The sequence below is a fragment of the Sphingomonas sp. IC-11 genome, assembly GCF_021043365.1.
Lineage (GTDB): Bacteria > Pseudomonadota > Alphaproteobacteria > Sphingomonadales > Sphingomonadaceae > Sphingomonas.
In genome coordinates this window covers 453,171-509,732 of sequence record NZ_JAJNDU010000001.1, presented here as the reverse complement: position 1 = coordinate 509,732, position 56,562 = coordinate 453,171, and the positions used below count along the sequence as shown (strand labels likewise).

At 65.8% G+C, this 56,562-nt stretch carries 54 protein-coding genes and 1 tRNA gene (2 of these 55 running past the window's edge); 19 read left to right on the top strand and 36 right to left on the bottom strand.

Annotated features, from left to right (window positions below; genetic code table 11):
- The 6 genes from LQ954_RS02380 to LQ954_RS02355 all read right to left on the bottom strand — a co-directional run.
- On the bottom strand, positions 1-1,326 hold the 5' portion of the coding sequence (locus LQ954_RS02380) for a peptidoglycan D,D-transpeptidase FtsI family protein (protein ID WP_231021774.1). Its footprint begins 399 nt before the window's first position; 1,326 of the gene's 1,725 nt are visible here — the first part of the coding sequence; it begins with the start codon at positions 1,324-1,326; its stop codon lies off the left edge, out of view.
- On the bottom strand, positions 1,323-1,982 hold the full coding sequence (locus LQ954_RS02375; protein ID WP_231021773.1) for a hypothetical protein: 660 nt from the start codon (positions 1,980-1,982) through the stop codon (positions 1,323-1,325). Before LQ954_RS02375 ends, LQ954_RS02380 begins: the two co-directional genes overlap by 4 nt.
- Positions 1,983-2,957, bottom strand: coding sequence for a 16S rRNA (cytosine(1402)-N(4))-methyltransferase RsmH (gene rsmH, locus LQ954_RS02370; protein ID WP_231021771.1), 975 nt, complete (start codon positions 2,955-2,957; stop codon positions 1,983-1,985).
- Positions 2,954-3,496 carry a division/cell wall cluster transcriptional repressor MraZ gene (locus LQ954_RS02365; RefSeq protein ID WP_227771534.1) on the bottom strand — a complete coding sequence of 181 codons (543 nt, stop codon included), beginning with the start codon at positions 3,494-3,496 and terminating at the stop codon, positions 2,954-2,956. The genes rsmH and LQ954_RS02365 overlap by 4 nt, the downstream gene beginning before the upstream one ends.
- A gap of 271 nt (positions 3,497-3,767) precedes the next feature.
- Entirely contained in the window at positions 3,768-4,019 is a 252-nt protein-coding gene (locus tag LQ954_RS02360) for a hypothetical protein (protein WP_231021769.1), read from the bottom strand.
- 80 nt (positions 4,020-4,099) lie between these two features.
- Complete coding sequence (locus LQ954_RS02355; RefSeq protein ID WP_227771532.1) at positions 4,100-5,080, bottom strand: cysteine synthase A; 981 nt, start codon at positions 5,078-5,080, stop codon at positions 4,100-4,102.
- A gap of 152 nt (positions 5,081-5,232) precedes the next feature.
- Between LQ954_RS02355 and LQ954_RS02350 the strand changes: the two genes are divergently transcribed.
- A complete protein-coding gene (locus LQ954_RS02350; RefSeq protein WP_330999928.1) occupies positions 5,233-5,721 on the top strand; it encodes a DNA-deoxyinosine glycosylase in 489 nt (162 codons plus the stop codon).
- On the opposite strand, the gene LQ954_RS02345 is transcribed toward LQ954_RS02350, so the two are convergent.
- Positions 5,718-6,422: a glutathione S-transferase family protein gene (locus LQ954_RS02345; RefSeq protein WP_231021766.1), complete on the bottom strand. Its 705-nt coding sequence runs from the start codon at positions 6,420-6,422 to the stop codon at positions 5,718-5,720. The two genes, LQ954_RS02350 and LQ954_RS02345, sit on opposite strands and share 4 nt — an antisense overlap.
- Positions 6,423-6,583: 161 nt before the next feature.
- On the opposite strand from LQ954_RS02345, the gene LQ954_RS02340 reads away from it, so the two are divergent.
- Positions 6,584-7,132, top strand: coding sequence for a hypothetical protein (locus LQ954_RS02340; protein ID WP_231021765.1), 549 nt, complete (start codon positions 6,584-6,586; stop codon positions 7,130-7,132).
- 361 nt (positions 7,133-7,493) lie between these two features.
- Here the strand turns inward: LQ954_RS02340 and alaS are convergent, their stop codons facing one another.
- Positions 7,494-10,157, bottom strand: coding sequence for an alanine--tRNA ligase (gene alaS / locus LQ954_RS02335; protein ID WP_231021764.1), 2,664 nt, complete (start codon positions 10,155-10,157; stop codon positions 7,494-7,496).
- Between the two features lie 96 nt (positions 10,158-10,253).
- Positions 10,254-10,628: a DUF4440 domain-containing protein gene (locus tag LQ954_RS02330; protein ID WP_227771527.1), complete on the bottom strand. Its 375-nt coding sequence runs from the start codon at positions 10,626-10,628 to the stop codon at positions 10,254-10,256.
- Positions 10,629-10,739: 111 nt separating this feature from the next.
- Here LQ954_RS02330 and LQ954_RS02325 point away from each other — a divergent pair, with 111 nt between their 5' ends.
- Positions 10,740-11,060, top strand: coding sequence for a YnfA family protein (locus LQ954_RS02325; protein WP_231021763.1), 321 nt, complete (start codon positions 10,740-10,742; stop codon positions 11,058-11,060).
- A 267-nt stretch (positions 11,061-11,327) separates the two neighbouring features.
- Positions 11,328-12,680, top strand: coding sequence for a dicarboxylate/amino acid:cation symporter (locus tag LQ954_RS02320; protein ID WP_231021762.1), 1,353 nt, complete (start codon positions 11,328-11,330; stop codon positions 12,678-12,680).
- Between the two features lie 68 nt (positions 12,681-12,748).
- Here LQ954_RS02320 and LQ954_RS02315 read toward each other — a convergent pair whose 3' ends face one another.
- The 5 genes from LQ954_RS02315 to LQ954_RS02295 form a co-directional block, all read right to left on the bottom strand.
- A complete protein-coding gene (locus LQ954_RS02315; RefSeq protein ID WP_231021761.1) occupies positions 12,749-13,381 on the bottom strand; it encodes a glutathione S-transferase family protein in 633 nt (210 codons plus the stop codon).
- Positions 13,378-14,223 carry a class I SAM-dependent methyltransferase gene (locus LQ954_RS02310; RefSeq protein ID WP_231021759.1) on the bottom strand — a complete coding sequence of 282 codons (846 nt, stop codon included), beginning with the start codon at positions 14,221-14,223 and terminating at the stop codon, positions 13,378-13,380. The genes LQ954_RS02315 and LQ954_RS02310 overlap by 4 nt, the downstream gene beginning before the upstream one ends.
- A gap of 794 nt (positions 14,224-15,017) precedes the next feature.
- Positions 15,018-16,091: a recombinase RecA gene (recA, locus tag LQ954_RS02305; protein ID WP_321576548.1), complete on the bottom strand. Its 1,074-nt coding sequence runs from the start codon at positions 16,089-16,091 to the stop codon at positions 15,018-15,020.
- A 249-nt stretch (positions 16,092-16,340) separates the two neighbouring features.
- A complete protein-coding gene (locus LQ954_RS02300; protein ID WP_231022699.1) occupies positions 16,341-18,110 on the bottom strand; it encodes a lytic transglycosylase domain-containing protein in 1,770 nt (589 codons plus the stop codon).
- 35 nt (positions 18,111-18,145) lie between these two features.
- Positions 18,146-18,817 (bottom strand): uracil-DNA glycosylase, encoded by a 672-nt coding sequence (locus LQ954_RS02295; RefSeq protein WP_330999927.1) that lies wholly within the window; start codon positions 18,815-18,817, stop codon positions 18,146-18,148.
- Positions 18,818-19,020: 203 nt separating this feature from the next.
- Here LQ954_RS02295 and LQ954_RS02290 point away from each other — a divergent pair, with 203 nt between their 5' ends.
- The 5 genes from LQ954_RS02290 to moaB are packed head-to-tail and all read left to right on the top strand — an operon-like array spanning position 19,021 to position 24,378.
- Positions 19,021-20,679, top strand: coding sequence for an electron transfer flavoprotein-ubiquinone oxidoreductase (locus LQ954_RS02290; RefSeq protein WP_231021755.1), 1,659 nt, complete (start codon positions 19,021-19,023; stop codon positions 20,677-20,679).
- 4 nt (positions 20,680-20,683) lie between these two features.
- A complete protein-coding gene (locus LQ954_RS02285; RefSeq protein WP_231021754.1) occupies positions 20,684-22,264 on the top strand; it encodes a tetratricopeptide repeat protein in 1,581 nt (526 codons plus the stop codon).
- Complete coding sequence (locus LQ954_RS02280) at positions 22,261-23,124, top strand: 4-(cytidine 5'-diphospho)-2-C-methyl-D-erythritol kinase (protein ID WP_227771519.1); 864 nt, start codon at positions 22,261-22,263, stop codon at positions 23,122-23,124. The genes LQ954_RS02285 and LQ954_RS02280 overlap by 4 nt, the downstream gene beginning before the upstream one ends.
- On the top strand, positions 23,121-23,819 hold the full coding sequence (locus LQ954_RS02275) for an enoyl-CoA hydratase/isomerase family protein (protein WP_231021752.1): 699 nt from the start codon (positions 23,121-23,123) through the stop codon (positions 23,817-23,819). Before LQ954_RS02280 ends, LQ954_RS02275 begins: the two co-directional genes overlap by 4 nt.
- 31 nt (positions 23,820-23,850) lie before the next feature.
- On the top strand, positions 23,851-24,378 hold the full coding sequence (gene moaB, locus LQ954_RS02270; RefSeq protein ID WP_231021750.1) for a molybdenum cofactor biosynthesis protein B: 528 nt from the start codon (positions 23,851-23,853) through the stop codon (positions 24,376-24,378).
- Positions 24,379-24,491: 113 nt separating this feature from the next.
- On the opposite strand, the gene LQ954_RS02265 is transcribed toward moaB, so the two are convergent.
- Positions 24,492-24,568: transfer RNA gene (locus LQ954_RS02265), tRNA-Pro, on the bottom strand.
- Between the two features lie 49 nt (positions 24,569-24,617).
- Positions 24,618-24,923, bottom strand: coding sequence for a putative quinol monooxygenase (locus tag LQ954_RS02260; RefSeq protein WP_227771516.1), 306 nt, complete (start codon positions 24,921-24,923; stop codon positions 24,618-24,620).
- A 155-nt stretch (positions 24,924-25,078) separates the two neighbouring features.
- On the opposite strand from LQ954_RS02260, the gene yajC reads away from it, so the two are divergent.
- From yajC to LQ954_RS02240, 4 genes are all read left to right on the top strand, one after another.
- Positions 25,079-25,417 (top strand): preprotein translocase subunit YajC, encoded by a 339-nt coding sequence (gene yajC, locus LQ954_RS02255; protein ID WP_227771515.1) that lies wholly within the window; start codon positions 25,079-25,081, stop codon positions 25,415-25,417.
- A 16-nt stretch (positions 25,418-25,433) separates the two neighbouring features.
- Entirely contained in the window at positions 25,434-27,035 is a 1,602-nt protein-coding gene (gene secD, locus LQ954_RS02250) for a protein translocase subunit SecD (protein ID WP_227771514.1), read from the top strand.
- Between the two features lie 124 nt (positions 27,036-27,159).
- Positions 27,160-28,131, top strand: a complete 972-nt coding sequence (gene secF / locus LQ954_RS02245; RefSeq protein WP_227771513.1) for a protein translocase subunit SecF — start codon at positions 27,160-27,162, stop codon at positions 28,129-28,131.
- A gap of 7 nt (positions 28,132-28,138) precedes the next feature.
- Positions 28,139-28,513: an Mth938-like domain-containing protein gene (locus LQ954_RS02240; RefSeq protein WP_321576546.1), complete on the top strand. Its 375-nt coding sequence runs from the start codon at positions 28,139-28,141 to the stop codon at positions 28,511-28,513.
- Between the two features lie 347 nt (positions 28,514-28,860).
- Here the strand turns inward: LQ954_RS02240 and LQ954_RS02235 are convergent, their stop codons facing one another.
- The 10 genes from LQ954_RS02235 to LQ954_RS02190 all read right to left on the bottom strand — a co-directional run bounded on the left by LQ954_RS02235 (position 28,861) and on the right by LQ954_RS02190 (position 37,863).
- Positions 28,861-30,168, bottom strand: coding sequence for a sugar MFS transporter (locus LQ954_RS02235; RefSeq protein WP_227771511.1), 1,308 nt, complete (start codon positions 30,166-30,168; stop codon positions 28,861-28,863).
- A 61-nt stretch (positions 30,169-30,229) separates the two neighbouring features.
- A complete protein-coding gene (locus LQ954_RS02230; RefSeq protein WP_231021748.1) occupies positions 30,230-30,892 on the bottom strand; it encodes a TIGR02117 family protein in 663 nt (220 codons plus the stop codon).
- A gap of 269 nt (positions 30,893-31,161) precedes the next feature.
- Positions 31,162-31,809, bottom strand: coding sequence for a F0F1 ATP synthase subunit B family protein (locus LQ954_RS02225; protein WP_231021746.1), 648 nt, complete (start codon positions 31,807-31,809; stop codon positions 31,162-31,164).
- Positions 31,802-32,296, bottom strand: a complete 495-nt coding sequence (locus LQ954_RS02220; RefSeq protein ID WP_227771508.1) for a F0F1 ATP synthase subunit B family protein — start codon at positions 32,294-32,296, stop codon at positions 31,802-31,804. Before LQ954_RS02220 ends, LQ954_RS02225 begins: the two co-directional genes overlap by 8 nt.
- Positions 32,297-32,401: 105 nt before the next feature.
- Positions 32,402-32,629: a F0F1 ATP synthase subunit C gene (locus LQ954_RS02215; RefSeq protein ID WP_046409264.1), complete on the bottom strand. Its 228-nt coding sequence runs from the start codon at positions 32,627-32,629 to the stop codon at positions 32,402-32,404.
- A gap of 50 nt (positions 32,630-32,679) precedes the next feature.
- Entirely contained in the window at positions 32,680-33,468 is a 789-nt protein-coding gene (locus LQ954_RS02210; protein WP_231021745.1) for a F0F1 ATP synthase subunit A, read from the bottom strand.
- 30 nt (positions 33,469-33,498) lie between these two features.
- Complete coding sequence (locus LQ954_RS02205; protein WP_227771506.1) at positions 33,499-33,816, bottom strand: AtpZ/AtpI family protein; 318 nt, start codon at positions 33,814-33,816, stop codon at positions 33,499-33,501.
- Positions 33,817-34,133: 317 nt separating this feature from the next.
- Positions 34,134-34,517: a YdbL family protein gene (locus LQ954_RS02200; protein ID WP_415837113.1), complete on the bottom strand. Its 384-nt coding sequence runs from the start codon at positions 34,515-34,517 to the stop codon at positions 34,134-34,136.
- On the bottom strand, positions 34,517-34,693 hold the full coding sequence (locus tag LQ954_RS02195; RefSeq protein ID WP_443026610.1) for a YnbE family lipoprotein: 177 nt from the start codon (positions 34,691-34,693) through the stop codon (positions 34,517-34,519). The genes LQ954_RS02200 and LQ954_RS02195 overlap by 1 nt, the downstream gene beginning before the upstream one ends.
- A gap of 41 nt (positions 34,694-34,734) precedes the next feature.
- The gene (locus LQ954_RS02190; RefSeq protein WP_231021741.1) at positions 34,735-37,863 is read right to left on the bottom strand and encodes an intermembrane phospholipid transport protein YdbH family protein; all 3,129 of its coding nucleotides are present in this window, start codon (positions 37,861-37,863) and stop codon (positions 34,735-34,737) included.
- Between the two features lie 153 nt (positions 37,864-38,016).
- On the opposite strand from LQ954_RS02190, the gene radC reads away from it, so the two are divergent.
- Positions 38,017-38,709 (top strand): RadC family protein, encoded by a 693-nt coding sequence (gene radC, locus LQ954_RS02185; protein WP_227771503.1) that lies wholly within the window; start codon positions 38,017-38,019, stop codon positions 38,707-38,709.
- Between the two features lie 18 nt (positions 38,710-38,727).
- On the opposite strand, the gene LQ954_RS02180 is transcribed toward radC, so the two are convergent.
- Together LQ954_RS02180 and uvrC are read right to left on the bottom strand one after the other, a co-directional pair.
- Positions 38,728-38,919, bottom strand: coding sequence for a hypothetical protein (locus LQ954_RS02180; RefSeq protein WP_231021739.1), 192 nt, complete (start codon positions 38,917-38,919; stop codon positions 38,728-38,730).
- Positions 38,920-38,973: 54 nt separating this feature from the next.
- Entirely contained in the window at positions 38,974-40,893 is a 1,920-nt protein-coding gene (gene uvrC / locus LQ954_RS02175; RefSeq protein WP_231021737.1) for an excinuclease ABC subunit UvrC, read from the bottom strand.
- Between the two features lie 170 nt (positions 40,894-41,063).
- Between uvrC and LQ954_RS02170 the strand changes: the two genes are divergently transcribed.
- Positions 41,064-41,411 (top strand): hypothetical protein, encoded by a 348-nt coding sequence (locus LQ954_RS02170; RefSeq protein ID WP_227771500.1) that lies wholly within the window; start codon positions 41,064-41,066, stop codon positions 41,409-41,411.
- Positions 41,412-41,463: 52 nt separating this feature from the next.
- Here the strand turns inward: LQ954_RS02170 and LQ954_RS02165 are convergent, their stop codons facing one another.
- Both LQ954_RS02165 and LQ954_RS02160 read right to left on the bottom strand, forming a co-directional pair.
- Positions 41,464-43,167 (bottom strand): amidohydrolase, encoded by a 1,704-nt coding sequence (locus tag LQ954_RS02165; RefSeq protein WP_231021735.1) that lies wholly within the window; start codon positions 43,165-43,167, stop codon positions 41,464-41,466.
- The gene (locus tag LQ954_RS02160) at positions 43,164-44,003 is read right to left on the bottom strand and encodes an NAD(P)-dependent oxidoreductase (RefSeq protein ID WP_231021733.1); all 840 of its coding nucleotides are present in this window, start codon (positions 44,001-44,003) and stop codon (positions 43,164-43,166) included. Before LQ954_RS02160 ends, LQ954_RS02165 begins: the two co-directional genes overlap by 4 nt.
- A gap of 173 nt (positions 44,004-44,176) precedes the next feature.
- On the opposite strand from LQ954_RS02160, the gene LQ954_RS02155 reads away from it, so the two are divergent.
- The gene (locus LQ954_RS02155; RefSeq protein ID WP_231021731.1) at positions 44,177-45,421 is read left to right on the top strand and encodes a threonine ammonia-lyase; all 1,245 of its coding nucleotides are present in this window, start codon (positions 44,177-44,179) and stop codon (positions 45,419-45,421) included.
- 180 nt (positions 45,422-45,601) lie between these two features.
- Positions 45,602-46,375 (top strand): arginyltransferase, encoded by a 774-nt coding sequence (locus LQ954_RS02150; protein WP_231021728.1) that lies wholly within the window; start codon positions 45,602-45,604, stop codon positions 46,373-46,375.
- A gap of 4 nt (positions 46,376-46,379) precedes the next feature.
- Here LQ954_RS02150 and LQ954_RS02145 read toward each other — a convergent pair whose 3' ends face one another.
- The 5 genes from LQ954_RS02145 to LQ954_RS02125 form a co-directional block, all read right to left on the bottom strand.
- Positions 46,380-47,177: a transglutaminase family protein gene (locus tag LQ954_RS02145; protein ID WP_231021727.1), complete on the bottom strand. Its 798-nt coding sequence runs from the start codon at positions 47,175-47,177 to the stop codon at positions 46,380-46,382.
- The gene (locus tag LQ954_RS02140) at positions 47,177-48,112 is read right to left on the bottom strand and encodes an alpha-E domain-containing protein (RefSeq protein ID WP_231021725.1); all 936 of its coding nucleotides are present in this window, start codon (positions 48,110-48,112) and stop codon (positions 47,177-47,179) included. The genes LQ954_RS02145 and LQ954_RS02140 overlap by 1 nt, the downstream gene beginning before the upstream one ends.
- Before the next feature lie 82 nt (positions 48,113-48,194).
- Entirely contained in the window at positions 48,195-49,676 is a 1,482-nt protein-coding gene (locus LQ954_RS02135; RefSeq protein ID WP_231021723.1) for a circularly permuted type 2 ATP-grasp protein, read from the bottom strand.
- Positions 49,677-49,839: 163 nt separating this feature from the next.
- Complete coding sequence (locus LQ954_RS02130) at positions 49,840-50,442, bottom strand: redoxin domain-containing protein (RefSeq protein ID WP_231021721.1); 603 nt, start codon at positions 50,440-50,442, stop codon at positions 49,840-49,842.
- Between the two features lie 19 nt (positions 50,443-50,461).
- Entirely contained in the window at positions 50,462-52,492 is a 2,031-nt protein-coding gene (locus LQ954_RS02125; RefSeq protein ID WP_415837116.1) for a protein-disulfide reductase DsbD family protein, read from the bottom strand.
- A gap of 46 nt (positions 52,493-52,538) precedes the next feature.
- Here LQ954_RS02125 and LQ954_RS02120 point away from each other — a divergent pair, with 46 nt between their 5' ends.
- Entirely contained in the window at positions 52,539-54,206 is a 1,668-nt protein-coding gene (locus tag LQ954_RS02120) for an alkaline phosphatase family protein (protein ID WP_231021719.1), read from the top strand.
- Between the two features lie 100 nt (positions 54,207-54,306).
- Here the strand turns inward: LQ954_RS02120 and LQ954_RS02115 are convergent, their stop codons facing one another.
- Positions 54,307-55,245, bottom strand: coding sequence for a right-handed parallel beta-helix repeat-containing protein (locus LQ954_RS02115; protein ID WP_231021717.1), 939 nt, complete (start codon positions 55,243-55,245; stop codon positions 54,307-54,309).
- Between the two features lie 213 nt (positions 55,246-55,458).
- On the opposite strand from LQ954_RS02115, the gene LQ954_RS02110 reads away from it, so the two are divergent.
- Positions 55,459-56,562, top strand: the 5' portion of a protein-coding gene (locus LQ954_RS02110; RefSeq protein ID WP_231021714.1) for an aldehyde dehydrogenase family protein. 324 nt of this gene lie beyond the right edge of the window; the window shows 1,104 of its 1,428 coding nt (coding positions 1-1,104); the start codon lies at positions 55,459-55,461; its stop codon lies beyond the right edge, outside the window.

The window sequence follows — 56,562 nt, the reverse complement described above, 5'->3', positions numbered from 1 at the left end:
GCTGGTTGCCTCGCTGATCACGCGCCGGCCCTTGGGCGCGGCGCCCGGCTGCACTTTCAACAGCGTGGTCGGCCGCCAGACGCCGCCGTTCACCAGCGTCGCATAAGCATTGGCGAGGTGAAGCGGAGTGACCGCGATACCATGGCCGTAGGCGGTAGTCATGACGGTGGTGCGCGCCCAATAGTGCGGCCAGAGCGGACGGCCCTTTTCCACCAGTTCGATGTCCGGCTTGGTGTCAAAACCCAGCTTGCGGAACATGGTCTGCATACGCTGCGCACCAATCTCGTCCGCAATTCGCGCGGTGGCGATATTCGACGAGTGGATCAGGGTTTCCGGGATGTTGAGCCACCGGTTCTGCGCGTGATCGTCCTTGATGCGGAATCGGCCCACCTGCAATGGCGCGGTCGCATCGAAGCGGCGCGACATGTCGGTGACGACGCCCGTGTCGATCGCCGTCGCCATCGCGATCGGCTTGAACGCTGATCCAAGCTCATACACGCTCTGGGTCACGGTGTTACGCAGCTGTTCGATGCCAGCCATGCCGACCCGGTTCGGGTTGAACAACGGCAGGGACACCATCGCGATGACCTCACCGGTATCGACATCGAGCACCACACCCGCAGCCGCGCGCGCCTGCATGCTCGCCATCGACTGACCGAGTTCGCTCTCCATCGCAGCCTGAACGCGGCTGTCGATCGACAGCACGACCGGCGTTCCGGACATGGCGGGGTTCAGCAACCGTTCGTCGAGGGCCCGCTCCATGCCAAGTCGGCCGTGAACGGTCGGATCCTTCTGCGTGGTTCCGATGTAGCCGAGAACGTGCGCCGCCAGCGTCGACTGGGGATACAGGCGCTGGGTTTCGCGATCAAAGACGATTCCCGGCTCACCAATGGCATTCACAGCCTGAACGAGCGCCGGAGATGCACGCCGGTTCAGATACGTGAAGTTCACGTCCCGGGTGATCAGGCGATAAAAGTGGTGCTGGTCGCCGACGTCCGGCATCAGATCGGCCAGCTTCTTTGCGATGTCGCTGCGGTCGCCAAGTAAGCGCCGAGGGTGGACGCCGATTGTCCATGCATCGATTGTCCGGGCTAGCTGCTGCCCATTGCGATCCACGATGTCGCCGCGCGGCGCGGTGCTGATGGCAGCCACTCGTTCCGGCCCGCCGTCGAAAGCCAGCATCGCCAGGCGCACGATCACGAGCAGAATTGCCGCTGCGAACAGCAGCAGCAGCACCATCAGGCGCATGTGCTGCGTCGCAAGCAGCGCCTGCCGCTGTTCGCTGACGCGCGCTGGGCGCGTCGCCCGGGCGACCATTGTCGTCAACGCAAGCGGCCTCGCTCGCTGCGAGCGCCGCTCATCAGGTCACCCAGGGTGGCATCGCTCAACAGCGACTTGTCCAGCATCGCAACGGCGTGCGCCTTGCGGATGGAAGCGGTAGGCGCGCCGGTGGTGGTCACCGCAGCCTTGATCACTGCCGGGCGGGCAGGCTCCGTCACCGCAGCTGCCACTTTGACCGAGGCGGAACGTGGTGCGGCAGGCTTGGCCGCCACCTGAACCAGAGTCGCTGGCGGCGCGGCGGGTACGTCCTCCATTACCGCGGGGGCGATTTCGGACGGGCGGGCGGGAACGATCAACTGGGCGGTCTGAACGTCACCCTGAGCGGCTCCGGGAAGTTGCGAGCCCGGACGGAAGCTGATGGCAGCAAGCTGCGCCTCGTCACGCACGAACTGCGAAGCGGTAGGCGCGACAAGGGCAAGGGTGTCGCCGTTCCAGCGCTCCAGCTGCGCGAGGTTCGACCGAACATCAAACTCGGTCTCCAGAGCGCGAATGTCGCGCTCCGCCGAACTGATCTTTGCATCGATCTGCGCCAGACGCTTGCGCTCGGCCGCCACTTGCAGGCTGACAAGATAGAAGCTCAGCGAGACGATCACCACGCCGCCGAACCACCCAAGTCCCTTTAGTCGATACGCCGCCGTCATTTACTCGTCTCCACTCGCAACCCGCCCCGCCACATCTGTTTTGAGCTCGCCCCATGCTGGCGCCGCAGTCCGCCGCGCCATCCGCAAGGTGGCGGATCGGGCGCGCGGGTTGCGCGCTACCTCCGCCGCAGTCGGGCGTACGGCACGCCCAACGATCTCGAATGTCGATTCCCGCGTATCGACCGCAGCCGGCCGATGCCGAGACCCTGCCGGCGTTCCGCCGCTACGCTCGCGAAGAAAGCGCTTGATCATGCGATCTTCCAGCGAGTGGAAGCTGACAACGGCCAGCCGCCCGCCCGGCGCGAGCACCCGCTCCGCCGCGGCCAGTCCCTCAGCCAGCTCGTCAAGCTCACGATTCACATGGATGCGAACGGCCTGAAAAGCGCGAGTCGCCGGATCCTTCTTGTCGTGCGGCCGATGCCCCAGTGCCTTGCGAACCACGCGCGCCAGATCGCCGGTGGTCTGCAGCGGCCGCGCGGCGACAATGGCGCGAGCCACCCGGCGCGACTTGGGCTCTTCGCCATATCGCCACAGCACGTCGGCGATCTCCGCCTCGTCCGCATTGTTCAGGAAGTCGGCGGCGCTCTCCCCCTCCTGGCTCATGCGCATGTCGAGCGGGCCGTCCTGCTGGAAGGAGAAGCCACGCGCCGCCTGATCGAGGTGCATGGACGAAACGCCAATATCCATCGTCACGCCATCGACCGCCACGACGCCGCGAGCAGCAAGCTCCCTGTCCAGCCGTGAAAATTCGGCTGCGATGAGGGTGAGACCGGACTCCGCCGCCGCCAGCTGTTGCCCGGCGGCGATCGCATCAGGATCACGATCAAAGGCGAAGACGCGCGCGCCGGTGGCCAGCAGGGCCCGCGTATAGCCGCCGGCCCCGAAGGTCGCGTCAACGATGGTCTCACCCGGCGCAGGAGAAAGCGCGGCAAGCACTTCATCAAGCAGGACGGGAATGTGCGGACCACCCGTCACAGCGTGATACCCTTGTCGCGACACATGATCGTTGCGTGGCGCTTCACCATCTCGTCCACGCCGTCATGCGCCACGAGCGCACGCGGATCCCAGATCATGAAGCTTTCATAGTCGCCAAGGAAGAAGGCGATGTCAGCGATTCCAGCAAGTTCGCGCTCGGCCGCGGGCAGGATGAAGCGGCCACTTCCGTCGAACGGCACGGGCTCGACCGAGGCACCGCGCATGCGCGGCGCATAATAAGCAGCGGAGCCGGTGTGCGTCCCGGCTTCGTTCTGGCGCTGGATCAGCTGATTCTTCGCAAACTCGATGTAGCCGCGATCATGAGCGATAAGGCAGGGAAAATCGGGATGAACACCCACCAGCACGGTCCCCCCGTCCTTGCCGTCCGGCCGGGGAGCATTCTGGGCAAGGGCGGCGCGAAGGGTGCTGGGAATGGCAACCCGGCCCTTGTCATCGACAAGGCCGACCCCCTTCCCAAGATAATCCACCCGTTCCGACACGCCCACCTCGCACAAGGCGCGCAAGAGACCCTGTTCCAAAAGTCGGCCCTCGCCGCCCTTTGGTTGTCGCTACCCGCAAACAACAGTGGTCCTGCCCCTCTGTCGCTAAACAATTATCAGCGACGGTCGGGGATGGGAAGGGAAAATCGGGGAGGATCGGGGAAACCGGCTCAACTGGACGGGAAACGGCCGCTCCTGAGCAAGGTGGCGCACGTGTGTTCGTGCTTGGTTCTTGGCGCAACGCTGACGAAAGTAGTGGTTCGGGCGCGCAACAGCGCCCGTTCCCCTGCTTTCCCCATTTTATCCAGAATCATTTGGGGGCGTTTTCCGGAGCCGGGCTCGCTTCGGCAGTGCTCGGCGCGACTCCGAGCTGGGCCAGCGGCTCATTGTCCGCCTCCGCCGGGGAGGCAGTGTTGGCTGAGGTCATGTTCGCCACCTCCGCCGCGCTAGTCGCGGCAGTGACTGGCTGCTGGCGGTTCGCCGCGCTGAACAGAGCGCTGACAAGGCCGATCAGAAGGATCACAGCGGCCAGACCGACCATGCCGACCCGAACACGCTGCATCGCCTGGCTAGAGGATGCGCCTTGCTTCATCTTGTCGTGCGACTCTAACGCCGTGTCGCGCGCTTGTCGAATTCCGATGGTCAAGGCCGCGCCAGCGACAGCCCCTTCGATTCGCGCCAGGCAGGATTGTGAAGGGTCGACAGGTAGCGGAAGCCAGTGTCGCAAAGGATTGTTGCAATCCTTTTGCCCGGTCCAAGCGCCCTGGCCAGGCGCACCGCACCGGCAACATTGATGCCCGACGAAAGACCGAGACAAAGCCCCTCCTCCGCCAGCAGCCGATCCACCCACTCCAGCCCTTCGGCATCCGAGATGCGGAACTGCGTATCGATCGGCGCACCCTCTAAGTTGGCGGTGATCCGCCCCTGGCCAATGCCTTCGGCGACCGACGATCCCTCGCTCTTCAACTCGCCGTGAGCGTAGAATTCGTACAGGGCGGCGCCGTGCGGATCGCTGAGCGCAATGGTAATCCGCTCGTCCTTTTCCTTCAGTCCTAGGCCGACGCCTGCGATGGTTCCGCCTGTGCCGGCTGCGCACGTGAAGCCGTCGATGCGACCGTCCATCTGAGCCCAGAGCTCCTCGGCAGTGCCGACGATGTGAGCCCGGCGATTAGCGATATTGTCGAACTGGTTTGCCCAGACCGCCCCTGGCGTTTCCTCCGCGATGCGGCGGGACTGATGCACGAAATGGCACGGGCTGGAGTAAGGCGCCGCGGGCACGGTCACCAGCTCGGCACCGAGCGCGCGCAACGTGTCCATCTTCTCCTTGGATTGCGTGTCCGGCATCACGATGATGGTGCGATACCCCTTGGCGTTGGCGACCAGCGCCAGACCAATGCCGGTGTTGCCGGCCGTGCCTTCCACGATCGTGCCGCCGGGCTGGAGCGCGCCACGCGCCTCCGCATCCTCCACGATGAACAATGCCGCGCGATCCTTCACGCTGGCGCCGGGGTTGGCGAATTCGCATTTGCCGAAGATGTCGCAACCGGTTGCTTCGCTGGGCCCCTTGAGACGAACAAGCGGGGTATGGCCGATAAGCGAAAGCGTGTCTGAAGCAGTGTGCATGATCGCCTAGATGGCGCGGCGGGCGCGACCCGGCAACCGCGGCTTAGTCTTTGGCCAGCGATAGCCCTGCTACTGGCGCGGCCAACCGAAGTTAATCAAGGACTTGAGCTCAGATCGGTGCTTTGCAAGTAGGCGTTAGAAGGCAGACGGATGTGACGGTAAAATCATCATTTCCACCCGTAGTGGCGCCGGATGCGCGCGTCCTTGTTCTCGGCAGCCTGCCCGGCGAGCGAAGCCTGGCGGAGCGCCGCTACTACGCGCATCCGCAGAACCAATTCTGGGAGTTGATGACGCCGATCGTCGGGCAGGACCTGCGCTCGCTCGGGTATCAGGAGCGGCTTGAGGCGTTGAAGGCGGCTCGGATCGCCCTGTGGGATGTCGTGGCGACCGCGCGGCGCGTCGGCAGCACGGACGCGACCATCCGTGACGCAGCAGCGAACGATTTGCCCACCTTGCTGGATCGACTGCCAGCGCTGCGGGCCGTCGCGTTCAACGGGGGCAAGGCGCTGTCGCTTGGCCGAACGCTGGTGGAGGGACGGAACCTTGCCGTTCTCGCCTTACCCTCCTCCAGCCCGCTTCACACCGTCGGGCGCACTGCCAAGCAGCCGGCGTGGGACGCCATTACTGCCTATCTGCGTTAACCTCGCGCCGGTATCGTCAGCCCCCGCTGAACCGCAGGGCGCTCCAGCGCCCGCCCCAGCCACTTGGCGACATGCTGGAATCCATCAAAGCCAGTAATTTCACGCGCTTCGTAAAAGGTGATGAGGTTTCGTACCCAGCCGATCATGGAAATGTCGGCGATCGTATATTCGTCCCCAAGGAACCAGCGCCTGCCCTCGAGCGCGGCGTCCATCACGCCCAGCAGCCGTTTGGATTCGTCGACGTAGCGCTGGAGCGGGCGCTTATCCTCCCATTCGCGACCAGCGAACTTATTGAAGAAACCAAGTTGCCCAAACATCGGCCCGAGGCCGCCCATCTGAAACATCAGCCATTGAACACTGTGCCAGCGATCACCGGCGGAAGTCGGGAGAAACTTTCCCGACTTCTCGGCCAAATACAGAAGGATCGCTCCGCTTTCGAATAAGCCGAGCGGGCTGCCATCGGGCCCGTGCGGATCGAGAATGGCGGGGATCTTTCCGTTTGGATTTAGCGACAGAAACTCTGGTGATTTTTGGTCATTGGTCGCGAAGTCGACCAGATGCACCTCATAGGGCAGGCCCGTCTCCTCAAGCATGATCGAGACCTTGACGCCATTTGGTGTGGGCAAGCCATAATATTGCAGAACATCGGGCCGCCGCGGTGGCCAACGCCGGGTGATCGGGAAGTCGGAGAGATCGGTCATGATGGCGCGCTCCTCTGGCAGGTAAGCGCTTCAGCTATAGCGTGAGTCTCGGGCGATTGCTCTGTTCATCCTTTGAACGGCTCGATCCGCCGAGAGTGGCTTGCACGGAACCGGTGTGCGGCGGCCTCGTTGCACTGTCGAACCAATAAAGAGGAGTAACCATGTACCGTTACGCACTCCTGCTGCTTGCCACCGCAACGCCGCTCGCCGCCAATGCGCAAGGCACCCAGGCTCCCGCTCCCGCCGCACCAGCAAGCCCGGCTGTGGCCCCGGCCGGTGCAGGTCCGGCGGTCGGCGGCACCGTTTATGATGCCCAGGGTGGCACGGTGGGCACGATCGCATCGACCGACGGCACCAATGCCGTGATCGACACTGGCACGGTCAAGGCATCGATCCCGCTCACCTCGCTCGGCACCGGCCCGAAGGGGCCAGTGCTCGGCATGACCAAGGCAGAGCTTGAGACGGCGGCCGGACAGGGCGCGGCGCAGGCCGCGCAGAATTTCCAGTCGCAGTTGACCGCTGGCGCCACAGTTTACGGTGCCGGCGGAAACTCGCTCGGCACGATCAAGGCCGTGGAGGGCCAGTTCGTCACGTTGACCACCGCCAAGGGCGATGCGCGGCTGCCGATCGGGTCGTTCGGGCCTGGTCCGAAGGGTGTGACGATCGGGATGACCGCGGAGCAGCTTGACGCGGCGATGGCCGGCAAGTGAGTGACTGGCCGCGGGGCTGGACCAGCGCCGCGGCCAAATACCCGGCCTCTCGCCGGGGGCGTGCGGGCCGGAAGCGGAGAAGATCGGCCTAGATGCTGGCCCGCGCGGCCTGTTCCCGGCCGCGGTCCGCAGATCGCCGGCCAGCAACATTGCTGCAGTGATTCGGGACGCCTTCGACCTGTCGGGCGGAGCAAAGCCGCGCGGCGATCCCAAGTCGGCTCGAGTTGCCCCGCCGCTTCCTGGCTCCGCCGCGACCCAGACGCGCGTACCTGAACCGACCAGCCGGATGAGAAGTCCCAACGGCTGAACCGGATCCAGCAGTGCGGCAACCGTCCGGGTCAGGCCCGAACGGTGCCGAGCCTCAGGCGACCACCTTCGCTTCTTCGAGTGCAGCGCGCACGGCAGCGAGCGCGTCGTCGGCCTTGTCGCCGTCCGGGCCGCCGCCCTGCGCCATGTCGGGCCGGCCACCGCCGCCTTGCCCGCCGACCGCGGCCACCGCGCGCTTCACCAGATCGACGGCATTGTAGGTTGCGACCAGATCGTCGGTGACACCGACCGCGACCGTCGCGCGGCCATCGTTGACCGCGACCAGCGCAGCCACGCCCGAGCCGATGCGCTTCTTGGCATCGTCCACCGCGCCGCGCAGACCCTTGGCCTCAAAGCCGTTCAGCACCTGGCCGACAAAGGCAACCCCGCCGACGGCTTCCGGCCCCGCGGGCGCCGCGCCGCTGCCGCCGCCCATTGCCAGCGCCTTCTTCGCCTCGGCCAGCTCACGCTCCAGCCGGCGCTTTTCCTCGAGCAGCGAGGCGACGCGGCCGGGGACTTCGTCGGGGGTGGTGCGCAGCGCGGAGGCTGCCTCGCGCAGCTTCTCGTCGCGCGAGGAGAGATAGGCGCGCGCGGCTTCGCCGGTCAGCGCCTCGACGCGGCGAACGCCCGAGGACACGGCGCCCTCGCCGATCACCTTGAACAGGCCGATGTCGCCGAGCGCACTGACATGGGTGCCACCGCACAGCTCGACCGAATAGGTCTTGCCGCCGTCATCGCTGCCCATCGAGACGACGCGGACCTCGTCGCCGTACTTTTCGCCGAATAGCGCCATCGCGCCCATCGCGATGGCATCGTCGGGCGTCATCAGCCGGGTGGTGACGGGCGTGTTCTGACGGATCTTGGCGTTCACCGCGGCCTCCGCATCGGCCAGTTCCTCGGCGGTCATAGCGCTGGAATGGCTGACGTCGAAGCGCAGCCGATCGGGCGCCACCAGCGAGCCCTTCTGCGCGACATGCGTGCCGAGCCGCTGGCGCAGCGCCTCATGCAGCAAGTGCGTGGCGGAGTGGTTGGCGCGGATCGCGGCGCGGCGGGCGACGTCGATCGCGAGCCTGACCGTATCGCCGACCTTGATCTCGCCGGTGCCGAGCGTCGCGTGATGGACCCACAGCTTGCCGAGCTGCTTCGAGGTATCGGTGACCTCGGCAGCAAGACCGCCCTCGTTGCTGATCGTGCCGGCGTCGCCGACTTGACCGCCGCTTTCGGCGTAGAAGGGGGTCTGGTTGACGATCACGTCGACCTGATCGCCGGCCGCAGCCTTTTCCACCCGCCCGCCGTCCTTGACCAGCGCGAGGACGATGCCCTCACCCACATCGCTGGAATAGCCGGTGAATTCGGTCGCGCCGACTTCCTCGGCGAGGTCGAACCACAATTCGTCGGAGGCCTTCGCGCCCGAGCCCTTCCAGGCGGCGCGGGCGGCGCGCTTCTGCTCCGCCATCGCAGCGTCGAAGCCGGCACGGTCGACGCCGAACGACTGGGTGCGCAGCGCGTCCTCGGTCAGATCATAGGGGAAGCCGAAGGTGTCATAGAGCTTGAACGCGGTTTCGCCCGGCAGCACGTCGCCCGGCTTCATCCCCGCGGTCGCCTCGTCGAGGAGCTTCAGCCCCTTGTCGAGCGTCTGGCGGAAACGGGTTTCCTCCTGGGAGAGCGTCGCCTCGATCAGCGGCTGGGCACGGACGAGTTCAGGATAAGCCGCGCCCATTTCGGCGACCAGCGCCGGCACCAGGCGGTGCATCAACGGCTCCTTCGCGCCGAGCAGATGCGCGTGACGCATCGCGCGACGCATGATGCGGCGCAGGACATAGCCGCGGCCTTCGTTGGACGGCAGCACGCCGTCGGCGACGAGGAAGCCGGCGCAGCGCAGGTGATCGGCGATAACGCGGTGGCTGGCCTGATTGGCGCCGGTCGTCGCAGTGTGGGTCAGCGCGCCCGAGGCGGCGATCAGCGCCTTGAACGTGTCCGTATCATAATTGTCGTGCACGCCCTGCATGACCGCGGCGATGCGTTCCAGCCCCATGCCGGTGTCGATCGACGGGCGCGGCAGATCGCCGATGATCGTGTCGGCTTCCTGCACGAACTGCATGAAGACGAGGTTCCACACCTCGACGAAGCGATCGCCATCCTCGTCCGGCGAGCCGGGAGGGCCACCGGGGATATGATCACCGTGATCGTAGAAGATCTCGCTGCACGGACCGCACGGACCATCCGAACCCATCGCCCAGAAATTGTCCTTGGTCGGAATGCGGATGATGCGGTGGTCGGGGAGGCCGGCGATCTTCTTCCACAGATCGAACGCCTGATCGTCGGTGTGATAGACGGTCGCGGTCAGCTTGTCGGCGGGAAGGCCCCATTCCTTGGTCAGCAGGGTCCAGGCGTGGGTGATCGCCTGTTCCTTGAAATAATCGCCGAACGAGAAATTGCCGAGCATCTCGAAGAAGGTGTGATGCCGCGCGGTATAGCCGACATTGTCGAGATCATTGTGCTTGCCCCCGGCGCGCACGCACTTCTGCGATGAAGTAGCGGTGGAGTACGGCCGGGTTTCCAGGCCGGTGAACACGTTCTTGAACGGCACCATGCCCGCGTTGACGAACATCAGCGTCGGATCGTTCTGCGGCACCAGCGGCGCGGAGGGCACGACGCTGTGCCCGGCCGAGCCGAAGTAGTCGAGGAAGCTGCGGCGGATGTCGTTCGTCGAGGTCATGGTGCGCGACTTAATAAAGGACGCGCCCCATGACTAGCGGATTGCGTTACCGTATCTTCCCGTTTCCGCCGTTTTGGCGGGGCGCACGGACGCTCTTCAGCCCTGCGTCGCGCCGCCGGCAATCGGGGGCAATGTCTGCTGGTGCTGCACGACCCGCCAGACCTCATGATCCAGTCGTCGCATGGTGGTGGTGCAATAAGCGACATAATCATCGCCGCCCTCACGTCGCGCGGCTGCCTTGTACGCGATGGTGATCAGCCCTTCCTGCGGGCGCATGACCTGCTGCTCGCTGAATTCCACGTCGGACCAGCGCGGCGTGTTGGCCACGGCTTCGATCGCCGCTTGGGCCTTGTACACGAAGGGCTGCGCCGGCAGCACCATGACGCATTCGTCGTCGACCAGTTCACGATACACTTCGGCACCGCCGGTCCACAGGCTCTTCTCGAAGCTCCAGATGCGTGCGTCTTCCATGGCGCTTGTTCTCCTCGTGTCCCAAGAGCGCAGCGCAAAGTGATCGTTCCCTGCCGCATGGTGGGCGGAGGCACTGGCCGAGGGCGCTGGCTTGCGGCAGAAACCGGCATCATGAGCGCATTCGCCTTCATCGGCGCGGCCGTGGCGGAAATCGCCGGCTGCTTCAGTTTCTGGGCATGGCTGAGGCTGGATCGATCGGCATGGTGGATCGTGCCGGGGATCGGCTCGCTTTGCCTCTTCGCCTACCTGCTGACGCTGGTGGATGCCGATCACGCCGGGCGAGCCTATGCCGCTTATGGGGGAATCTATATCGCTACGGCATTGCTTTGGCTGTGGCTGGCCGAGGGCACACGGCCCGATCGATGGGATCTGGCGGGTGCCGGAATGTGCCTGATCGGGGCAGCGATGATCCTTTTGGGGCCGCGCCCCTGACGAAAACGGCGGCTTTTCCGCCCTGATCCCGCCTGGTCGGCACTGCGCCGGGTAAGTCGATCGCCGCCGGGGCGAAGCAGGCCGCGCGCGGCCCCGCACTCGCGCGATGTGACGCGTGGGCTTGACCTAGCCCCGGCAATCCCCTTCACGGTGCAAAACGACCGTCGTTGTCCGCCGCATGCCTGCCGATGAGCCGCTTCCTTCACGAAAGGGGGGCCGACAGGGTGATTTCGAGGGACGCTGCGGTTCCACGATGACGGAGCATACATGGCCAAGCGGCTGACCTTGTATATCATGATCGGCCTGGCAGCGGGCATTGTTCTGGGCCTGTCGCTGAACGCACTGATTGACGACGGCTCCCCTGCCGCCGCCGCCCAGTTGAAGGACATCGCCGGGTATTTCTCGATCGTCACTGCCGTATTCCTGCGGCTGATCAAGATGATCATCGCCCCGCTGGTGTTCGCAACCCTGGTGGCCGGCATTGCCCATATGGGCGACACCGCAGCGCTCGGCCGTATCGGCATCCGCTCGGTCGGCTGGTTCCTCTGCGCCAGCCTGGTGAGCCTCACGCTCGGGCTGATCCTCGTCAACCTGTTCCAGCCGGGCGTCGGGCTCAACTTCCCCCTGCCGCCGGTGAACGAGGCGAGCGGCGTGGAAAAGGCCGCCTTCAACCTCAAAGATTTCATCACCCACGTCTTCCCCGCCTCCGGGATCGAGGCGATGGCGAAGAACGAAATCCTGCAGATCGTGATCTTCTCGATCTTCATCGGCGTCGCTATCACCGCCGTGGGCGAAAAGGCGGCGCCGCTGGTGCGGGGCATCGAAGCACTCGTGCAGGTGATGCTGACCGTCACTAATTACGTGATGCGCTTTGCGCCCGTGGCGGTGTTCGCCGCCGTCACCGGGACGCTGGCGGAACGCGGCCCGTCGATCATCGGCAACCTCGCCTATTTCATGGGCACCTTCTATCTTGGCATGATCCTGCTGTGGCTGCTGCTGATCGGGGTCTGCTACCTGATCGTCGGTCGCCGCACGACGCTGCTCGTGCGCTATGTGCGCGAGCCGCTGCTGCTCGCCTTTTCCACCGCCTCGTCCGAAGCGGCCTATCCGCGCACGTTGGAAGCGCTGGACAAGTTCGGCGTTCCGCCGCGCATTGCCAGCTTCGTGCTGCCGCTGGGCTACAGCTTCAACCTCGACGGCTCGATGATCTACATGACCTTTGCGACGATCTTCATCGCGCAGGCTTATGGCATCGATCTGACGCTGGGGCAGGAAATCACCATGCTGCTGGTGCTGATGATCACCAGCAAGGGCATCGCGGGCGTGCCGCGCGCCAGCCTGGTGGTGATCGCGGCGACGCTTGGCTTCTTCGACATTCCGGAGGCCGGCCTGCTGCTGATCCTCGGCATCGACCATTTCCTCGACATGGGTCGGTCCGCGACCAACGTGGTCGGCAACGCGGTGGCGAGTGCGGTGATCGCCAAGTGGGAAGGCAAGCTCGACCCGCTGGAGCCGGACGCGATCGACGGGCCGGCCGCGCCGAGCGGCCATGGCCCGGCGCATGCCACCGACAGTTTCCACGATACGCCATCGCTGGGCAGCGCCGACCGGCACGCCTGAGTTAGGGCAATCACCGCCGGAGCCGCGCGATCGTGGCTCCGGCGGAGAGCGGCTAAGGCGCTCGTCCGTCAGGCATAATCATAGGGTCCGCCCGCGCGCAGTGCCGCCTGATAGGCGGGCCGGGCATGGACCTTTTCCAACCAGGCGATGGTGGCGGGGCGTGCCGCATCAAGCCCCCCACGGCTGCGCGCCGCTTCCAGCGGGAAGCTCATCATCACATCCGCCGCCGTGAGCGAATCCCCCGCAAACCACGGGTGGGCGGCGAGGTGCGATTCCACAAAATCGAGGTGAGTTTCGATCCATGGCCGGATCCGCTTCTGCGCTGCCTTGCCGAACAAGGGCACGCGGCTGAGCACCAGGGTGACGAGCAGCGGCGGCATCAGCGAGCCCTCGGCGTAATGCAGCCAATAGCGGTAATCGAGCGCCGCCGCCCGGTTCGCCGGCGGGCCTAGCCGGCCATCCGCCTTGTCCACCAGATATTCGACGATGGCGCCCGTTTCGGCGACCACCCGCCCGCCATCGTCCGTATCCTCGATCACCGGCGATTTGCCGAGCGGGTGGATGCGGCGCAGCTCCGGCGGGGCGAGCATCGTCTTGCGATCCCGTTCATAGCGGCGCACCTCATAGGGGAGCCGCAGTTCCTCCAGCATCCACAGCACACGCTGCGATCGCGAATTTTCGAGATGGTGGACGATGATCATTGGCCCCTCCCCTGTGCACGTGCCGTGACGATCCAGGCTGCGGCGGGGAATTCGAGCACATCTCCCGCCACCTGCTCGGCGAGCACAACGCGCAACCGCTCCAGCAGTGCCGGGCGGTCCGCTTCGGACGCTTCGGCGATCGCGCGCGATACCGGTCCGATGCGGCGGAAGAAGTCGGCAGCGTCCGCGGCGGGATCCGTGCCCTCGCCGGCGCGATACGGATAGTCGGCAGGCGTGACGGAGATGTCGGCGAAGCCTGCGTCGCTCAGCAGCTGGTGCACCATTTCCCGATCGGCAAAGGCGAACGGGCCAGGCGCGTAGCCGGCCGGCGCATCCAGCCGCCCGCCGAGTGCGGCGATCGTGCGCGACGCCCAAGGGTTTTCCGCGCCGCTACGGAAGCAGGAGAAAACCAGCGGGGCGCCGGGACGAAGCGCAGCGGCAATGCCGCGAAACGCAGCAACCGGATCGTCGAAGAACATCACGCCGTGGCGCGAGACGGCCAGATCGAAGGGCGCATGCGGCGCGAGCACCTGCGGCACCATGCCGGTGACGAAGCGGAGATTGTCGAGCCCATGCTGCGCGGCACGCTCCTGCGCGACGGCGACGAGGGCGGCGGAAAGGTCGACGCCCATGATCTCCAGTCGAGGCCGGGCCGCGGCAAGTGCAAGGCTGGTCACTCCGGCGCCGCAGCCAAGATCGGCGGCACGACCCGCGTCAGGCGCCACGGCGAGGATGGCGGCATCGAGAAGCTGCGACAGCGCGGCGAAGCTGCGATCGGTGCGGCGCCATTCGGCGGCCCAGACGTCGCCGACACGGGTCTGCCATTCAGGAGCGGCGGTCATGGGCATAGTCCTTCATTATTGTGACAGCCGGTGTGAGGCCTGCGCCCGCAAAGGGAAAGGGCAACGGCCATGACGCGAATGTCACGATCGATGAGCATGGTGGGGATGGCTGGGCTCGGATGAGGCGGGACCGGGTGCTGGACCCTTCGAGCCGGCGCCGATAGGCTGCGCACTTTGCGCCCGGGCGCTCGCGCGGGGAGAAGTGGATAGCCGTCGCAAAAGCGCCATGGCGCGACTGGAACGTTTGGCTCGCCATCCGTCTGGCGCGGGAGCGTGAGAGAACGCACCCCGTCTGGCAGCGCGGGGGCTTGGCTGCTTCACCGCAGCCTGATCGAGCTGGGTCGGGCTGCGAGGCAAGTATTGTTGTGTGGCGCTGATTTGCCACGGACGACCCGGGGAGCTGATCGAGGCGGCTGGTTGAAGGCGCGTTGGTGAAATGGTCGTCAGCGACGCGGTGGGCCGGTCGGAAACGGCAGCACTCGCAAGCATAACAAGATCAACGGGCGTAGGATGGAGCTGCCGCGCTGCCGGACGTGGCGCTGGCCTGCTGGTGCTCCGCCAAGCGCGACCGCCTCGTGCGAAGCTTACCAGCGCGCGCTCTCTTGCTTTCGAAAGGACGTCAGTCAGGCCTTAGACGAGCCGCACTTGGCGCTGCTCCCCGCTCTCGCCGTCGAGGCTAGGCTCGGCCCAGGTAGGCGGCCTCGGCTCAGCGAAGTTCGACCCTAGACCGAAACGACAAAGGGCCGGCAACCCTGAGGTGGCCAGCCCTGCGTTGCATTGTTGTACCCGATGGATCAGATATCGTCTTCTTCGGACGGCCCGGCCATCAGTTCCTCGCCCAGGCCTTCCTGGCGCATGCGGATCGAACGCTCCAGACGCTGAGCGACCTCGGGGTTCTCGCGCAGGTAATTCTTCGCGTTCTCACGGCCCTGCCCGATGCGGATCGAGTCATAGCTGAACCAAGAGCCCGACTTTTCCACCAGGCCAGCCTTCACGCCGAGATCGATGACTTCGCCCAGCTTGGAGATGCCCTCGCCGAACATGATGTCGAACTCGACCTGCTTGAAGGGCGGTGCGACCTTGTTCTTCACCACCTTTACGCGGGTCTGGTTGCCAGTCGCTTCCTCACGATCCTTGACCGAGCCGATCCGGCGCACGTCGAGGCGTACAGACGCGTAGAACTTCAGCGCGTTGCCGCCAGTCGTGGTTTCGGGCGAACCATACATCACGCCGATCTTCATGCGGATCTGGTTGATGAAGATGACGAGACAGCGCGAGCGGCTGATCGTGCCGGTCAGCTTGCGCAGCGCCTGGCTCATCAGTCGAGCCTGAAGACCGACGTGGCTGTCGCCCATCTCGCCCTCGATTTCAGCGCGCGGCACCAGGGCAGCGACCGAGTCGACAACGAGAACGTCGATGGCATTGGAGCGCACCAGCGTATCGACGATCTCCAGCGCCTGCTCGCCCGTATCCGGCTGCGAGACGATCAGTTCATCGATGTCGACGCCCAGCTTCTTGGCGTAGCTGGGATCAAGCGCGTGTTCCGCGTCAACGAACGCCGCCAGACCGCCGGACTTTTGCGCCTCGGCAATGGCGTGCAGCGCGAGCGTGGTCTTACCCGACGATTCCGGGCCAAAGATCTCGACAATACGGCCGCGCGGCAGACCACCGACGCCGAGTGCGATGTCCAGCCCGAGGCTGCCGGTCGACACCACCTCGACCTTCATCGCCTCCTTCTGGCCGAGCTTCATTGCAGAGCCCTTGCCGAACGCGCGGTCAATTTGCGCGAGGGCGGCGTCGAGCGCCTTCTGACGATCCGAGTTCGCGCTTGCCATGTTGTTGGGGATCACCTTGAGATTGGCGGCCATTGATAAGCCCTTTCGCTAGAGCAAGCGCGCGAACCGTTCAACGCGTGAACGGCATGTATTGCGTTTGTTCCGTTGGAACAAGTAGCGAACGCTGGATTTTTACGTCCAAGCTCAGCAAAGGCACCGCCTACCCCGGCGTCGCGAGTGCGCTCGAAATGGTCGGCGCGCGTCAACCTGGCAGGGGCAAGGAGCAATCGGGCGCCGCCGGCGAGCGGCGCTTGCTCAACCCTGGCTGCCCTCGCGGTCGCTTTATTGAGCGCTCGCGACCGTGGTGGTGGAGGCCGGCGACACAACAGCGTTTGCGGCGACGGTGTTGGCCGACGGACGGTTCGCAATGCGAATGGCAGGCTCACCCTTCATACCAGGAAAGCGCGGCCACATGCCCTGCGCGAGCGCTGCGCGGCTGACCGATTCCTTGCGGCCGGTCTGCCCCTCGTACATCCAGTAATTCCGCAGCACGGTGACGACATAGCCGCGCGTTTCCCAATAAGGGATGCTCTCGATGTAGAGCAGCGGATCGCCATTGTCGCGAACCAGCGCGTTCCACTCGCCAACCGGCTTGGGCCCCGCATTGTAGGCGGCGATCACCTTAGGCAGCAGACCCTGGGTCAGGCCCATGTCGCGCAGTTTCTCAAGATGCCGCTGGCCGATATCGATGTTGGTCGAAGGACGGGTCAGTGCCGACTTATCGACAGAAATCCCCCGCTCGCGCATGTAATCGGTGGCAGCCGCGGGCATGATCTGCATGAGGCCATAGGCGCCGGCGGGCGACACGACCTTGTTGCGGAAACCCGATTCCTGAAGCGTGTGGGCGTAGACAAGCGCCTTGTCGATCCGCCAGCCGGTGTCGGGCGTCCAGTTCGGAGTGGGGTAACGCGTCTCCGCGGTGGCGACGAAACCCTGCGGACAATTATGCGCGAGCCAGACGACGCTGGCCGGCAGGTTCATCTGCTCCGTCACCCGCATCAGGCTAGCAAATTCGCTGGACGGACCGATCTTTGCCTGCTGCCGGATCACCTGATCCGCAGCATCGGTTTCCCCGATCTCTACCAGAGCGGCGGCCACGCGCACGTTCGGGCGCCGTTCCAGGCTGGCCCAGTCACCCGTTACCTTCTGCGGCTTGAGCACCGCAGTCTGCATCCCGAGCGCCTGGCGGGCCAGTTGGCCGTAGAAGGTCTCCCCATATTGCGCAGCGTTCTTGAGCCGGGCCTCAATACGATCAGGGCGACCGCAGGTCATGTCGGCACGGCTTGCCCAATACAGGCCAGCGGCACGCATGTCGGTATCACCAGCACGCGCAGAAACGGATTGGAAGCCTTCACCCGCCGCCGCGCAATCATTCTGACGCCAGGCGGCGAGTGCCGAGGTCCAGCGGGCGTGGGTAGCCCAGTCGCCCTGCCCCTGCGCCGCCTTGTCGCCCATGCGCCGCGCGTCGCCGTCCAGCCCCTGAAGGAAGTAGATCCACGCCACCCGCGACTGCCATTCGGTGGTCGCCTCAGGAGTAAGCCCGCTGGTCGAGTCGAGCAGCGCCTCCGCCTCGCGGCCCATGTCGGCCTTCACATAGGGCTGCATGCGATCGGCGAGATCGGCTGCAATCGTATCGCTGCGGGTGGCCTTGGCGCGGATGCGGGTGGGTGCGCCATCCTGCCAGACGAGCCGCTGCTGGACGGGGAGTTGCGGAAGCTCCGCCGCACCGCGCAGCTTGGCAAGCCGGGCGATCGCCTCCGCCTGAGGCAGTTCCGGCGCCTCGGTCAAGAGACGGACGAGCTGATCGAGTTCAACGCGGGGCGAGCCCTTGGCCGTATAGAGTTCGGCCCGGGCGTAGCTGTGCAAGGGGCCAGTCGCCATCGCGTCGAGGCCGATCTGCGCGTCCTGCCAGCGCCCCTCGCGAATCGAGGCGAACACCGCGCGGTATTGCGTGCGCTGGTCGGTGGAAAGCTGCGGCGGAAGCGACGGCGTGGCTGCACTTGCCACACCAGGCGGGGGTGCAGGCTCGGCAGCGGCCAGCGCCGGCGTCATCGCGGCGACAGACACGGCGGCTAGCAACACCCGGCTCACTTCAATCCCCCCATCAGCATCTGCAGATCTTTCCAAGCTTCAGCCTTCAGGACGGGCCTCTCCAACAGCATGCGCGGATGGAAGCTCGCCACGACCTCGCTCTGACTGTCTTTCTTATGGTTAAGTGCGTGCAAACGTCCGCGCGTCTGCATCACATTAGCCGACAGAATTGCACGGCTCGCCGCATCTCCCATCACGAGAAGCCGCCTTGGGGCCGCGAGGGCAACGTGATGACGCGCGATTTCCGCCAGCTGCGATTCCATTTCGCGCGGGAGTCGGCCGACTGCGGGACGCGCCGCGCACAGGCTGGCGAGATGAACGTCGTCGCGGCTTCGGCCAATCGCAGCGAGCATACGGTCAAACAGCCGTCCCGCGGCGCCGCCCAGCAGCGAATCGGCCGAGTCCCGCTCCGGACAGTCGATGAGAATCATGATGTCGGCGTCCATGGGGCCCGTGGCCGGGACGAGCGGCACGCCCCAGCTCGCCTCAGGCGCCGCAGACCCCGTCCGCCATTCAAGGAGCTCGGCAATCGTCCCCGGCATCGCCACGCCGCCCGAAGCCGGCCCGGCCGTAGCGGCAGCAGGCGAGAGCGCGACTGGCGAAAGCGACGAAACCAGATCCGGCTGCTCAGGAGAAAGCCAGTCAAAAGGTTCGTCGCCGACCAGCACATCCACGCCGGCATCGCGCCACCATTCCATTGCGCTTGCCGCGGCTTGCCGCCAATCGATGTTTGGATCTGCCCCCATGTGCACCCACTTAAGCCTGATGGTTGACGTGGCGGTCAATTCGCTCGACAGCCACGAAGGACGGAACGTTGCCGGCATGCGCCCGACTGCGGGGGCGACGGGCGGGTTGGCAGATGGAGAGAATAATGAGCGAACGCGAGTCGATGCCGTATGATGTTGTGATCGTGGGTGCGGGGCCGGCGGGCCTCAGCGCGGCGATCCGGCTCAAACAGCTCGCGGCAGAGAAAGACGCCGACATTTCGGTCTGCGTGCTCGAAAAGGGCAGCGAAGTCGGCGCGCATATCTTGTCCGGTGCGGTGATCGATCCGCGCAGCCTCGACGAACTACTGCCGAACTGGCGCGAGGACGGCTGCCCGCTGGCCGAGGTGCCGGTGACGCAGAACATCCACTGGGTGCTGAGCAAGCAGGGCAAGTTCAACCTGCCCCACCTGATGACCCCGCCGTTCATGCACAACAAGGGCACCTATACCGGGAGCCTGGGCAATCTGTGCCGCTGGCTGGCGGGCAAGGCGGAGGAGCTGGGCGTCGAGATCTTCCCGGGCTTCGCCGCGGCCGAGATCCTGTTCAACGAGGACGGCAGCGTGAAGGGCGTCGCCACCGGCGACATGGGCGTGGCGCGCGACGGCACCCGCAAGCCCGACTATCAGCCGGGGCTGGAGCTGCACGCGAAATACACCTTCTTCTCCGAGGGGTGCCGTGGGCATCTGTCGAAGGAGCTGATGCGCATTTTCGACCTGCGCGCCGATTGCGACCCGCAGTCCTACGGCCTTGGCATCAAGGAATTGTGGGACATCGACCCCGCGCTGCACGAGCCGGGCAAGGTGATCCACACGCAGGGCTGGCCGCTGAGCGAGAGCGACACCAATGGTGGCGGCTGGATCTATCACCAGGCGAACGGGCAGGTGAGCCTCGGCCTCGTCACCTGGCTGAACTATTCCAACCCGCACGTCTTCCCGTTCGCGGAGATGCAGCGCTGGAAGACGCACCCGGAGATCGCGAAGCTGCTGAAGGGCGGCAAGCGCGTGAGCTATGGCGCACGCGCGATCAGCGACGGCGGGCTGCAGTCGATCCCGAAGCTCGTCTTCCCGGGCGGCGCACTGATCGGTGACAGCGCCGGCTTCCTCAACGTGCCGCGCATCAAGGGCACGCACACCTCGATGAAGAGCGGCATGATGGCCGCCGAGGCCGCGGTCGACGCGATCCTGTCGCAGCGCCAGGGCGACGAGCTGACCGCCTATCCGGCGGCGTTCGAGACGTCGTGGGTGAAGAAGGAGCTGTCGATCGTCCGCAACGTCGCGCCGCTGGTGAAGAAGTTCGGCGATTTCATGGGTTCCGGCATCGCCGGCATCGCGATGTGGATGGAATATATCGGTCTGAAATGGCCGCTGACCATGAAGCAGCATGCCGACCATGAGACCTTGTGGCGCAAGGACATGGCCAAGAAGATCGATTATCCCAAGCCCGACGGCGTGCTGACGTTCGATCGCCTGTCCTCGGTGTTCCTGTCGAACACCAATCACGAGGAGGATCAGCCGATCCACCTGACGCTGAAGGACCCGAACATCCCGGTCGAATACGACCTGCCGCTGTATGACGAGCCGGCGCAGCGTTACTGCCCGGCGGGGGTGTACGAAATCGTCGGCGAGGAAACGGGCGATCCGAAGTTCGTGATCAACGCGCAGAATTGCGTCCACTGCAAGACGTGCGACATCAAGGACCCGACGCAGAACATCAACTGGGTGGTGCCCGAGGGCGGCGGTGGCCCGAACTATCCCAACATGTAAGCTGATGGTGCTGGCAGCCGGTGTGGCGCTGGGCGGGTTGTCGCTTCCCGTCCAGGCCGCCACGCCGGACCTGCTGGCCTATCTGCAGGCGCGTGCTGCCGATGGCGACGGGGCAGCGCGGATTGCCGCCAGCCGCTACGCCGATGCCCTGGCGGCAACGCCGGGCGACGTCGGCGTCGCCGCCTTTGCCTATCGTCAGGCGATCGCCGCGGGCGATCTGAAGCTCGCGCTCGAATCGGCTGCCGCGCTCGGCCAGGCTGCACCGGCCGATGCGGACCTGCTGATCCTCGCCAGCGCTGCCGCTCACGAGGATCTCGCCGCCGCCGGGGCCGCCATCGGGCGTCTTGGCAAGAGCCAGCTCGCCGTCCTGGCGCCGCCGCTTGCCGCGTGGCTGGCGTTCGCGAAAGGCGAAGATCCGTTGCCGCTTCTCGCCGCGCCGCACGATGACCCGGTGTCGCGCCGGTTCGCCAGCGAGGCACGCGCCCTGATCCTGGTTGCTAAGGGCCATACCGGTGAGGGGCTCGCCATCCTTCGCGCCGTTCTGGGCAATGCCCAGGCCAGTGAAGACATGAGGATCATCGCCGCGCGGCTGCTAATCGGCATGGGCAAGACTGCCGAGGCGCGGACCCTGCTGATGAGAGACTCGCCGGCCGTCGCGGCGCTGCGCGAACGCACTGGCACCGGAGCGAAGCCCTCGCTCGGCTTCGGCATGTCAGCATTGCTGACGCGGGTGGTGACCGATCTGATCGTCGGCCCGCCCGGCCCATTTCCGCTCACGATGGCACAGGCCGCTGTGGTCGCCGATCCGACCAATGATCGCGCACGGCTGCTGCTCGGCTATACGCTGGGCCGCGCGGGAGAGACAGATCGCGCCCTTGCGACGCTGGCGGCGATCGGCGCGCAGAGCCCCTATGCACAAGCAGCACTCGGCGGACGGATCCAGATCCTCGCGGGTGCCAACCGCACGAACGAAGCGCTCGCTGAGGCAGCCGCACTGGCGAAAAACGGTAACGCCCCTACCCTGCAACGCTATGCCGATCTGTTGATGAGCGCCGATCGGCCGGCCGAAGCAGCGCCGATCTACCGCCGGATCATCGATCAGGCGAAGGAGCGCGCGGACTGGTCCGTCTGGCTGCAATATGGCGCGGCGCTGGACGAAGCCGGGGACTGGCCGCGTGCCCGGCGCGCGCTGGCAGAGGCGGTGAGGCTTGCCCCGGAGGAGCCGCTGGCGCTTAATTACCTCGGCTATGCGCAGATCGTTCATGGGGAGCCGGTTGGCCCGGCCCAGGCGCTGCTGGAAAAGGCGAGCCGGCTGAAGCCCGAGGATGCCGCGATCACCGACTCACTCGGCTGGGCTTATTATCTGTCCGGGGAGCCGAAGCGCGCCCTGCCGCTGATCGAGCAAGCCGCCGCGGCCTCACCGACCGACCTGGAAGTGAACGAGCATCTGGGCGACGTTTACTGGGCAGTCGGGCGGCGCTTTGCCGCCCGTTATGCCTGGCGAGCAGCGCAATTGGCGGCGGACTCGGAAAGCGCAGCGCGCCTTTCCGCCAAGATCGAACACGGACCAACATCGCGCCCATGAATCAGATAACTGCGATCGTGGAGCCGGCACCGGCAAAGCTGAACCTTGCCCTGCACGTCCGCCGTCGGCGGCCGGATGGCTATCACGACATTGAAACGCTGTTCGCCTTTTGCCGTGACGGCGATCTGGTGACGCTTTCGGACGCAGCCGAGGATCGGTTCCGTATCACCGGGCCGTTCGCCAAAGCCCTGGCGGCAGGCGCGAGCGACAGCGCTCCTGCACCGGCGCTGGACGACAATCTCGTGATCCGCGCGCTCCATGCCTTCCGGGCCTGTTTCGGCATTGATGATCGGCACGACATCATGCTGGAAAAGAACCTGCCGGTCGCATCTGGCATCGGCGGCGGATCCGCCGATGCCGCCGCCACGCTTCGCGCGCTCGCGCGGCGGCACGACATTGCGGCCGACGACCCGCGCCTGATCGAGATGGCCGCGGGTCTCGGGGCGGACGTGCCGGCCTGCCTGTCCGGCCGGACTGCATTCGGTACCGGCAAGGGCGACGCATTGATCCCGGTCAATCAATGGCAGGACACACCGGTTCTCCTGGTGAACCCGGGCGTTGGCGTATCCACCGCGTCCGTCTTCGGCGGTTGGGATGGCGTGGATCGCGGTGCGCTTGATCCCAAGGCGCCGTGGGAAGGCCGCAATGATCTTGAGCCCCCTGCACGCGCGGTCGCTCCGGTGATCGCTGACGTCGTGGCACTGCTCCGCGCACAACCAGGCGTGACGCTGGCACGAATGTCGGGCTCCGGCGCCACCTGCTTTGCGCTGTTCGAGCGTGGGGAGGATCGCGACCGGGCGTATGAGGGCATTGGCGCCGCCGCACCGGGATGGTGGCAGCTGGCGACGACCTTGTCATGATCAGCCTAGATCAGGACGCCGGGGTGGTCCGGCTGACGATGGATCGCCCCGAGCGGCGCAACGCCATGGGTACGGCGCATTGGCTGGCACTGGCGGACGCCGTCGGCTGCATCCCCGCCGATGCGGCGGTGGTGCTGCTTCGCTCGGCGGTGCCCGGCACCTTCTCGGCCGGGGCCGACCTCAGCGAAATAGCGCATTTGGCCGACTCGCCGGAGGGACGCGCGCCGTTCCGCCTCGCGCTGCGCGCCGCGGCCGATGCACTCGCGGCCTTGCCGATGCCGGTTGTCGCCGCGATCGAGGGCGGCTGTCATGGGGCGGGATTTGCCCTGGCGCTGGCTGCGGACCTGCGGGTTGCCAGCGAAGCCGCAAGTTTCGCTATTCCGCCAGCGCGGCTCGGGATCGGCTATCCCGCCGAAGATCTCGGCCGGTTGTCCGCGCTGATCGGCCCCGGCCAGGCGGCACGACTGTTGTTCACTGCCGAGACGATCGACGCTGCGGAAGCCGTGCGAATCGGATTGGTGGAAATGATCGGGAGCGGCGACGCCGTGGCGAAGGCAATTGCCGGCAACGATCCGGGCGCGCTGGTGATGCTGAAGGCGATGCTACGCGATCCCGGGAACCCCGCACATGGCCGAGCCTTTGAGGACAGTTTCGGCAGCGCCCGGTTCCGCAGCGGAACGCAACGCTATCGTTGATCCGGCAGGCTACGCGCGCAATATCACGGCCATGCCGATCGACCAGAGCCTGCCCTTCCTTCCGGTGCGCATTGCCGTACTGACCGTTTCCGACACCCGCGGCCTGGCCGAGGATCGATCCGGCGACACGCTGGTCGCACGCCTTTCCGAGGCAGGTCACATTCTGGCCGACCGCCAGATCCTGCGCGACGATGCGGACATGATCGTCGCCCAGCTGCATGCGTGGATCGAGGACGAGGCGATCGACTGCATCATCACCACCGGCGGGACGGGGGTAACTGGGCGCGACGTCACGCCCGAGGCCGTCGAGCGAGTCGCGGACAAGATGATCCCGGGCTTTGGCGAGCTGTTCCGCTGGCTCTCGTATCAGACGATCGGAACCTCCACCGTCCAGTCGCGCGCCTGCGCCTGTGTGGCGCGCGGCACCTACATCTTCGCCCTGCCCGGATCGACGGGCGCGGTGAAGGACGGGTGGGACGGCATATTGCGCGACCAGCTCGATAGCCGGCACAGGCCATGCAACTTCGTGGAACTGATGCCGCGCCTGATGGAGCGGTAAGTCGCCAACCAACGCGTGTCGCCGGGCCTGGGTGGGAGACCGCGAACGGGTGGGAATATGCGACCGTATTTCGGGGAGCCGGCCCGCTCTGGGGACTTGCCGGCTGTGATCTCTGGTCGGGGCGACAGGATTCGAACCTGCGACCCCCACACCCCCAGTGTGATGCGCTACCAGGCTGCGCTACGCCCCGACCGAGGGGGGCGCCTGTACGCGGCGCGCCCCCATTATGCAAGCGGCGATCAGATCAGCTTGCGCCAATGCTGCCCGTCCCACGCGTCAATGGACATCGCACTGGGCGAATGTTCGCGCAAAGCGCGTCCGAATGCCTTCTGATGATCGGCCTGGCCGTGGGCGGCGAGTGCTTCGGGGCTGGCCCAACGCTCGGCCACGCGCACCAGATCGGGATCGGCCGCATCGAAGGCGAAGCTATATTCCTCGCACCCTTCCTCGGTACGTACCGTCGCGGCGTGGTCGGCCATCAGCTTCGCGGCCTTTGCCCCCTCGCCGGCGCCCAGCTTGATCGTGCCCATTACCAGGATCGTCATTCACCTCTCCTCTCGCCTGTGCCCTATCGCGGGCCAGCTGGCCCCTCACGTACCTGCGCCGGCGAGTTGCGCCAAGGGCGCAGCAATGTTAGCGGCGCAGGCTTCCCGTGGGGCTCGTTTCCGGGCGCCCCGACCCATGTGCACGCAAGGACGGCATGTTCATTTCCCCAGCTTACGCCCAAACGGCAGGCGGCGCCGGAGCAGAGGGCGGCTTGGCCGGCTTCATCAGCCTCGCGCCGCTCGTTCTCGTCTTCATCGTCTTCTATTTTCTGATGATCCGGCCGCAGCAGCGCCGGATGAAGGCGCTGCAAAGTGCTGTTGCCGCTGTGAAGAAGGGCGACACCGTCGTCACCGCAGGCGGCGTGGTCGGCAAGGTGACCAAAGTCGAAGAACAGTTCGTCGAGGTCGAGATCGCGCCGAACACCCGCATCAAGGTCGTCAAGGCGACCCTCGCCGAGGTGACGGCGCTCGGCTCCAAGCCGGCGAACGACTAAGAACTGGGCCGCCAACATGCTCGATTTCCCGCGCTGGAAGGTTGCCTCGATCTGGCTCACGATCGCCGTGCTGTGCGCGCTGGCGATCCCCAGTCTGATCCCGCAGCGCATCACCGATCAGTGGGGTATCAACCTGCCCCGCATCAACCTGGGGCTGGACCTCGCCGGCGGCAGCTACCTGCTGCTTGAGGCCGACGTGAACGACGTCGCCTCCAACCGCCTGGAGGCGATGCGCGAGCAGGTGCAGACGGAAATGCGCCGGCAGGATCCGCGGATCGAGATCGGCGACATTTCGACGCGCGGCGGCCGACTTTCCTTCCTGCTGCGTGACCCGTCGCAGGTCGACGCCGCACGCGAGCGCCTGCTGGCGATCACCGGCGGCGGCGTAGGCATGACCGGCCAGCGCGAGTGGGACATCCAGGTGGTCGATTCGAGCCGCCTGGTGCTGACCCCGACACCGGCCGGCCTGAACCAGGCCGTGGACACCGCCATGGGCGACGCCACCGAAGTGGTTCGCCGCCGTATCGACGAGCTTGGCACCCGCGAGCCGACGATCATCCGCCAGGGCTCGAACCGCATCGTCGTCCAGGTCCCCGGCCTGCAGAATCCGCAGGCGCTGAAGGACCTGCTGGGCAAGACCGCCAAGCTCGAATTCAAGCTGGTGGACGAGACGGCAACGCCGCAGCAGCTTGCCAGCAAGCAGGCTCCGGCCGGCAGCCAAGTGCTCGCCTACCCCACCAACCCCAGCGGCATCCCGCTGATCGCCGTGAAGCGCTCCGCAATCATCACGGGCGACCAGCTCAGCGATGCGCGTATGGAGTTCAGCCAGCAGACCAACGAGCCGCAGGTCGCGATCACGTTCGATAGCCAGGGCGGGCGCAAGTTCGCGCGGGTGACTCAGGAGAATGTGAACAAGCCGTTCGCGATCATCCTGGACAATCAGGTCATCTCGGCCCCCAACATCAACGAACCGATCACCGGCGGCCGCGCCCAGATCTCGGGCAGCTTCACCACCGAAAGCGCCAATGCGCTCGCCATCGCACTGCGTTCGGGCAAGCTGCCGGTGGCGCTGAAGGTCGTGGAGGAGTCGACTGTCGGTCCTGACCTCGGCGCCGAATCGATCAAGGCGGGTATCCTCGCGTCGGCAGTTGCCGTGGCGCTGGTCGTCGCCTTCATGCTGGTCACCTATGGCCGGTTCGGCGTTTACGCGAACCTCGCCGTCGTCATCAATGTGTTCGTCATTGTCGGCGTTCTGGCGCTGATCGGCGGTACGCTGACGCTGCCTGGCATTGCCGGCTTCGTGCTGACCATCGGCACCGCGGTGGACGCCAACGTGCTGATCAACGAGCGCATCCGCGAAGAGCGGCATCGCGGGCGGTCAGTGGTGCAGGCGGTTGAACTCGGCTATTCCGAAGCCAGCCGCACGATCTTCGAGGCGAACATGACGCACGCGATTTCGGGCATCATCATGTTCCTGCTCGGCTCTGGCCCGGTGAAGGGCTTTGCCGTGGTGCTGTTGATCGGCATTGCCACCAGCGTGTTCACGGCCGTGCTGTTCACCCGGATGCTGACGGCCGGCTGGCTGCGTCGGAACAAGCCGAAGACGATCAACATATGATCGCTGCGCCAACCGCCTCTATTATCCCTGCACTCGCGGGGATCCCTGTTTCCGGACGGCGGGGCCCTGATCAGGGCCTGACGCCTCCGGGTTCCCGCCGCGGCGGGAATGACGGAAGATTGCCATGCGCCTGCTGAAACTCGTCCCCGACCATACCAACATCGATTTCGTCCGCCTGCGCGGCTGGGCGTTCGGCCTGACGCTGATCCTGTCGGTGCTGGCCATCGGCATAACCTTCGCAAAGGGGCTGAACTTCGGCGTCGATTTCGAAGGTGGCCTGATGATCGAGGAGCGGTTCGTGACACCGCCCGATCTTGATCGCCTGCGCGAAGTCGTGGACGCCCAGGGGCTCGGCGAGGCATCGCTGCAGCAGTTCGGTGATCCGCGTACGCTCACCATCCGCCTGCCAATCCAGGAAGGCGCGGACGAAGGGGCGACGAACGCGGCCGTAAAGAAGGTCGAGACGGCAATTGCTCAGGCGTTTCCGGGCGCGACCTTCAATCGCTATTCCACCATCTCGGGCAAGGTCTCCGGCGAGCTGATCCGCAACGGCGTGCTCGCCGTGGTCCTCTCGATTCTGGGCATCGGCCTGTTCGCGATCGTGCGTTTCGAATGGCAGTTCGGCGTGTCGACCATCGCGGCGATCGTGCACGATCTTCTGATGACGTTGGGCTTCTTCGCGCTGACCCAGTTCGAGTTCGACCTCAACATCGTCGCCGCGGTGCTGACCATCGTCGGCTATTCGATCAACGACAAGATCGTCATCGACGACCGCATTCGCGAAAACATGCGCCGCTATCGCAAGATGGACATGCGCGAGATCGTGAACCTGTCGGTCAACGAAACGCTGCCGCGTACGGTGATGACCTCCGTCACCATCCTGCTGGCTCTGGGAGCGCTTCTGTTCCTGGGCGGTCACGTGCTGCGCGGGTTCACCGCAGCAATGATCCTGGGCATCGTGGTCGGCACTTATTCGTCGATCTACGTTTCATCCTCCCTGCTCATCACCCTGGGCCTGCGCGCCAATCCCGCGCCTGAAAAGGTGAACCGCGCCGGCATCGAGAATGCCGAGCGGATCGCGCCGCGCGGGGAGTGACACGGCCGTGAAGATCAACCGCGAACGAGACGCCGGGGGGCCGATCATTCGCGGTTTCACGCGCACCGGATTCCGCCTGGACGAGGCAACCGTGATGGACGCGGTGATGCTCACCGTGGCGGAGGCACAGCCCTGGGCTCCCCCGCCCCTGCAAACGCTGGATGAGGCGGCGCTGGCTCCTATCCTGGATCCAGCGCCCGAGTTCATCCTGATCGGAACCGGCCAGATGCTGGCCCACCCCCCTCGTGCACTCGTCCGGGCTCTGGAAGAGCGCGGCATTGGCGTGGAAGCCATGGACAGCCGGGCGGCTGCGAAGGCTTGGGGCGTGCTGCGTGGTGAAGGGCGGCAGATTGCCGCCGCGCTCTACCCTCTAGACGCCTGAGCTGCCTGGGCGGCGCTAGCGAGCGCCGCTCTCCACCGGCGCCGGGCCGTTGGCGCGATCTAGGCGCCCGGACGCGGGATAATGGCCCGGTCACGATCGTCGACGGGTTCGACGGGGCGATCTGAGCGCGGGCGGGCACGTCCGAGCCCGCGAACCTGCGCCCTCACCTGCTGCCGGCCTTTAAACCAGCCTGAAGCCTCTCAAACGATCTCACCCCGGAGCTGGTTCGGCATTTCGCGCTCCTTCTTGCAACAGGAAGCGCGGTGCCGGCCAGCGCCGAGGTGAACATCAGATAGTCGTTTGGCGGACGAGCCTCTTCGAAGCTCGCCCTTCAGGCCAGCCGGTGCTTAGGCGGGCACTGCCGGCCGCCGGGCGTAGATGCCGAAGCTGGCGATCACCGCATAGCAGATCACCGGCAGCGCAAGCGCGAGGGCAAGGCTGCCCGAGACATCCGCCAGAGTGCCATACAGCGGCGGAACCACGGCTCCGCCAACAATGGCGGTGGCGATGACGCCGGAGCCCTCAGCGGCGCGCTTCCCCAGCCCTTCGGACGCCAGGCTGAAGATGGTCGGGAACATGATCGAGTTCGCCAGACCAACCGCGATCAGGGCCCAGCCCGCAGCCGTGCCGCTCGCATTGGCGGAGAACAGCAGAAGCGCGATGGCAACGGAACCGGCGGTCGCGAGCACCTTGCCGGGCGAGATGACGCGCAGGATTGCGGAGCCGACGAAGCGACCCAGCAGCGCGCCACCCCAATAAAAGGGCACGTAGTTGCCGGCGGTTTCAAGCGGCACGTTCCACACCGTGGGCTGCGCCAGGTACACGACGAGGTTTGATCCGATCGCCACCTCCGCACCGACGTACAGGAAGATGCACGCGACGCCGAAGGCGAAGCGCGGACGCGAGAGCAACGTGAGCGCGTGGAAGATCGAGCCGGTCTGATCCTGCTCCTCCTGCAGCCGGTTCCGCCGCGTCCACACCACACCCGCAATCACCAGCAGCGCCACGGCGAGACCGATGTAGGTATGGACGATCGCGCGCGATGCTTCGACGCGATAAGCGTCGAGCGCCGGCCCGCTCAAGGTTGCGGCACTGACGCCGGCCAGGCTGCCGAGGATCAGCGTGGAGCCGACCCGCGGAAAGATCGTGGTGCCCAGCGAGTTAAATGCCTGAGCGAAGGTCAGACGGCTGTGGGCCGTACGAGGCGGTCCGAGCAGCGAAATCAGCGGGTTGGCAACGACCTGGACCACGGTGATGCCAGCGCCCAGCACGAAGAGCGCCAACAGGAACATACCGAAGGTGGCCGAGCTGGATGCCGGAATGAAGAGCAGGCAGCCGACGGTCATCAGAACCAGCCCGAGCGTCGCCGTGCGCATGTAACCGGCCCGGCGGACCACCGCGGCGGCGGGCAAGGAGAACAGCAGATACGCCAGGAAGAACGCCGAGTTGACGAGATTCGCCTGAGCATGGCTGAGCGTGAACAGCTCCTGCAGCTTTGGCATCACGATATCGTTCAGGCTGGTGATGCCGCCAAAGATGAAGAACAGCGCAAACACGAACCAGCGCAGATCCGGCGCATCGACATAGGTGCCGCCGGCTCCCTCCGTCTCCTGAGCCGCGCTGTTGGCGTTGGTCGCGCCCTGGGCAAATGCCATCGAATAAATCCCCTCCGAGAACGTGTAACCGTTTACCGCGAAAAATCCGCGGGGCAACGCGTCAGGCATAAGGCGCGTACCACCATTGCACGGTGGCGGGGAACGGGGTCCACATGCCCGTCCTGATCCCGGCGAAACGCAGTGCGTCGCCTATCCAGGCGTTGCAGGTATGGACTGCACTGTAGCGGCCATGTGCCTGATAAAAGGCGTCATTGCCGAAATAGCCGCGGTGACGCTCGCCACCGGGGACGAGCGACGCTTGAACATAGGCGACGAGACGTCGGTATTCTGCCGGCCTGACCACGAGACGGCGGACATCGGACCCACGCGGAGGCGCTGGCACATGATCCACGTGGACGAGCGTGCGATCACTGCCAAGTGCAGCGGCGAGCACCGTCTGCAGCTTCAGATCGGCCCAGGTGGGGGTCTGCAGATAGAAGTCCTGCTCGCCCCAGCCCACCGACACATGGTCGTGACCGCCAAAGCGCGGATCCGCCAAATCATCGATAGGAAAGAGGCGCCGTAAGTTAACCCCGGCGGCCTGCTTCGGCATGATGATACCAACGTGGACGCCGTTGGATTCCACGAAGAGCGTGATGCCATGCTGCGGCTCAGACCACGCAGCGTTCGCGGGGATCGCGCCAGCGATGAAGCCGCCCGCCGGATAGGCTGCAATCGCGACCAAGATGGTGGCGGAGATGATGCCGACGTTTGGGAGGCGCACTCCGGAAGCGTAGCACTCCGTCGCGCTGGCAGCCACTTTCCCGTCGTCTTCTTGACCTTGCGAGGTGCCCGAGATCGCGCCGCGGCACCAGCGAGGCCACGGCGAGCAGCGTCACGTTATCAACTGGGCTGCCCGGCGCTCAAGATTCCCTGGCTGACGATAGCGGCCTCACCGTGCGCCTCACGCTTCAATGCCGGCAATCACGCGAGACAGCAAAAAGGCCGCGCCATAAAGACGCGGCCTCATTGAAGCTCATGATGAGCGGATGGTCAGTTCGGACGGCCGATCCCGGAGATCGTCCGGTTGATCAGCGCGCGATCCGCTTCCGCGCCGTGGCGCTCCGCAATCAGCGTCGCGGCTGCGTTGGCAGCGGCAACCGCGGTCTTTGCACGAACCTCGTTGAGCGCGGCACGCTCCGCAGCGGCGATCTTGTCCTCGGCCATTTTGGCACGGCGCTGAACCAGTTCCTCCGCGTCCGACTTGGCCTTGGCGATGATGACTTCCGCTTCATGATTGGCCTGAGCGGCCATTTCACCGGCCGTCTTCTCTGCATCGGCAATCTTGCGCGCATACTCATCGCGCAGCGCCTCTGCCTCGGCCCGAAGTGCCTTGGCCTCGTCCAGCTGGCGACGGATGTCGGCGATCTGACGATCCAGCCCGCCCAGAATCAGCGCCGGGACCTTCTTCCAGATCAGGATCGCGATCAGCACGATCATCGCCAGCGACACCCAGACGGTGCCGTTCAGGCCAAGCAGCTCCGGATCGACGTGATGGTCAGGGCCACCCTCGGCAATGCTGGTGCCCAGCGCCTCGGTGCCCTCAGCGCTCATGCCCTCTGCCTCGGCGGCATGAGCGAGATTCTGCGCCACCTGGGCAGAGCCACCCGCGGCAGCACTCAGGATGATGAACTCAGCCATGTGCCATCGCCGCCTTTACGGCGCCCCTTGCTTCATCGGCCGACACCTGCACGCCCGAAACGCGCGCCACGATGTCCTGCGTGGCTTCCGCCGCAACCGCCTCGATCTCGTCGAGGGCGCGCTGGGTGGCCGCCTTGATATTCGCCTCAGCTGCTGCGATCCGCTGCGCCTGTTCCTGGCCGGCGGCGTTCAGCGTCTCTTCGCTTGCCTTGGCAGCACGCTGACGTGCCTCCGCGACGAGCGCCTGAGCCTTCTCGCGATTGGCCTGGTCGCGCACGCGCCAGTCCGCCTCGACCTTGTCGGCTTCGTCACGCGCAGCGGATGCCGCGGCGAGATCAGCAGCAATCGAATGATCGCGTGCGTCGATCGTCTTCTGCACCTTGGGCAGCATGCCACGGCCGACGACGAAGAACACAACACCGAACGTGACGACGAGCCAGAACAGCTGCGACGCCCAGGTTGCGGCAAGTTGGGAGATCTGAGGCATCTTGAACCCTTAACCTCCCGACCGTTCGCGCTTGCCTGACCACCTGCCGCTCGATGCCGAGCGGATCGGGTCAGGCCGCGCGAACGGCGGAGGATTGGTATCCTGTTAGGCGACGAAAACCAGGATCATCGCCACGACGAACGAGAGCAGACCGAGAAGCTCGGCACCGGCGAAGCCGATGAAGAGACGGCCCTGCTGTGCGTCCGCCGCACCCGGGTTGCGCAGCGCGCCTTCGAGGAACTTGCCGAACACGTTGCCCACGCCGAGCGAGGCAAGGCCCGCGCCCACAGCGGCAAGACCGGCGCCGAGCAGCTTTGCGGCTTCTGCGTCCATTTCAGTAACTCCCTATCAAAATCAAAAGGTTGGATTGAACAGTACGAGACTTAGTGCAGATTGACCGCGTCGTTCAGATACAGCGAGGTCAACAGCGCGAAGACATAGGCCTGGATACCGGCAACCAGCAGTTCCAGGGCGGAAATGCCGACCATCAGGCCGAAAGACGGAATACCGACCAGCAGACCGATCCCAGCGCCGGCATTGCCAGCGTTGATCACGAAGCCCGCCAGCACCTTCAGCAGCACGTGGCCAGCCGTCATGGCGACGAACAGTCGCAGGCCAAGGCTGAACGGACGCACCATGAACGAAACGAACTCGATCAGCGGGATGACCGGCAGCAGCCACCACGGCGTGCCATGCGGCACAAAGAGGCTGAAGAAGTGCAGGCCATGGCGCCAGAAGCCGACCACCAGGACGATCGCGAAGCTGAGGATCGCGAGAATGCCGGTGATGGTGAAGTGGCTAGTGAAGGTGAACGGATGCACACCAACAACGCCGAGCGGCAGGAGGCCGAGCACGTTGGCGAACAGGATGAACATGAACAGCGAGAAGACGTAAGGGACGTACCGCTTCCCCTCGGGCCCGATATTCGACGCCAGCATGTTGTCGATGAAGCGAACAAAGCCCTCGACCATCACCTGACCGCGGGTCGGAATGAGCCGCCCCTTGGTGCCGAGCGCCATGAACGCGATCAGCCCCAATGCAGCCACAGCCATCCACATCGCCGAATTGGTGAAGGCAATGTTGTAGCCGGCAATCTGCCAGTCCTGGGTGCCGAACAACGGCTCAACCAGGAACTGGTGCATCGGATCGATCTTGCCGCCGCCTTCCGCCACGCCTGTTTCCCTTAACGAAAGCGCCCGATCTTACTTCGGGCGCTGGCTAGAAATCCGAATGATGTTTCTGAACGCGACGATCGTCCCGAGGGCGAGCATCACGAGCAGACCCCAGGGCTGCGTACCCGCGAATCGGTCGATTACCCAACCGATCAGCGCGCCGCCGACCATCCCACCAATCAGTTCGGCCAAAACGCGGTTTCCGAGGCGATAGCCGCCATCGGATTCCGCCTTGCCCGCCCCTGCTCGGTGCGCCTCGTCCGCCTGCGCCGCCTTCAACCGCTCATCGAGCGAGGAGAGACGTGCATCGGTGCCGAGGGTGTCTGGTCCGGGCTCGTTTTCTGCCATCCACGCGTCCCCCAAGTGTTTTTGGGCAGGCGCAAGGAAGCCAAGTGGCGAGCCCGCCAAGGCGCCGTCCGGTTAGCCGGGGGGTCCGGGGGTGTCAACACTTGCGCAACCTTCCGTCACACTGCCGAAAGGGGCAGACGCACCGATCTGCGTGATCCTGAAGGGCGCAGCGACCGCGATCCACCGGCGCGCGCGTGGCCCGGACGGCCGTTGCGAAAAGCCGGTTTACGGCGAACAAATCGGCGGTGCCGGGTCGCCGCAGAAGTGCACATGGGTGCTGAGCGCCTCAAGCTAGAAGAGGAGCCCAGCGATGAAGGTCAGACGCAGCGCGGATCGCGAGTCGGCGCACCGGCGCCGCGAGTCGCCCATTCGCCGGACGGCGTGCGATACTTCTCCCCGGCCGCCGTCTGCTGAATGAGATTGCAGCCGCTGGTGAAGGCGAGCTGCTCCACGGTCGCACCGGAGGCCTGCGCCTTTTGCGTGTACGCGGCCTTTCGCTGGATATTGATCGCGTTCACCAGCGCGCGAAGCTCCGCGGAGCCGGCACCAACCACACCAAGATAGCCGTCCGGCTGCTCGCCAACCTGGCCAGCCGCCCGCGCGGCGGCGTAAGCAGGGTCGCGCTGCGCCCAGGCACTCGCGGAGATACCGGTCAGCGCCAGCGCCCCGGCCGCCATCAGCATCGCCTTTTTGGTCATCATCAGAAAATCCCCGGATTCTGCTTGATCAGCGACTTCGCCTCATTGTCGAGGCGATACACCACCTCCTGCGTCACGCTGATGTTGAGGTTGATGACAATCGGCTTATCCGGCGCAGAGACATTCACGCACGCGCTACTCGCCAAACTGAGGCCAATCACCGCCACCCTCTTCACCATCGCAAAAGTCGTGCGCCCCTGATGCTTCGTCAATGTTTCGCTCATGGCATATTCTCGCTTGCGGGGGGCTGAATGGTGGGCGGAGCAGCGCGCTTGTTCTGCTCCTCCAGCAAAGCAGGCAGGTTGCGCTCCACCAGCCGTTTGGGATCGTAGAAGGACGCGGCCGTGTCGATAAGACCGCGGAATGGCGCCTTGATGCGGACGTTGAAGACAAACGGCAGCCGCTGAAGACGCCGGACCAGAAAGTTCGACTTGGCCCCTTCCCCCTGGCTGATCCCCGCGAAACGTACCTCGGTGATCATTTCGCCTGCGAGCGGGCCATTCATTACCAGCTCAAGGCTGCGATAGCGTAGCGAGCGAAGCGCCTGGAACGCGATATTGCCCCAGGTGCCCAGATCCCTTTCGGTCAGTTCACCCAGATACGCGAGACTGCCGCCGCCCTCGCGGACGACCAGCCGGCCATTCTCGACGCGGCCACCGGATTGATCGAACACCATGGGCAGTTCGCCATCGAACACGCCCGTTGCATCCAGATTCTTGAAGTCGAACTGCTGCAGGAACTGCCGCGCCTCGACACCGTCGGCGCGGAAGGTGAGCCGCCGCGCCTGCGGCGAGGAGAAGTCAAGCAAGGTCGGCTGCAAGGTCAGCGTGCCGCCGCCGAACGGCCAGCGGGCGCCCTTTACGGCGATGCGCAGATCGCGCAGCAACTGATATTCGATCCTGCCGTCGGTCACGGGAACGCCGGGATTGATTTCGGCGACGGTAGCGATCTGGGCAGGTGCCGATTCGAGTGCCAGAAGGTCGGTGAAGTGCACCTCCCCCTTGATGCCGGTGACCGGGCCGAAGGCAGCGGCAAGATCCGTGTCGTTGGTGCCAAAGGTACCCGTGGAGGTGACGCCCTGCGGAGACCAGGCAATGTCGCCGCGGCCCCGCACCGTGCCGTGCACATCGGCGATGACGCCGAAGGTCAGTCTGGTGAGCTCCTCCGGCTGGAACCCGTCACCGAAGGTGATGCCCGGCACCGCCAGGTGAGCCGCGCCCTCGCCACTGGCGAGCGCATGGCGGATCGTGACGTCCGCGACCTTCACGTTCTTGGCTGGGGCGCGAAGCGTGCCCTCAGCCGTGATCACATTGTTGGCGAGCCGCAGTGTGACGCCGCGCGCATCAAGCGGATTGAACCGCGGGCTTTCGGCTGCGTCAGCAACATTCAAATTGCCAGACAGCGCCAGGACGCCGTTGGCGAACCGCCAATCGCCACGCGCGCCGGACAGCAGCAAGGGCACGTTGCCTATCTGGCCGGCGCCCTCCGCGAAGTCGCCCGCAAGCGCACCATGGCCGCCCACCCGCCCGTCGAGCCGTCCGAAATCAAGCCGGGTCACGCTGCCCGGACGGCCGAGCCGCGCCGCAACTTTGTTCAGCGTGAAACCGGCATCGACGTGCCGCCAACGTACCCCGGCAATCGCCAGCCCGAGTGGCGATCCGCCGAGCGCCCCACTCAACCGCACAGTACCGGCCTGCACGCCGCCTGCGACCTTGCCGCCGTCGATCCGCAACAAGGCGCCGTCGAGCGGACACACGTTCAGTTTCGCCGGCCGCAAGTGCAGCCCCGAAACGGATAGAAGGCGGAAGCTGGCCGGCACGCACGAGGGATTGACGATCAGCTTGCCGCGGTCAGCGCGCAGGTTGAGCGGCAGCTGTAGCGCCTCCACCCGTCCCGACCCCAGTGGTCCGGTTAGCGTTGCGACAGTAGCGAGGCGCCAGTCGCCGACTGGTGAAAGGGCAAAGCGGGCCGGCGCAAGTGCGAGACTCGCGCCATCAGCGACATAGCGCGCCAGCGTCGCGGTCCCAAGCACCGGCCCCCCGGCGCGCGCTTGCGCAAGATCGACGCGGCCGGTCGGAAGGCCGCCGCCGCCAAACCGCAGGCTGCCGTCAGCGCGAAAACCGCCGCTCTCGCCGAGCACTAATCCCTGACCATCCCCGAAGCTGGCCGAAGCGCCCGAGCGCGCCTCCATTGTCATCGCGCGCACCGTCAGAAGCGGCCGGCCCGCTGCCGAGCCGAGCGCCATTTCGCCGCCGACGTCGAAGTCGGTTGCGGCAGCTGCCAAGGCGCGCGCTGCCGCATAGGCGAGCGGCGCCACCGGGGTGCCTGCCGCCGCATCGGCCGCTTCACGCAGCCGCGCGCGGGAGGCAGGATCAATCGCCATGCCAAGACCCTCGACCCGGCCCGCCGCGAGCGCGCGTCCCGACGCAACACGCCAGGTGCCGGCAAAGCTCACGGCCTGCCCGCGCACTCCCATCGCGTTCAGCGCTTCACCCCGAAGCTGCGCATCGCCCTCGGTCCGTGTCGGAGCGCCGGTAAAACTCAGCTGACCGCTCAGGTTCGCCAGCCGGACGCCAGTGGCGGCGATGACACCGGTCTGCACGGCGGCAGATCCCTGCCATCGATCAAGAGCCGAACTCAGTGCCACATCCACCCGCGCCTGTGGCGCCGCCACCGTTGCGCCATCACAATTGAGCGTTTGCAGCCGTACGGGGCCGGTGAGTTTCGGCGCTGCGTCGCGGATGGCAATCTGCAGCAGCGCGGTGGGGCGGCGAAGCTGGCAGCCGCCCAGGCTCATGTCTCCGCTGGTCATCGCCAGGGTGCCCCGAAAGCCATCGTCCAAACGACCGCGGCCCACCAGCTTGAGCCCGACGACACCGAAAGGCGTGGTGAGCCGCATGCGGGCATCGTCCACCGACAGGTCAATCTGCGGCAGGGCGAACGGCTTTCCCGAGGGCGCCGGCATCAGGCGATCGAGCGCGCCAAGTGAAAGGCGCCCGTCCACCAGACGTCCGCGCAATCGTACCTGCCCGGCCCGAACGGCGTTCAACGACGGCCTACCGCCGACCACCGACATGCGGGTTTCCACCCAATCGGCCACCAGATCCGGATTTGCGGGATCCCCGATGATCACGTTCGTCAGCCGTTGCCGTTGAAAGCCGAGATCCTCGATCCGGTAACGGGCCGGCACACCGCTGGCGGCAAAGCTGCGGTCGATGAAACGCGTCGCGATGGGAATGCGGCTGAGCCACAGCACCATGAGCAGCGCCGCGACCATGACAATCAAGGCAAGCAGCACCCGCGTTCCGGTCACCCGGCGCGGCCGCTTTTCCTCCTCTACGACCGCCACCTCACCCCTTCCGAACCGCGGAACGGCGATTCTCCTACGGGCTCGCCGCGCCAGTTGGAAGCGGTGGCGCCGCTGGGGCGCGGCAAGCAGGGGCCGCCGGTTAGGACGAGAGACAATTGCACTCTGCCCGTCCCCAGCCTAGCCATGCCAGCGATGGCCGACAGCGATCCCAACGCGACCGACAATCACGGCCATCGCGCGCGGCTGCGCAGCCGCTTGCTCTCGGGCGGCGGGGAGGCACTGCTCGATCATGAGCTGATCGAATATCTGCTCGCCTTGGCCATTCCCCGGCGTGACACCAAGCCACTTGCCAAGGCGCTGTTGCGCGAATTCGGCGGGATCGGCGGATTGCTGACGGCAGATGCCGAGGCGCTGATGCGCGTGTCCGGAATGGGCGAGACCAGCGTGGCGGCGATCAAGATCGCGCAGGCTGCCGCGCTCCGCCTGCTTCAGGGGGAGGTCGCGGCACGGCCGGTGCTCGGCAACTGGCAGTCGCTGCTGGACTATCTTCATGCTGACATGGCGCATCATGTGATCGAGCGGGTGCGGGTCTTGCACCTCAACAGCCGCAACATGCTGATTCGTGACGAGGTGATGAGCGAAGGCTCGATCGACCAGGCGCAAGTGCATGTGCGCGAAGTGATCCGCCGCGCGATCGACCTTGGATCCGCCGCGATCATTCTGGTTCACAATCATCCGTCGGGGGATCCCTCGCCCAGCCGCGCCGACATCGAGATCACGCGGGCGATCGTCGATGCCGGCAAGGGGTTGGGGATCGCGGTGCATGATCACCTGATCGTCGGCACCAGCGGCCATGTGAGCCTGCGCGCCAAGGGGCTGATGTAACTGCGCAAGCGGCAGCGCTTAATGCCCGGCTTCCTTCTCCGCCTTTTCCTCGGCCGCCGTTTTGGGCTCGGACATCTGTGGCGGCTCCGATGTGATCATCGACCCTTCAAGCGCAATGTCGAGCTTCGCGTCGTCATCAAGCGGATTGCCGTCGGCATCGGTTTCGGCGAGCGGATCGGTCTGCGCGGGATTGAGGGGGGGATTGGGCATGATGGTCTCCTTCCACCCAACAACGGGGAAGCCGGCCCGCCCGTTCCGCCCAGCTCATTTCGCGTGGTAGAAGTCGTACACCTGCTGCGCGACGCCGGCGCTGACGCCCGGCGCCTTCTGCAGATCGGCGAGGCTGGCGTTGCGCACCGCCCGCGCGGTGCCGAAGTGCATCAGCAGCGCCTTCTTCCGCGCTGGGCCGATGCCGGGAACCTCGTCGAGCGGGCTCGCCCCCATCGCCTTGGCGCGCTTCTCGCGATGCGCGCCGATGACGAAGCGGTGCACCTCGTCGCGTAGCCGCTGGAGGTAGAACAGCACCGGCGAGTTCACCGGCAGCGTCAGCTCGCGGCCATCCATCAGGTGGAACACCTCGCGCCCCTCGCGGCCGTGGTGCGGGCCCTTGGCGACACCGACCAGGCACACGTCCTCGATGCCGAGATCCTCGAGCACCGCCTTGGCGGCGTTCAGCTGCCCCCGGCCGCCGTCGAGCAGCACAAGGTCGGGCCAATTATCGCCGTCGCGATCGGGATCCTCCTCGATCGCGCGGGCGAAGCGGCGAGTGAGCACCTCGCGCATCATCGCGAAATCGTCGTCGGTCGCCGCCTGCTTGATGTTGAACTTGCGATACTGGCCCTTGCGGAAGCCCTCCGGCCCGGCGACGACCATCGCGCCGACCGCGTTGGTGCCCTGGATGTGGCTGTTGTCGTACACTTCGATCCGCTGCGGCGGCTCGGCGAGCCCGAACAGGTCGGCGACCTCGCGGTTGAGCTTCGCCTGGGTCGTGCTTTCGGCCAGGCGGCGTTCGAGCGCTTCCTTGGCGTTGCGGCAGGCCTGTTCCATCAGCCGCTTGCGCGTGCCCCGCTGCGGCACTTCGATCGACACCTTGCGCCCGGCCTGCGTCGTCAGCGCCTCTGCGAGCAGGTCTGCCTCGGGCAGTACGCGATCGACCAGCACTGCCTTGGCGGGCGGTACCTCCTCATAGAATTGCATGAGGAACAGGGTCATCACCTCTTCCTCGGTCACGTCGGCGGTGTGCGCGGGGAAGAAGCTGCGGTGGCCCCAGTTCTGGCCGCCGCGGATAAAGAACGCCTGGATGCCGATCACGCCCTCATGGCTGGCGAGCGCGAAGATGTCCGCATCCCCCACCCCTTCGGCGTTGATGAACTGGGTGCCCTGGATGAAGGTCAGCGCGCGCAGCCGGTCGCGCAGCACCGCGGCCAGCTCGAAATCCATCGCCGCGGCGGCGGCTTCCATCTGGGCGCCCAGCTTCGCCTGCACGTCGGTCGTCTTGCCGGCGAGGAACTTCTTCGCGTCGGCAATCAGCTCGTCATAGCCGGCCTTGTCGATCCGGCCGACGCACGGCGCTGAGCAGCGCTTGATCTGGTACAGCAGGCACGGCCGGTCGCGCGTCTTGAAGAAGCCGTCGGTGCAGCTTCTGAGCAAGAACAGTTTCTGCAGCGCGTTCAACGTGTTGTTGACGCTGCCCGCGCTGGCGAAGGGGCCGTAATAATCGCCCTTCGCCCGCCGCGCGCCGCGATGCTTCTGGATGCGCGGAAACTCGTGATCGGCGCGCAACAGGATGAAAGGGAAGCTTTTGTCGTCGCGCAGCAGCACGTTGTACGGCGGGCGATAGCGCTTGATCAGCTGCGCCTCGAGCAGCAGCGCCTCAGCCTCGTTGTTGGTCGTGACGATGGTCATCGACCGGGTCTGCGACACCATCCGCTGGAGCCGCTTCGACAGGTTGTTGATCTGCGTATAGTTGGTGACGCGGTTCTTCAGCGCGCGCGCCTTGCCGACGTACAGCACGTCGCCCTTGGCATCGTGCATCCGGTACACGCCGGGCTTCAGCGGGAGCGTACGGACGACGTTGCGGATCGCGGCGACGCCAGCCTCCAGATCGGGCTGGTCGCTGCCGCGGATCGCGAATGTCGCTTTCTCTTCGTTGAACCGGTCAGGCGGGCCGTAGGAACCTTGCATCGTGTCGGCGATCTAGGGGGGAACGCCCTGTATTTGAACCTCTCTTGCCGCCTTTCATCGCGGATCACATCGCGATGGATGATCGGCTCACGTAACAGGCGAGCCCACCGGCGCGGGGTATGAACGGGCCATGCTGGGAACGACGGCGCGGCCAAAGGTGTTGAGCGCGCATGACCCAGAAACGCGACAGCAACGGCCGCTTCAAGGCCGATCACCGCCAGCGGAACGTCGCGATCGGCGCCGCAACGGCCATTGGTGCGATCGCCACCGGCCTCGCCAGCGCGATCCACTTCGGCTTGTTCGACCGGTTCTTCACGCCCCAAGACGGGCACCGCGTTCCCGATCTGGAGGGCGACAAGCACCCCGGGCCGAATGATCGCGCGGTCGACCATTTCCGCCCCGATCCAACCGCGCCGGTGCCGGAGTCCGAACGCGAGGCCCTGCGTCCCGCGACAGGGCCGGCGCCGGGCTTCGCGGCGAACCGAGGCGACATGCGCAGCGAGCCCTCGCCTACCTGACGCTCAGGGGGCGGTTGCGAGCCCGCAGCGGCGGGCCGCGGTCGGCCCTCGCCTATTTGGCGGGGGCCTTCACCCCGCCCGCTCGGTCAAACACCTTTTCACCACCCACCCAGGTCTGTTCCACCCGGATGGTCCGCAGCGCCATCGAGTCCGCGGCCAACGGATCGCGGTCGACGATGATGAAGTCCGCCTTCTGCCCAGGGGCGAGATTACCGAACTTCTGCTCAGCGAAGCCGGCATAGGCAGCGCCGCCTGTAAATGCCCACCAAGCCTGTTCACGAGTCACCGCTTCCTCGGGGCGCCAGCCACCTGGCGGCTGTCCCTGCGCGTCCTGCCGCGTGAATGCCGCTGCCCAGCCATCCCATGGATCAGGCTTCTCTACGGGAAAGTCGGATCCGAACGCGAGCTTGCCGCCATTCGCCAGCACCGACTTCCATGCATAGGCACCCGCCAGACGCGTCGGCCCGAGCCGCGCCTCCGCCATTGTACGATCCCCGGTCTGGTGCGTCGGCTGCATCGACGCGATGGTGCCGAACTTGCCAAAGCTTTTGAGATCGGCCGGATCGACCACCTGGGCGTGCTCGATCCGCCAGCGGCGATCACCGTTGTACGTCTCGCTCAGCACCTGAATGGCGTCCAGCACCTGCGCATTGGCCTTGTCGCCAATCGCATGAACCGCGAGCTGGAAGTTATCCATTGCCGCACGGCTCATCTGGTTCTGGAGCTGCGTATCGGTGAGGAAGCTCAGACCCTTCTCATTCGGCGCGTCCGCGTAAGGCGCCTTCAGCACGGCACCGCGGGATCCAAGCGCGCCATCGAGGTAAATCTTCACGCCGCCCATGCGCAGACGGTCGCCATAAAGCCAGGGGGTCGGCCCCTTGCCGCCGATCCGGCTCGCCGTTTCGACGCCTGCGGCGTAGCTCATGATGCGTACCCGAAGCGCGCCAATGTCGGCCATGCGGCGATAGCTCAGCCAGTCGTCCACCGTGGTGCCCATATCGGCAACCGCGGTGATGCCGTTCGCCAGCAGCTTCTGCTGCGCCTCCAGGAAGGCGGCGTCCCGCTCCTTGGGAAGCGGCTGCGGCACGGCGCGTTCGACCAACTGCATGGCAGCATCGACAAACACGCCGGCCGGCGCATTGCCTGCCTTTTCGATCCGGCCTCCAGCGGGAGCGGCGGTGGCGGACGTCACCCCGGCTTCGCGCATGGCCATGCTGTTCGCCCAGCCCGCGTGACCGTCTGCCCGCTCCAGCCACACCGCGTGCCCGGGCGCCACATCATCCAGATCCGCCGCCGTCGGGAAGCGACCAAGCCCCCATGCTTCCTGGTTCCAACCCCGCCCGGTGATCCACTTGCGATCCGGATTGGCGCGGACATAGGCGGCTACCATCGCCTTTGCCTCGTTCAACGAGCGAGCGCCGGAGAGGTCGAGCGACAGCGCGCCAAAGCCAAGCCCCATGACATGGCCATGCGCATCGATGAAGCCGGGCAGCAGTGTCTTGCCGCCCATGTCGATACGCCAGTCGTAGAGCGGCTTTCCGGCATTCTTCTTCAGTTCGCGACGACTGAGCTTCGGCGGCTCCTCGCCGGGAGGGATCAGCCGGGTGACCTTGCCGGCCTGATCGATCAAAACCGCCTTGAACCTGATCACCCGCCCGCCAGCCGTCGGGGCGATGCCGTTGACGTTGTCGACGATGCCGTCAGCGGTGGCCGGCGACGCCAAAAGCGCGGTTGCGAGAAGAAGAGCCCGCTTCATCGTGGCAGCCTCCGCACCAGCGCGCTCGTATCCTGCCGGCCACCGCCCATCTTCTGCACCTCAGCATAGAATTGATCCACCAGTGCCGTCACCGGGAGCGTCGATCCGTTGCGCTTCGCCTCGTCAAGCGCGAGGCCCAGATCCTTGCGCATCCAGTCGATCGCGAAGCCGAAATTGAACTCATCGGTGGTCATCGTCGGCCAGCGATTCACCATCTGCCAGCTTTGCGCCGCGCCGCCCGATATCGCCTCGAACACCTTGTTGAGATCCAGCGCGCTCGCCTGTGCGAAACGGACCGCTTCGGACAGGCCCTGAAGAACGCCGGCAATGCAGATCTGATTGACCATCTTGGTTTGCTGACCAGCGCCAGCCGCGCCGACGTGCACGATCCTGGCCGCATAGGCCTCCATGACGGGTCGTGCGCGGACAAATGCGGCCTCGCTCGCACCACACATGATCGACAATTGGCCCTTTTCGGCACCGGCCTGGCCACCAGAAACCGGCGCGTCGACGCAGAGCGACCGGGCGGCAGCCAATTGGCGCGCGATGTCCGCGGATACCGTTGTATGATCGATGAACACGGCGTCGTCGCGCATGACCGCGAAGGCGCCCGCGTCGCCCAGCGTGACGCCGGCAAGATCAGCATCATTGCCGACGCACGTGACCACCGCATCCGCATCCCTTGCAGCCTCGGCCGGCGTGTCCGCCACGGCAAGGCCGGTGGCCTCCGCCTTGGCCCTGGTACGATTGTAAACCGTGACGTGATGGCCCGCCCGCGCCAGATGAGCGGCCATCGGGGCGCCCATCACGCCCGTACCAATGAAAGCGATCTTCATGGTCGAAGCGGATAGGGGCAGTTTGCACGCGGCGCCAGATGGTCCTAGGACGCGTCATCGAACCTGGATCAATGATCCCGTTCGGGCTGAGCCTGTCGAAGCCCTGCCCTTCTTCGCCGAAGAAACGACAGTTGTTCGACAAGCCCCGTGCGAGCGGCTTGGGACCTTTTCTTATGGCGACTGCGGCGCAACCGACGACTGACCTCCTGCCCGTCAACATCACCGACATCCGTGCCGCTCATGCCCGAATTCGTGATTCGATCGTGCGCACCCCGACGCTGGTCAGCAAAACGCTGTCGGCGCTGGCCGGCGCGACCATTTATCTGAAGTTCGAGAACCTGCAGTTCACCGCTGCCTACAAGGAGCGCGGCGCGCTCAACACGCTGCTGCTGCTGGATGCGGATGCCAAGGCGCGCGGCGTAATCGCCGCTTCGGCCGGCAATCACGCCCAGGGCCTGGCCTATCACGCAAACCGCCTGGGCGTGCCGGCAACGATCGTGATGCCGACCACCACCCCCACAGTGAAGGTGGTGCAGACCGAAGGGCACGGCGCCACCGTGGTGCTCCACGGCTATACCTATGACGAAGCCTATGCCCATGCCCGCGTGCTGGAGGCGGAGCGCGGCTACACGTTCGTCCACCCGTTCGACGACGCCCGCGTCATCGCTGGCCAGGGCACCGTCGCGATCGAGATGCTGGATGAAGTGCCGACGCTGGACACGCTGGTCGTCCCGATCGGCGGCGGCGGGCTCATCTCCGGCATGGCGACCGTCGCGCGCGCCGCGAACCACCCGATCGAGGTGATCGGCGTGCAAGCCGAGCTCTTCCCGTCCATGTACAACAAGCTGCGCCATACGGAGCTGCCGTGCGCGGGCGACACGCTTGCCGAGGGTATTGCGGTGAAGCAGCCCGGCGGGCTTACCGCGCAGATGGTGGAAGCGCTGGTGGACGACATCGTCCTCGTCACCGAACGCAGCCTGGAGGAATCGGTCAGCCTGCTGCTCCAGATCGAGAAAACCGTGGTTGAAGGCGCCGGCGCGGCAGGCTTGGCGGCGGTGCTGGCCAACAAGGAGCGTTTCGCCGGCAAGACGGTGGGCATCGTGCTGTGCGGCGGCAACATCGACACCCGCCTGCTCGCCAACGTCCTGCTGCGCGATCTCGCCCGCTCCGGGCGGCTCGCGCGGCTGCGCATTCGCCTGCAGGACCAGCCCGGCGCGCTCTATAATGTCGCTCGGATCTTCGATCAGGAGCGGGTCAACATTCTGGAGCTTGCCCACCAGCGGATCTTCACCAACCTGCCTGCCAAGGGCCTGAGCCTCGATGTCGAGTGCGAAACGCGGGATCGAGCGCACCTCGATCGCCTGCTCGCCGCGCTGGACACGGCGGGATACGAGGTGCGCCTGATCGAACTGGCATGACCGCGCGCCCGGATTGACCCAATTCGGGTCAGTCCGGCGGCATGGCAATTCGTGACTAGTCGCTAGTCCCCGAAAACCGCCGGAACCATCTGTGCGGCGGCTTTTCAGCGCTGAAGGCAGGTTCCATATTCGTGGCCGGGACGCGATCAACCAACGCGTCGGTCTGGGGATGTACCGGCGGTGACTGCGCCTTTTCGCTTTCCACGTTTCTTCGTGACCAGCCCGGCGCCCTGCCCGTACTTGCCCGGCCGGCAGGAGCGGAAGGTGTTCACCGAACTGTCCGGGCCGCACGCCCATGAGCTGAACGACGCGCTGGGCCGCATCGGCTTTCGGCGCAGTCAATCGGTCGCCTATCGCCCATCCTGCGTGGGCTGCACGGCGTGCGTCTCCGTTCGGGTCGTCACCAACGATTTCGAGGCCAATGCGACTCAGCGCAAGCTGGTCCGCCGGAACGACGATCTGGAGATTACTGCCTGCCGCCCCTGGGCGACGGACGAGCAGTTCCAGCTGCTGCGGCGCTATCTGGGCCAGCGTCACCCTGGCGGCGGCATGGCGGGCATGGAGGAGCAGGACTATGCCGACATGGTCGAGCATTCGCCGGTCAATTCCGTGGTCGTCGAATATCGCGAGCCGACCGTCGATGGTCGGCCCGGACGATTGGTCGGCGCATGCCTGACCGACCGGCAGGCGGACGGCCTGTCGATGATCTACAGCTTCTTCGACGCGGAGCCGGGTGCGCGGGCGGGCCTCGGCAACCTCATCATCCTTGATCACATCCTGCGCGCCCGCGCGGCGGGCCTTCCCTACGTCTATCTCGGCTATTGGGTGAAGGGCGCTGCCCGCATGGCGTACAAGACGCGCTATCGGCCTCTGGAAAAGCTGGGGCCGCAAGGCTGGACCCTAATGGAAGACGCCGAACTGGCCCCCATCGCGGAGACCAGCGAACTCGCCTGACGGATCAGTCGTCGCTCTGCACGGTGACGTCGACCTCCAGCCGCTCCACCCCTTCGCCAAGACGTGATCCGGCGACGGGGGCTGCCCCGGCAGCATCAAGCGCAATTGCCACCCGGACGTGATGTTCCTCCGGTGAAAGACCCAGCCAGGGATCGAAGGCGATCCAGCCGAGATCGGCGACATATGCTTCGGCCCAACCGTGCGGCGTTGGACGATGATCGCCGGCGAGATCGCAATAACCGGAGACGTAGCGGGCCGGCGCGCCCACCGCACGTGCCGCCGCGATGAACACCTGAGCCATGTCGCGCGGCGTGAGCGCTTTCAGCGCGAATGCCTCGGCCGCGGTGCGACCATAAACCGGGCGGCCGCAATCATCAGCGAAGCGCGCGCGCACGGCACCATTCAGCCGGTGAAGCGCCGCAATGTCCCTGCCGCCGCCTTCCTCCTCGGCAAATGCGGTAAGAGCTGGATCCGCCGCCGTCGTGGGGGTGGTTCGCAGGAAGAAGCGGGGCGGCAACAATTCGGCGGCGCCGTGCAGAACACCGCTGGAGGAGCTGGTCACCACTTCGCCGGACACAGTCAGCTCGATGCGCTCGATCGCCCCCTCGCAATACAGCATGGTCGTCGCATTGCCGAAGCCGTCGCGATGCCGGGTCATTCGGGCATCGCAATCCACCGCTATATGCCAGTCCGCAACCGTCTGGTCATGCGTTTCGCCCGGCGTCATCCGCAACAGCTGGACAATGCGGCCCTGCGGCGCCGTGAACGCATAAACCGTGCGATGGTCGATCGTCAGCCGCATCAGTGGAACTTGAACTGGCGGGCAATGGCCGCATGCAGTTGATCGTTTTCGGCGATCAGCGCTTGCAGATGCTGGTGCAGGCCCGACAGGATCACATCGCTACTTCGGGTCTTCGCCGCGCGCGCGTGCCGGCTGCGGGCCATGCGGTCAGCCTCGCCGTTGGTGCCAGTACGCCGGGCGAGTTGAGTCAGCACTTCCGTCACCTCCTCGATCGCGCCAGCGACGCTGCGCGGCAGCTCGCTTCGCGCCAACAGCAGATCGATCACGTTCGCCGGCACCAGACCGTCGTTGTAGAGCCAACGGTACGCCGTGACCGCAGATACGGTCTGAAGGATGGTGGTCCATTGATCGCGATCCACCGTGCCCCCGACCTGCTCGCCCTCCGGCAGAAGCAAGTGATATTTCACGTCGAGAAGCCGCGCGGTATCGTCCACACGCTCCGTCGCCTGCCCCAGGCGGATGAACAAGGTGGTCTGGTTGCGCAGCATCCGGTGCAGCGCGCCCTCGAAGCCACGGGTTTCCGCCTTTACCGCATCGACCAGGGCGAGCGTACGGTCGGGATCGCCACGGCTCACCCGCTTGTCGAATACCAGCCAGGCGCCGTTGATGGCCGACCAGGATTCACGCGTCAGCGCCGTGCGCACTGCCCGGGCGTTCATCCGCGCCATGTCCAGGCAGCGAACGATTGAGCCGGGATGTGACGAGTCGCTGGTCAGGAACCGCGACACGGCCTCCCGCGTCAGGCTTGCGCCCGTTGCCTTAAACGCCTCTTCCGTATCCGTCACCGTCAGCGCCGATTGCCACGCGGCCTCCCCGGCGGGACGGGCGGACAGCACGTCGAGGCGGATCGTTGCCTCGACCAGCCGGGCGATGAAATCGGCGCGCTCGATATAGCGGCCCAGCCAGTAGAGCGATGAAGCGGTGCGGCTCAGCATTGGCCGGCGCCAACCACCAGCGAGCCGATCCCAGCGGAACGATCCATCTTCTGTGCCGTATCAATCGGGAGCAGTGACGCGATCACAGGCTCTGCTCCTGCGTCATCCCGTTCTCGCTCATGGTCTGGGTCTGCCTGTTGCCGCCATCCAGCAGGACGAAACTGTCCTTGGTGCCGCCACCCTGCGAGGAGTTTACGACCAGCGATCCCTCGCGCAGCGCCACGCGGGTGAGCCCACCCGGAACGACCTGCACGCCCTTGGCGCCGGTCAGTACGAAGGGGCGAAAATCGACGTGCCGCGGTGCAACGCCCGCGTCGACCAGCGTCGGGACGGTGGAAAGCGCCAGCGTCGGCTGCGCGATGTAGCGATGTGGCTCTGCCTCCAGAACCGACCTGAACGCTGCGATCTCGCTCTTGGATGCGGTGGGACCGACAAGCATGCCATAGCCGCCCGATCCGTCGACCAGCTTCACCACCAGCTCCTCCAGATGATCGAGCGTGTAGCGCAGCGCCTCCGGCTCCCGGCAACGCCAGGTCTCCACGTTGGGCAGCTTCGCCTCTGCGCCCGAATAGAAGCGGACGATTTCCGGCATGTAGCTGTAGATCGCCTTGTCATCGGCGATGCCGTTGCCGGGCGCATTGATGATGGCGACATTGCCCGCGGCATAAGCGGCGATCAGCCCCGGCACGCCCAACATGGAATCGGGGCGGAAGACCAGCGGATCGAGGAAATCATCATCCACGCGGCGGTAGATGACGTCCACTTTCACCCGCCCCGCGATGGTGCGCATATAGACCACATCGTCATCCACGACGAGGTCGGCCGCCTCCACCAGTTCGACGCCCATGGAATCGGCGAGAAAGCTGTGTTCGTAATAGGCAGAATTGTAGTGACCCGGGGTTAGCACCACGCAGGTCGGGTTCTGACTGCATCCGCGAGGGCTGACCGATCGCATCGTCTCCAGCAGCCGGTCGGGATAGCTGTCCACCGCCGCCACGCGGAACTGGCCGAACAATTCCGGGCACAGGCGAACCATCGCCTCGCGGTTCTCCAGCATGTAGCTGACCCCGGAGGGCGTGCGGGCGTTATCCTCCAGCACAAAGAACTGATCTGGCCCGGTGCGCACCAGATCGATCCCGCAGATGTGCGCCCACACGCCATGCGGCGGACGAATGCCGACGATTTCCGGTCGGAACTGCGGATTGAGGAAGATCAGGTCCTCCGGCAGCACACCTGCCTTCAGGATTTCCTGCGCGCCGTAGATGTCATCGAGGAAGGCGTTGATCGCCTCCACCCGCTGAACCAGCCCTTCGGAGAGCCGCGCCCATTCGTCGGCGAGGAAGACGCGCGGGACAATGTCGAACGGGATGATCCGTTCGCTCGCGTCATTGTCCCCATAGACCGCGAACGTGATGCCGAGTTGCCGGAAAGTCGCTTCGGCTGCTTCCTGACGGCGGCGCAGTTCGTCGGGCGGCGTATCGGCGAGCCAACGGGCCAAGCTTGCCAGTTCCGGCCGGCTGTTGCCGCCGGTGCCCATGATCTCATCGAATGCCCGTGTCCCCATCAGACGGTTAACGCCTCATCGATCGTTTCGGATGCATGCTGCTGCAGATTGTTGCATCGCACAAGCATCCCTGCCGAAATGGGGCAGTTCGTCAGATTTCAGCCCAGGCGACGGCTGGTTCGTTCGGCGGGTGACGAGGAACAGGCATTGCGCGCGCCGTGGGTCAATCTGCGTATTTCACGGAACACCCATAAGGCCGCGCCTCCGGCACCGAGACCTTCTTGCCTGCCTTCACCTCCGTCAGTGCCGCCAGCAAATGGTTGCGGGCGGTGGCGACATCCGCCTTGTCGGCAGTCGGCTTGTCGTCGATCCCGCCCTGGTAGACGAGTTTGCCCGACGCATCGATGAGGTACATGTGCGGCGTCGTTTTCGCCCCATAGCCCTTGCCGACACGGCCCTGCGGATCGAGGAGGTAGGCGGTAGGCTGCGCCTTTTTCGCAGCAACAAAGGCCTTGGCCTGTGCGCCGGTCATATGGCCCTGCTTGCCGGGCGCGCCGGAGTTGATCGTCAGCCAGACTGCGCCCATCGCGCGTGCCTTGGCCTGTGCCGACTGCATGTTCCCACTGTCATAATGCTTTTGCACATAAGGACAGCCCGGATTGTTCCATTCCAGCACCACCGGCTTTCCGCGGAACTGCGCGAGTGTGACGGCGCGGCCGTCGGCATCCATCAATCGGAAGTTGCCGGCCTGCTGCCCAGTGACCTGGTCGGCAGCGGCCGGACTGGCCACCAAGGCGGCGGCGGCGAACGGGACAAGCAGACGCATCCTTGCTCTCCTCAGTTATTCATGCCCCTTCCGGCAGGGCAGCGAGCATGCCGCTGGTCAGCAATTGCGGCAAGACCCGGGGGCGATCCGCGCCCTTGGGATACCAGAGGTAAAGCGGCACGCCGGCCCGATTGTGCGCCTCGATGAAGCGGCCGAGCGCGGGATCGCCATCCGTCCAGTCGCCGACCAGCACCGCCACGTTGCCGCCAGTGAACGCCTGCCGCGCCGCGTCCGTTTCGATCGCCGCCTTTTCGTTCACCTTGCACGTCAGGCACCAGTCGGCGGTGAAATAAGCGAACACGGGCCGCCCCTCTGCCCGAAGAGCGGCCAATCGCTGCTCGCTGAACGGCTCCGCGCCAGTGAGCGCAACCGCTTCTGCCGCAGCCGGCGCCTGCGGACGAACGACAACAGCCGCCGCAACCGCCAGCGCCAGTGCAGGCACGGCCGGCCACCACGCGCGCTCGCTCCCGGATTGCTGACGTCGACCGGTCCACCACAAACCAAAGGCGGCGAGCAGCGATGCGGCAAGCCCGATCGTCATCCCGTCCACTCCCGCCTGGCGGCCCAGCACCCAGGCAAGGGCCAACGCAGTGAGGAACATCGGCACCGACAGGATCCGGCGCAGCCGTGCCATCCATGGGCCCGGCTTTGGCAAGCGACGACGCAGCGCCGGCACGAAGCCGATTGCCAGAAACGGCAAGGCGATACCCAGCCCAAGACCCGCGAAGACAAGCAAGGCTGCCGCCGGCGGCAGCACCAGCGCCGCCCCCAAGGCCGCGCCCATGAATGGCCCGGTGCAGGGCGTGGCCACGAATGCCGCCAGCGCGCCAGTGGCAAAGGCGCCGCCGGTTCCCGAATGGCTCGCGAAGCGCGGGGTCGGCAATTCGAACAGCCCGGCAAGATTGAGAGCAATGCCGGTCACCAGCAGCAGCAGAACGCCGATTACGCGCGGGTCCTGAAGCTGGAACGCCCAGCCCACCGTCGCCCCCCCAGCGCGCAGGCCGAGCAGCAGACCGCCGAGCGCCAGGCAGACCAGCACCACCCCTGCAGTATAGGCCAAAGCCTCACGCCGGGCGGCGCCTTCCGTCTCCCCCGATCGCGCGAGGCCAAGCGCCTTGAGGCTGAGGATCGGAAACACGCACGGCATGACGTTGAGCAGCAATCCGCCCAGCAAAGCCCCAGCAAAGGCAAGCAATGCCCCGCCAACCGCAAAGCTCTCCTGCGGAGCGGCCGCTGCAGCGACCGTGCCGGGCGCGGCCGTCAACAGGAAACCACGCCCCTCACCAACCGCAAGCACCCCTTCGATCGGGCCGCTCGCCAGGCTGGTCGCCGGCTTGGTGGTCAGCGTGATGCGATCACCGTCCCGCACCGCTGTTTGGGCGGCGGCATAGTCCACCGCGCCGCCGGCCAGCGGGTAGAAGTAAATCTCCTTCGCGTCCGCACTGGCGGGAAATGGGACGGCTAGTCGGAACTGGCCGTCGGCTGCTTGCCAGGTCGCGGTCGATCCCAGCGGCCGCGGCAGCTTTTGCCGCCAGGTGTCGAAGCGGGCGCGGGTCGGGCCGTCCACGGTGCCATCGCCGACGGTCAGTTCGGTGGAAAGCGTCTGAGTCTCGGGCACGCAGATTTCGGTGGTGCAGACGAGATAGTCGATCTTCACTGCGATCGGCAGACGGGTGCCAGGTGTAAGCCCGGCCGGGATCTTGAGGTCGACCAGCTGAGCGAACGGCGCCTCATAGACGTAGTTCATCAGGCCGCCGACGATCAGCCGCTCCGGCACCGGATAGCGCAGCGCCCCGGCACTCACCCCCTCCGGCATCGTCCATTTCAGCTGGGTCTCGACCCCGGCGTCCCCCGGGTTCTGCCAATAACCGTGCCATTCCGGCTCCGGCCGCGAATCAAACGCCAGGGTCACCGTGCTGCCGGCGGCGGGCCGAGCAGTCTCCGGCACCAGATCGATCGCGACATGCCGCGTCTGCGCCGAGGCGACCGGCGCTAACAGCGCCAGCACCATGAAAAGAAACGCCGATAGCCACGCTTGCCTAGCCGCCATGGCGCAGACATACCGCGACCGCCCCTGCTTTGCACCAAGGTCTGTCATGAAAGCTCTGCTTGCCTCCCTGCTCGCTTCCATCGCGCTTCCGCTTACCGCTGGAGCCGCCGCCGCACAGGAGGCTGCGCTAGAGTCGGCGCAACCGGCCGCGCCGGCTGTCGCGACCACCCCGACCACGCCCCCGAAGCTGATCGTCGCCATTTCGGTTGACCAGTTTTCCGCGGACCTGTTCGCGCAATATCGCAATCGCTTCACCGATGGCTTCGCCCGTCTGCTGCAAGGCGCGGTTTTCCCATCCGGCTATCAGAGCCACGCGGGCACCGAAACCTGCCCGGGTCACTCCACCATCCTCACGGGGATGCGTCCGGGGCATACCGGCATCATCGCCAACAACTGGATCAACCAGAAGGCGCCGCGTGCCGACAAGGAAGTCTATTGCGCCGAGGACGAACGGATCCCGGGCACGGACCATAACAACTACAAGCCCTCCGACCTCCACCTGAAGGTGCCGACGCTTGGCGAGATGATGAAGGCTGCCAATCCGGCCAGCCGGGTCGTCTCAGTTGCGGGCAAGGATCGCGCGGCCATCATGATGGGCGGGCACAAGATCGACGAGGTCTGGTTCTGGGGGGGCAAGGACTTCATTTCCTATGACGGACGCGCAGTGCCGCCGGCGGTTCAGCGCGGGCGCGACGCCGTCGCCAAGCTGATCGCCCAGCCGCAGGAGCCGCTCACCGTTCCCGGCTTCTGCCGCCCGCTGATGCAGCCGATCCAGGTCGGCAATCAGACGATCGGCGACGGGCGGTTCGCGCGCGCTGCAGGGGATACCCGTGCCTTCCGCGCATCGCCTGCCCTCGATGGCGCGGTGTTCGCGATCGCTGCCGGCCTTATCCAGGACATGAAGCTGGGCCAGGGAAGCGCGCCTGACATCATTTCGATCGGCGCCTCGGCGACCGATTACATCGGCCATGGCTTTGGCCCCGGCGGTGGCGAAATGTGCCTCCAGATGGCCGAACTCGACAAGACGCTGGGCGGGTTCTTCGCGGTGCTGGATTCCTGGGGGCTCGACTATCAGGTGGTGCTGACCGCGGATCACGGCGGCCACGACATGACCGAGCGGCAACAACAGCGTGCGATGCCCGGCGAAAGCCGCGTCAGTGCGGACGTGTCTGTGAAGGCGGTCGGCGAAGCGATCGGCAAGCAACTGGGGATCGCCGGGCCGGTTCTCCTCGGGTCGGAAGGCGACATCTACATCGCCGATTCGGTCCCGGCCAACCGGCGTCAGGCGGTGATCGCCGAAGCCGTGAAGCGGCTCCAGGCATTCCCTCAGGTCGCCGCCGTGCTGACGCGGGAAGAAATCGCGGCGGCCACGATCCCGTCCACGCCGCCGGAGACCTGGACGCTGGTCGAGCGGGCGCATGCTTCCTACGATCCGGAGCGTTCCGGCGACCTGCTCCTCCTGCTGAAGCCGCGCGTGGTGGGCATCGCCAAGCCTGGTCCGGGTTATGTCGCCACCCACGGCAGCCCCTGGGACTATGACCGCCGCGTGCCGATCCTCTTCTGGCGCAAGGGCATGGCAGGCTTCGAGCAACCGCAATCCATTGAGACGGTGGATATCGTGCCGACGCTTGCCGCGACGATCAAATTGCCGGTTCAGGGCCTCGACGGGCGCTGCCTCGATCTCGACAGCGGCCCGGGCGACACCTGCCGCTGATCAGAACGGCCGGGCGGCGGACGAATCCTCTGCCCGGCCATCCTTCAGAGTCCGACGCAACCACCCGGATGGCGCCGGACTGAGCCGGTGCCGGCCCTGCTCAGGGATTGCGGACCTCATAGGCGCGCACGCCGGCGCCAAGCTGGTTCGCTCCCAAGGCCAAGCGCTCACCGCTGACGTTGGCGACGAAGGCCGGGCTTTTCGTCTGTCCGGGAGCAAGCGTCGCGACATTGTCGTGCACGCTCAACCCGGCGGAGCGATATTTGCGTTGCTCCGCGGCGACCACGATCATGCCGCCCCAATTCTCCTTCTGCACGCCTTGGACGAAGGTGTTGCGCGCGATCTCTCCAGTCGCGCCCTCGGGCAGATCGATCATGTAGTTCGTGCGATTGCCCGCCGAATCGTCGAAGCTGTTGTCGGTGATCGTCACTCGCGGGACGCGCAGCTTCACATAATGGCCGCCGCGCCCCCGCTCGAACCGGGAGTTTGTGATCGTCACGCTCCCGCGACTGGCGAGATAGATTGAGTGCGCGCAATCCTCCGTTTCGTGGCATTGCCCAAGCCCGGAGAAAGTGGAGCGATCCACCGTAACACTGGTCGGCTCCTCCGTTCCCCCCAGGATGCCTTCCTGGCTGTCCAGAAACATGGAATTGCGGACCACAAGGTCGCCGATTTCGATGCGAATGCCCGCGCCGTTGCCGTCGGGTACCCGGATTCCGCGAAAAACGAGGCCGTCCACGACCGAACCCGCGCCGCGCAGCACCAGTGCCGCCTTGTCCTCGCACGCCCCTTCGAAAATGGCGCTGCCAGGCTTCACTGCCTTGAACGTCACCCGGCCGGCCTGCTGCACGGCGCATTGCCGGTACACGCCCGGTGCGACGAGCACCGTGAAATCCTGCCCACGGTTGGCCTGCAATGCCTCGTCCAGCGTCGCAAAGCCCTCACCAGTTTCCTGCACCACGAACGGGGCGCTTCCCTGCTGTCCATTCGCCGGCACGGCCGCCATCGCGATGGCGAGGAGGACGGGGGCAATACGCATAGGCAAATCCTTTCGCTTCGTCCTGGGCGGTGGCCGGCAGGTCGATCATCTCCATCCTTCCCTATCCGGTCCGCCGCCCGCGCGCCTGCCCGCAAGAGCGCGACATTGTCCCGTCGCGGCACGCTTCCCGTGCGTCGCGTTTCCTGTTGCAACTGACTTAATCGAGCCGCACAAGCGTGCAGAAACACACGTCCAACTAGGCGGAGAGGCACAATGCAAAGCTATCTGAAGCAATATATCGACGGCGCCTGGGTCGACAGCGAAGGTGGCAAGCGCCACGAGGTCATCGACCCCGCGACCGAGCAGGCCACCACCGAAATCACCCTCGGCACGGAAGCCGACGTCAACAAGGCAGTCGCTGCCGCCAAAAAGGCGTTCAAGACCTGGTCGGAATCGACGGTCGAGGATCGCATCGCCCTGCTCGAGCGGATCATCGCGCTCTACAAGAAGCGGATTCCCGATCTTGCCGCCGCCACCAGCCGCGAAATGGGCGCGCCAATCTCCTTCGCCAACATGGCGCAGGCCCCCGCCGGCCTCGGGCACTTCATGGGCACGCTGGCGGCGCTGAAGGAATTCAGCTTCTCGGAAGCAGCCGGCAAGGGCGCGCGCGTCGTGCATGAGCCGATCGGCGTGGTAGCGATGATCACGCCCTGGAACTGGCCGCTGAACCAGATCTGCGCCAAGGTTGCGCCTGCGCTTGCCGCCGGCAACACCATGATCCTGAAGCCGTCCGAGGAAGCGCCGACCAACGCCATGATCTTTGCCGAGATCCTGGATGAGGCAGGCGTGCCGGCAGGCGTGTTCAACCTCGTCAATGGCGATGGCCCGACGGTCGGCGCGGCATTGTCCGCCCACAAGGACGTGGACATGGTGAGCTTCACCGGCTCGACCCGCGCCGGCATCGCCGTGGCGACCGCGGCCGCCGCGACCGTGAAGCGCGTCCACCAGGAGCTGGGCGGCAAGGCGCCGAACGTCGTGCTCGAAGGCGCGAAGCTGGGTGAAGTGCTGCCGCCGACGCTGGCCGGCGTCATCGCCAACACTGGCCAGAGCTGCATTGCCCCGACCCGCCTCCTCGTTCACAAAAGCCAGGTGAACGAAGCGGAAGAGGTCGTGAAGGCGATCATGGAAGCGACCCAGATCGACAGCCCCGAAAAGGAGGGCGCGCACATCGGACCGGTCGTCAACAAGGCGCAGTTCGAGAAGATCCAGACCCTGATCCAGTCGGCGCTTGACGAGGGTGCGCGACTGGTCACCGGCGGCGTTGGCCGTCCGGACGGTCGCAACGCCGGCTATTACGTGAAGCCGACGGTGCTCGCG

Coding starts and splice junctions, on each gene's coding strand:
- LQ954_RS02325 (WP_231021763.1), top strand. CDS start 10,740: ATGAGCGCATTCGCCTTCATCGGCGCGGCCGTGGCGGAAATCGCCGGC.
- secD (WP_227771514.1), top strand. CDS start 25,434: ATGCTCGATTTCCCGCGCTGGAAGGTTGCCTCGATCTGGCTCACGATC.
- alaS (WP_231021764.1), bottom strand. CDS start 10,157: ATGACCTCGACGAACGACATCCGCCGCAGCTTCCTCGACTACTTCGGC.
- LQ954_RS02235 (WP_227771511.1), bottom strand. CDS start 30,168: ATGGCATTTGCCCAGGGCGCGACCAACGCCAACAGCGCGGCTCAGGAG.
- LQ954_RS02360 (WP_231021769.1), bottom strand. CDS start 4,019: ATGCAGCGTGTTCGGGTCGGCATGGTCGGTCTGGCCGCTGTGATCCTT.
- moaB (WP_231021750.1), top strand. CDS start 23,851: ATGCCGATCGACCAGAGCCTGCCCTTCCTTCCGGTGCGCATTGCCGTA.
- LQ954_RS02120 (WP_231021719.1), top strand. CDS start 52,539: ATGAAAGCTCTGCTTGCCTCCCTGCTCGCTTCCATCGCGCTTCCGCTT.
- LQ954_RS02355 (WP_227771532.1), bottom strand. CDS start 5,080: ATGCACACTGCTTCAGACACGCTTTCGCTTATCGGCCATACCCCGCTT.
- LQ954_RS02145 (WP_231021727.1), bottom strand. CDS start 47,177: ATGCGGCTGACGATCGACCATCGCACGGTTTATGCGTTCACGGCGCCG.
- LQ954_RS02155 (WP_231021731.1), top strand. CDS start 44,177: ATGGCGACTGCGGCGCAACCGACGACTGACCTCCTGCCCGTCAACATC.
- LQ954_RS02135 (WP_231021723.1), bottom strand. CDS start 49,676: ATGGGGACACGGGCATTCGATGAGATCATGGGCACCGGCGGCAACAGC.
- LQ954_RS02290 (WP_231021755.1), top strand. CDS start 19,021: ATGAGCGAACGCGAGTCGATGCCGTATGATGTTGTGATCGTGGGTGCG.
- LQ954_RS02220 (WP_227771508.1), bottom strand. CDS start 32,296: ATGCCTCAGATCTCCCAACTTGCCGCAACCTGGGCGTCGCAGCTGTTC.
- LQ954_RS02310 (WP_231021759.1), bottom strand. CDS start 14,223: ATGACCGCCGCTCCTGAATGGCAGACCCGTGTCGGCGACGTCTGGGCC.
- radC (WP_227771503.1), top strand. CDS start 38,017: ATGGCCGACAGCGATCCCAACGCGACCGACAATCACGGCCATCGCGCG.
- LQ954_RS02200 (WP_415837113.1), bottom strand. CDS start 34,517: ATGATGACCAAAAAGGCGATGCTGATGGCGGCCGGGGCGCTGGCGCTG.
- yajC (WP_227771515.1), top strand. CDS start 25,079: ATGTTCATTTCCCCAGCTTACGCCCAAACGGCAGGCGGCGCCGGAGCA.
- LQ954_RS02330 (WP_227771527.1), bottom strand. CDS start 10,628: ATGGAAGACGCACGCATCTGGAGCTTCGAGAAGAGCCTGTGGACCGGC.
- LQ954_RS02170 (WP_227771500.1), top strand. CDS start 41,064: ATGACCCAGAAACGCGACAGCAACGGCCGCTTCAAGGCCGATCACCGC.
- LQ954_RS02345 (WP_231021766.1), bottom strand. CDS start 6,422: ATGACCGATCTCTCCGACTTCCCGATCACCCGGCGTTGGCCACCGCGG.
- LQ954_RS02130 (WP_231021721.1), bottom strand. CDS start 50,442: ATGCGTCTGCTTGTCCCGTTCGCCGCCGCCGCCTTGGTGGCCAGTCCG.
- LQ954_RS02225 (WP_231021746.1), bottom strand. CDS start 31,809: ATGGCTGAGTTCATCATCCTGAGTGCTGCCGCGGGTGGCTCTGCCCAG.
- LQ954_RS02300 (WP_231022699.1), bottom strand. CDS start 18,110: ATGACGCCGGCGCTGGCCGCTGCCGAGCCTGCACCCCCGCCTGGTGTG.
- LQ954_RS02260 (WP_227771516.1), bottom strand. CDS start 24,923: ATGACGATCCTGGTAATGGGCACGATCAAGCTGGGCGCCGGCGAGGGG.
- recA (WP_321576548.1), bottom strand. CDS start 16,091: ATGGCCGCCAATCTCAAGGTGATCCCCAACAACATGGCAAGCGCGAAC.
- LQ954_RS02280 (WP_227771519.1), top strand. CDS start 22,261: ATGAATCAGATAACTGCGATCGTGGAGCCGGCACCGGCAAAGCTGAAC.
- secF (WP_227771513.1), top strand. CDS start 27,160: ATGCGCCTGCTGAAACTCGTCCCCGACCATACCAACATCGATTTCGTC.
- LQ954_RS02285 (WP_231021754.1), top strand. CDS start 20,684: ATGGTGCTGGCAGCCGGTGTGGCGCTGGGCGGGTTGTCGCTTCCCGTC.
- LQ954_RS02180 (WP_231021739.1), bottom strand. CDS start 38,919: ATGCCCAATCCCCCCCTCAATCCCGCGCAGACCGATCCGCTCGCCGAA.
- LQ954_RS02340 (WP_231021765.1), top strand. CDS start 6,584: ATGTACCGTTACGCACTCCTGCTGCTTGCCACCGCAACGCCGCTCGCC.
- LQ954_RS02195 (WP_443026610.1), bottom strand. CDS start 34,693: ATGGTGAAGAGGGTGGCGGTGATTGGCCTCAGTTTGGCGAGTAGCGCG.
- LQ954_RS02125 (WP_415837116.1), bottom strand. CDS start 52,492: ATGGCGGCTAGGCAAGCGTGGCTATCGGCGTTTCTTTTCATGGTGCTG.
- LQ954_RS02320 (WP_231021762.1), top strand. CDS start 11,328: ATGGCCAAGCGGCTGACCTTGTATATCATGATCGGCCTGGCAGCGGGC.
- LQ954_RS02215 (WP_046409264.1), bottom strand. CDS start 32,629: ATGGACGCAGAAGCCGCAAAGCTGCTCGGCGCCGGTCTTGCCGCTGTG.
- LQ954_RS02315 (WP_231021761.1), bottom strand. CDS start 13,381: ATGATCATCGTCCACCATCTCGAAAATTCGCGATCGCAGCGTGTGCTG.
- LQ954_RS02165 (WP_231021735.1), bottom strand. CDS start 43,167: ATGAAGCGGGCTCTTCTTCTCGCAACCGCGCTTTTGGCGTCGCCGGCC.
- uvrC (WP_231021737.1), bottom strand. CDS start 40,893: ATGCAAGGTTCCTACGGCCCGCCTGACCGGTTCAACGAAGAGAAAGCG.
- LQ954_RS02115 (WP_231021717.1), bottom strand. CDS start 55,245: ATGCGTATTGCCCCCGTCCTCCTCGCCATCGCGATGGCGGCCGTGCCG.
- LQ954_RS02160 (WP_231021733.1), bottom strand. CDS start 44,003: ATGAAGATCGCTTTCATTGGTACGGGCGTGATGGGCGCCCCGATGGCC.
- LQ954_RS02375 (WP_231021773.1), bottom strand. CDS start 1,982: ATGACGGCGGCGTATCGACTAAAGGGACTTGGGTGGTTCGGCGGCGTG.
- LQ954_RS02205 (WP_227771506.1), bottom strand. CDS start 33,816: ATGGCAGAAAACGAGCCCGGACCAGACACCCTCGGCACCGATGCACGT.
- LQ954_RS02275 (WP_231021752.1), top strand. CDS start 23,121: ATGATCAGCCTAGATCAGGACGCCGGGGTGGTCCGGCTGACGATGGAT.
- LQ954_RS02140 (WP_231021725.1), bottom strand. CDS start 48,112: ATGCTGAGCCGCACCGCTTCATCGCTCTACTGGCTGGGCCGCTATATC.